The sequence below is a fragment of the Pseudarthrobacter siccitolerans genome, from assembly GCF_001046895.1.
Lineage (GTDB): Bacteria > Actinomycetota > Actinomycetes > Actinomycetales > Micrococcaceae > Arthrobacter > Arthrobacter siccitolerans.
In genome coordinates this window covers 1-43,216 of sequence record NZ_CAQI01000047.1, presented here as the reverse complement: position 1 = coordinate 43,216, position 43,216 = coordinate 1, and the positions used below count along the sequence as shown (strand labels likewise).

Here is a 43,216-nt window from a genome sequence, read left to right as displayed (position 1 = left end):
CTTCACGCAGGCTCTCTGGCAAGATGGCCACTATGCTTCCAGCCGGCACCGTCCCTGCGTTTGACCTGCGAATCAGCATCGAGGACATTGAGCCGCCGGTCTGGCGCCAGCTCAGGCTTCCCACCGGGCTGACAGTCCAGCAGTTCCACTTGGCCGTGCAGGCAGCCTTCGGCTGGGAGGACCGCCACCTCTACGGCGTCCGTGCCCTGGATCCCGCAGGGAGGCCCCGGGTAGTCATGGGTCCCGAGGGCGCAACGGAAGACCCGCGCGCAGAGCTGCCCGGCGTCGTCGTGCTGTCAGAACTTCTGGATCCGCACAAGCCAAACACAGGGTTCGAATACGAGTATGACTTCGGTGACGGCTGGATGCACCGGGTGGAACTGCTCGGCCCCGCCGAACTGGAGCATGGTGAACTTCTGTGCCTGGACGGCGCCAACCGGGGGCCTGTGGAGGACTCCGGCGGCCCGCTCGGGTACACGCGCCTGGTGCAGATCCTCGCCGACCAGCAGCACCCTGAACACGAGGATGCGGCGAGATGGGTTTTCGAGACGGCCGGCGAATTCGGCCGGCGTTTCGACGCCACCCGCTTCGGTGTGCAGGCAGCGAACCGCAAACTCCGGATTCTTGCCCTTCAGTGGTGGCCCCAGCCGCTCTTGGATGAGGAACGGGACGCCGTGCTCGGGCCGGTGCTCTGGCTCCTGCAAAATGCCGCTGGTGATGGCCTGGAACTGACCAAGGACGGCTACCTGAAACCCGCACTGGTGAAGCGGGCAGTGGAGGAGATCGGCTGGGAAGGCATCGTTTACGGCAAGGGGAACCGTGAAGCCAATGTTCTGCCCGTCCGCGAACTTCGCCAGCACGCCATTGCCTGGAAGTTGGTCCGTAAACTCAAGGGCAGGCTGGTGCTCGCGCCGCGGGGCAGGCGTGCGCTGGAATATCCCGGCTACTTATGGGACCTCGTGGTGGACATCATCGCAAGTCCTGGGCACGACGCCGTCCGACTCGTCACGGGCCTTTACGCGAACTGGTACCTCACATGTATTGCGCCGCCCTGGAACCAGGAACGCGATGTCATCCGCCTGGCGCTGGAGGAGACGGGATTCGTTACCCGGTCCGGCGATCCAATCCCCGACGAATGGATCACGGATATTTACCGGACAGTCTCGTGGAACCTTATGTGCCTGCGCGTGATGACCCCCAAGGCCACCTTCGCTGACCGTCCTCTGCTTACCGACGGCGGGGTGAAGTTCTTCCTCGCCGTCCAGGAGGCCGAGCTCCTGTCCCGTAAGCCTTAGCGGCGTGCACTCCGGCTGACCAGCGCACCCGCCAGCGAAAGAGCCAGCACTGCTGCCAGCGCCGAGAGGGAGGGATTCACCCAGGCGGGGACAAGGTCATAGGCCGCATCGCACCTGTTGTGCAGCGGGAAGTACGGGCTCCCGTCGCGTGGATGCAGCAGGCGGAAGTTGCGGTCCAGCGCGTGGCCGGCGGCCTGGCAGACGTCGTCGAGGTCCTTGCTCGAAGCTGTGGCAAACTGGGTGACAAACACCATCACCATCAGTGCACCTGAGATTAGAGCCGTCCGGAGCCATACCCGGCCTGCTGTGAGTTGTTGTTGCATCGGCCCCACCCCTCGGCACGCCATTGCCAGCGCAGCCGTTATTGCTTGTGGTCCGCTTCATCAACCAGGTGACTCAACGATAGTCTTGCTGGCCCGGGAATTCATCGAAAAATTAGCTCAAGATCCTGGCCGGCCGCAATCCGGACTAAAAGGCAGGGGTCATCACGTGTGCCTAGCGCAGCCCCATGGCGTTGCGGACCTCATCGAGAATGTGGTGCATCGCGGCCTCGGCGGCACCAGCGTCTCCGCCGGCCACCGCCGCAGCCACATCCTCGTGCGCCTGGAGCGCTTCGTTCCGGGGCTTGAACGGCATCAGCCCCTGCTTGGTCCGGCTGGTCAGCACCTCGGCCACCATGCCTTCGAGGGCCAGGAACATTTCGTTGCCGCAGCTTTCCAGCAGCAGGCAGTGGAACTCGATGTCCGCTGCCAGGAATGCCTCAAGTTCGCCGGCCTCGCCCAGCCGGCGCAGGTCGGCGGCAAGGGATGTCAGCCTGGCCCGTTCGGCGGCACTTGCCCTGCGTGCTGCCCCGGCGGCGGCAATGGGTTCGACGGCGATGCGCAGCTCCGTGAGGCTGCTGTACTGGATCTCCCGCCGGTCCGAGGCGAGCCGCCAGCGCACCAGCTTCGGATCGAAGACATTCCAGAACCGGCGCTCCTGCACCACGATGCCCACCCGGCGACGCGAGTACACCAGGTTCATCGATTCGAGGACCTTCATGGTGTCCCGTGCCACGGTCCGCGAAATCCCGTACTCCTGCTGCAGGCCTTCCAGTGTGAGCCGGCTTCCGGGGGGAAGATCGCCGGAGGCGATAGCTACGCCGAGCGCCTCAACAACGCGTCCTTGCAGGGCGGGGGCGGGCCCGCCGTCGTCCGTGTTGTCCTGGTCCTGTGGTGTCGCCGTCGACATCTTCCTGCCTTCCTCCGCACGCCCTGCGTGCGACTATTAGCCTACCGAAAATTACTCAAAGATATGACTTGTGACACGGAAAGATAGTATCTATCAAGTAAAAAGGTGATACCTTATCTCCAGTGCATGTCCCTCTGGGATGTGCACACAAGCGTTCTTCCCTAAGCCAATGGCGTCTTCTTCGGAGGTAAAACATGCAGTATCCCGCCACCCACCTGGTGGTCATGGGTGTTGCCGGTTCCGGCAAATCCACCATCGCGGCAGCTCTCTCCCGCCAGCTCGGCTGGGCCTGCGCCGAAGCGGACGAGTTCCACCCGCAGGCCAACATCCAGAAGATGAGCCAGGGGACCCCGCTGCAGGACGAGGACCGCTGGCCCTGGCTGCAGGAAATCCAGAACTGGATGACCGCGCAGGCCCATGAGGGCAAGAGCACAGTGCTCACCTGCTCCGCCCTCAAGCAGAGCTACCGCCAGCTGCTGTCCCAGGCCGAGGGTCGCGTTCTTTTCCTCCACCTCCACGGTGAAGCGGACCTTATCGGCCAGCGTATGCAGGGCCGCGAAGGCCACTTCATGCCGCCCACGCTCCTGCCCAGCCAACTGGCCACCCTTGAGCCCTTGAGCGATGCGGAGCTCGCGGCCGGAAGCCTCCGGCTGGACATCTCCAAGGCCCCCGAAGAGCTCGTCAAAACCATCATCGCCGCACTGCGCCTCCCCGCAGACCAGGCCTCCTAAGCCTTCCCCGAATCCCCAACAATCCTGTTTCAAAGGAGAACCATGACCATCGAAGGATGGACTCAAACGATGGGTGCAGGCCCCCTGCTGCTCATTGCCGCGGCGGCGATCGTCGCCCTGCTGTTCCTGATCATCAAGCTGCGGATGCACGCGCTGCTGGCCCTGATCATCATCAGCCTTGCCACTGCCTTCGCCACCGGCATCCCCGCCAACCAGGTGGTGCCGGTCCTGATCAACGGCTTCGGGACCACCCTCGGCACCGTAGCCCTGCTCGTGGGCCTGGGCGCCATGCTCGGACGGATCGTGGAAACCAGCGGCGGCGCCAAGGTGCTGGCCGACTACCTGATCGGCGTCTTTGGTGAGAAGCGCGCCCCCTTCGCGCTGGGCCTGGCCTCCCTGATCTTCGGCTTCCCCATCTTCTTCGACGCCGGCCTGGTGGTTATGCTGCCGGTCGTGTTCGCCGTGGCCCACCGCCTGGGCGGGGGAGTGCTCCGCTACGGCCTGCCCGCCGCCGGCGCGTTCTCCGTGATGCACATCTTCCTGCCGCCGCACCCGGGCCCGGTCTCCGCCTCAGCCTTCTTCGATGCCAACATCGGCCTGGTCATGATTGCCGGCCTCATCGTCGCCATTCCCACCTGGTATGTCACCGCCTACCTCTACGGCCTCTACACCGGCAAAAAGCTGGTCCTTCCCGTGCCCGAACTCCTGGGCCACGCCAGCGCCGAGGCCGAGTCCCACCCGCCGCGCTTCCGCACCATCGTGGGGCTGCTGCTCCTGCCGCTGGTCCTGATCTTTATGAACACCGGCCTGAACACCCTGGCGTCCTCCGGCGTGCTCAATGCTGACGTCAAGAACGAGCAGTGGTTCCAGGTCCTGCGCACTATCGGTGAAACTCCGGTGGCGCTGCTGATCGCCGTGATCGTGGCGATGTTCGTGCTGGGCGCCAAGCGCGGCAAGGATGCCGGTGCGCTGGAGAAACTGCTCGAATCCTCCCTGGGTCCCGTCTGCTCCGTCATCCTGATCACCGGTGCCGGCGGTATGTTCGGCGGCGTCCTGCGCACCTCCGGCATCGGTTCCGCACTGGCCGATGTCCTGGGCAACCTGGGCATCCCGCTGATCCTGGCCGGCTTCCTGATCTCGGCGATCCTGCGCATCGCCCAGGGCTCGGCAACGGTGGCACTGACCACTACCGCCGGCCTCATCGCCCCGGCCGTGGCATCGGCCGGACTTAACGGCATGCAGGTGGCCGCCCTGGTGATCGCGGTGGCCGCCGGCTCCGTGGTGGTCTCGCACGTCAACGACTCCGGCTTCTGGCTGGTGGGCCGGTTCTTCGGCATGGACGTCAAGACCACGCTGAAGACCTGGACCGTGATGGAGACCCTGATCGGCGTGATGGGCTTTGCCATCGCGGCCGTGATCTTCCTGGTGGCCGGCCTGGCGGGCTAGCTTCCCCAACCGGGTAGCGCCAGGTGTCGTTTTGAACCTCCAAAACGGCACCTGGCGCTACTTACTTTAAAGGGCGGGCTGGTTACGCCTGGAGACCGGGGACCCCGTCCTGGATCCGGAAGGAGGCCTTTGTGCTGACCGGGGAACCCGGCGTCGTGACGTAGTCCAGTACCCGGAAGTCGGCGGTCATGGCGTCCTTGGTGATCTTCGTGTTCACGTAGCCGCGGTTGTCGTTGTAGAACTTCAGGTGCGGGTTCCACGCCATGGTGGGTTCCGTGGTGGAGCCAGTGCCGTTGCCGGTGGAGGTGATGGACGTGCACACCAGCTCCGAGCCCACCACGGGCGAGGCAGGATCCTTGAAGTCCACCTTCAGGTCGTTGGCCCAGTTGCGGTGCACGTCGCCCGTGAGCACGACGGCGTTGCGCACCTTCGCGTCTAGCCAGCCCTGGGTGATGCGGCGGCGTGAAGCGGCGTAGCCGTCCCAGCCGTCCATGGACACGTCGTCGACCTCCAACGCCTGGGCGCGGTCCCGCTCGGCGAAGAACACCTGCTGGCCCAGGATGTCCCAGCGCTGCGTGGAGTTCCTGAACCCGTCCAGCAGCCACTTCTCCTGCTCGGCGCCGGTGATGGTCCGGTCCTCGGCCAGGCGTTCAGCCACGTTCTTGCGCCAGCCGTCTCCGGCGAGCTGGTCGTCGCGGTACTGCCTCGTGTCCATCATGTGGAAGTTGGCGAGCTGGCCCCACTGGATGGTGCGGTAGATCTTCATGTCGAACCCGGCCGGGACGGACGAGGCCCGTAGCGGCATGTTCTCGTAATACGCCTGGAAGGCGGCGGCACGGCGCTGCCGGAACCGCTCGGTGGTGTCGTTCAGCTGCCCGCCGTCAGTGTTCTCCGGGACCTCGTCCGCCCAGTTGTTGTCCACCTCGTGGTCATCCCAGACCACCAGCCAGGGTGCGATGGCGTGCGCGGCCTGCAGGTCGGCGTCGGCCTTGTACTGCGCGTGCCGTTGACGGTAGCCCTGCAGGGTGCTGGTCTCGGGGCCCTGGTGGTCGCGCGGGTTGCCGCCGCCGATCACGTAGCTGCCCTTTTTGTACTCGTAGAGGTAGTCGCCCAGGTGCAGCACCAGGTCCGGGTGGTCCTGGGCGAGCCGCTGGTACGCGGTGAAGTAGCCGTGTTCGTACTGCGAGCAGCTGGCGAAGGCCATCGCCAGTGCGGCCGGGGTTTCATGCAGGGCCGGGGCAGTGAGGGTGCGGCCGGTTTCGCTGATGTGGCGGCCGCTGCGGAAGCGGTAGAAGTATTCGCGGCCGGGCTTCAGGCCCTTGAGCTCCACGTGTACGGAGTGGGCGGTTTCGATCCGGGCGTGTTCGATGCCGCGGGCTACTACCGATCGCATGGCGGCATCCTCAGCGACCTCCCAAGCGACGGGGACCTGCCGTGAGGGCATGCCGCCCAGGCCGTCCTCGGCGAGGGGATCCAGCGCCAGTCGCGTCCAGATCACGAAGCCGTCCGCCCACGGTTCACCCGACGCAATGCCGAGCATAAACGGATCGGTGCGGAGACCGGCGTCGTCCGCGATGGAAGTGGCGACTGCGGCACCCGGCAGGGCGGCGACAAGGCCGGCACCGAGGCCGGCGGAAATCAGGGATCTGCGTGAGATGTTGTCCATGACTCCGACGGTAGGGAGGCCGGTTGGACGGCGGTTGTTGCCTGAGTGAATCAAAAGTGAACTGAGGGTCACGGGTTTCGACAGGCCCAGCCACCGGCCCCATATCCTTGAACGGTGACTCTCCCTCAGGCTGTTCTCGCCTTTGCCCTGGTTGCCGGACTGCTGACGCTGGTGCCCGGCATGGACACCGCCCTGGTGCTGCGCTCGTCCATCACCAGGTCCCGCCGCTTCGCCTTCGCGACGGCCATCGGCATCAGTACGGGAGCGATGATCTGGGGCGTGGCCGCGGCGGTTGGCGTCTCGGCACTGCTGGCAGCGTCCGAGCTGGCCTACCGCCTGCTCACCATCGCCGGTGCAGCGTACATGATCTGGCTCGGGCTATCCCTGCTGCGGAAGGGCCTGAAGCACGGCAACGCTGCTGCAGTCTCTGAAGCCAACACGCCTGCGGGCGGCCGGAATGAACTCTTCACCGGCTGGCTGACCGGGACCGGAACCAACCTGCTGAACCCGAAAGTGGGCGTCTTCTACATCGCCACCATCCCGCAGTTTATTCCGGCGGGTGAATCGCCTTTGCTGGTGGGCGTCCTGCTGGCCGGGGTGCACTGCGTTTTGACGATGGCCTGGTTCACGCTGCTGATCTTCGGCACGGGCTACGCCTCCCGCTGGCTCAAGGGTGCCCGCAGCATCCGCATCATCGACAGCATCACCGGCACGGTCCTGGTAGCTTTTGGGCTCAAGCTCGCACTCGAACCCGCCCACTGACTACTTGCCGGCGGACCGGGCTTTGGACGCTTTCGGCTCCTTGGGCGGGAGCGTGGAGATGTACTCAAAGGCTTTGTGGATCCAGGCCTTCGCCCGGGCGTCGTCGCCGTCGCCTTCCTCGTTCCACATCTCCGGCAGTCCGGTGTAGCCGCCCATCGGCCGCTCGGCCGGCCCGAAGGGGACCGTCCGTTCCGAGCCTTCGAGTTCCTCCCGGTCCTCCGGGGAGAGCTTAATGCCGATGGTGGGTCCGAACAGCCCGGCGAACATGTTGCCATTCACAAAGGCGCCCAGGTTGCCGAACATGGGCTTGACCACCACCTCCGGGTGACCCGGGACCAGCGACCTGAACCGCTCTTTGTCCTCGTCGGACGCTTTTGGCATCTCCATGATGGTTCCCTCCCCGGGGCTCGGCTGTGTGTGCAGGATATGCCCTGGATCTGTGCCTGGTCGAGATCGGGGAACACCCGGCCGCCCGCCGTCGTTGTGCCAACAGCAAGGCGCTCCCACCGGGAGCCACGCCTGCACCCGACCAAAGGACTTTCCCTTGACTCCTCGCACCATCGTGATCACCGGCGCCAGCGACGGAATCGGGGCGGCCGCCGCGCGGACCCTGGCGAAGGCAGGGGAGCAGGTGGTGGTCGTCGGCCGGTCCGAAGAGAAGACCCGCGCCATTGCCAAGGAGCTGAACGCAGACTACTTCGTCAGCGACTTTGCCGATCTTTCGCAGGTGCGCACCCTCTCCGCCCAGCTGAAATCCGACTACCCCCGAATTGACGTCCTGGCCAACAATGCCGGCGGCATCATGGGCAAGCACACACTCACCGTGGACGGCAACGAATCCACATTCCAGATCAACCACCTGGCGCCGTTCCTGCTCACCACGCTGCTGATGGACACCCTCACGGCCAGCAACGCGAAGGTCATCAACACTTCCAGCGCCGCCAACGGCATGGGCAAGCTGGACTTGTTCGACCTCAACTCCGAGCACAGCTACTCCACCAACCGCGCTTACGGCACCGGCAAGCTGGCCAACATTCTGTTCACCTCTGAGCTGGACCGGCGCTACGCCAGCCAGGGCATCACGACGGCGGCATTCCACCCGGGCGTGGTCCGCACCAACTTCGCGGCGGAGTCCACCAGCCCCTTCCGGCACGCCTACAAGACCCTGCTCAACCGGTTCATGCTCACCCCGGACCAGGGCGCGGACACCATGCTGTGGCTCATCAACGGCACGGCCGGCAAGGAATGGATCTCCGGCGCCTACTACGCGAAGCGCGCCCTGGCCAAGGCCAACCCCCAGGCCTACGATGCCGAACTGGCCCGGGGGTTGTGGGAGAAAAGCCAAGAGCTGGTTAAGGCTGCTTCGTAGGCTTCTGCCGGTCAGCGCGCCCGCTCGACGTCGGCCGCCATCCCCGTCTGCCCTCTGGCGTTAAGCCCTGCCACCACTCCTTCAATGTCTGCCTCCGGCCGGTTCTGGCTCAGCTTGGCCTTGGCCTCGATGCGGGTGATCACCAGTTCCACGCCCACAATGGCCCGCAGTTGGCCGGCAATAAAGGGTTCCGGAGCGTCGTCCACGCTCCACGGGTGCTCGAACTCCGCCTCGTGGACCCCGGTGAGCCGCCGGACCTGGCGCGAAATCCAGGCCGGATCATCGTGAACCACCAGCTGCCCGTAGACGTGTGCGGTGGTGTAGTTCCAAGTGGGGACAACCCGCCCGTGTTCCGCTTTGGCGGCATACCAGGACGGCGAGACGTAAGCGTCCGCCCGCTGGATGATGGCCAGTGCCTCCCCGACGGCGGGCTCGGACCACTGCGTGTTGTTCCGCGCAAGGTGCCCCTGCAGCGCGCCGTGCCCGCCGACGTCGGGATCAAAAACCAGCGGCACCAGCGTAGCGAGCAGGCCCCGTGACGTCATGGTGACCAGGTTCGCCGCGCCGGGGCGGGTAAGGACATCCTGGACGGTTTCGGGGCCGGCGGCAAAATGGGCTGGCGTGTACATGGGCTAGTCCTTTACTGATTGAAGGGATGGGACGGGGTGGACGGCGGGCGCCGGCTGCAGGGGTTCCGGCCTGAGCCGCACCCGGACGGCCGCTCCGGCGCAGAGGATCACGGCCAGGGCGCCGAGGGCGGTGGGCCAGGCCAGGCGTTCGCCCAGCAGGAGTGCTGCCCAACAGATGGTCAGGACAGGCTGGATGAGCTGGATCTGGCTGACGGAAGCGATGGGGCCGATGGCCAGGCCGCGGTACCAGGCGAAGAACCCGAGGAACATGCTCACTACCCCGAGATAGGCGAATGCCAGCCATTGCATGGGTCCGGCGGATGGCGGTTGCTGGGCCATGGAAACGGCGGTCAGAAGCACCATCAGCGGCGACGCGAGCACCAGCGCCCAGGACACCGTCTGCCATGCGCCAAGTTCTCGGGCCAGCAGGCCACCTTCGGCGTAGCCGATGGCTGCGGCAACCACCGAACCGAGCAGCAGCAGGTCCGCCCAGTGCATCTGCCCGAAGCCGCCGGAATGCAGGGAAGCGAAGATGATTGCCGCAATGGCTCCCGCGCCGGTGACGAGCCAGAACGCCAACCGGGGCCGTTCCCGGCCGCGAAGCACTGCGGCCGTTGCCGTCGCAGCCGGCAGTAAAGCAATCACCACAGCCCCGTGGCTGGCGGGTGTGGCGGTCAAGGCAAAGGAGGTCAGTAGCGGGAAGCCCACGACGACGCCGGCTGCCACCACTGCGAGCCGCGCCCACTGCACTCCGCGGGGGAGCCGCTGCCGGGTGAGTGCCAGGGCTGACCCTGCGAGGACTGCTGCCACCACGGCCCGGCCGGAGCCGATGAACAGCGGGGACAGGCTGGCCACAGCCACTTTGGTGAACGGGACGGTGAACGAGAATGCCGCCACACCGATGAGCCCCAGCCAGATTCCGGAGCCGCCAGAAGGCAGTATCACTGTGCGCTGAGGAAGAGTAGCGCTACTATTGTCTCTCATGAACAACGATAGCAGTTCGCGGATCGTGGCGCACCTGAAAACCTGGATGGCCGCCGCCGCGCCGGGAGCGAAGCTGCCGTCCACGCGTTCCTTGGTGGCCGAGTACCAGGCCAGTCCGGTGACGGTGCAGAAGGCGCTGCAAACACTGACAGCGCAGGGCTTGATTGAGAGCAGGCCAGGCGTGGGGACGTTTGTCCGCGCGGCCAGGACCGCGAAGCCGTCGGACTACGGCTGGCAGACGGCGGCCCTGCGCTCACCGCGGACGGCACTGCCCGCGGCGTCATCCACCATGCGCGACCTGCCGCTCGATGTTATTTCCTTCCACTCCGGCTACCCGGCCCGGGAACTGCTGCCGGAGCGGCTGGTCCGGGCTGCCCTGACCCGGGCTGCCCGCGGGGACGCAGCCCTGTCCCGCCCGCCCGCGGCCGGCCTGCCGGAACTGCAGTCGTGGTTCGCGCATGAGCTGGGTGCGTCGACGCCGGCCGGGACCACCCCGCCGAACCCAAGCGACGTCGTCGTACTTCCCGGCAGCCAGAGCGGGCTGAGCTCCATTTTCAGCGCGCTGGTGGGCAGGGGACAGCCCCTGCTGCTGGAATCGCCCACGTACTGGGGCGCCATCCTGGCCGCCGCGCAGGCGGGAGTCCGTGTGGTGCCGGTTCCCGCCGGCCCGGAGGGGCCCGACCCGCTGGAACTGACCCGTGCTTTTGAGGAGTCCGGGGCCCGGGTGTTTTATGCGCAGCCCAACTACGCCAACCCCACCGGTGCCCAGTGGACGGCGGAGCGGCGGGACCAGGTGCTGGACGTGGTGCGGGCGCAGGGCGCGTTCTTAGTGGAGGACGACTGGGCGCACGACTTCGGCATCACCACCAGTCCCGTTCCGGTGGCTTCCCGCGACGATTCAGGCCATGTGGTGTACCTGCGTTCGCTCACCAAGAGTGTGTCGACGTCCATCCGGGTGGCCGCGGTGATCGCCCGCGGGCCTGCACGGGAGCGCATCCTTGCCGACCGCGCGGCGGAGTCGATGTACGTCAGCGGGCTGCTGCAGGCGGCCGCGCTCGACGTCGTCACGCAGCCCGGGTGGCAGACCCACCTGCGGAGCCTCCGCCACCAGCTGGAATCCCGGCGCGACCTGCTGGTCACCAGCCTGCGCCAGCACATGCCGCAGGGGCACATTGAGCAGGTGCCCAAAGGCGGGCTGCACGTGTGGGTGCGGCTTCCGGACGGCACCGACCTGGAGCGGCTTGCCAGGGACTGCGAGTCTGCCGGAGTGATTATTGCGCCCGGTAATGAGTGGTTCCCGGCCGAGCCCGCGGGCCCCTTCATCCGGCTCAACTACTCGGGGACGAATCCGGGCGCCTTTCCCGAAGGCGCCCGGATCATCGGGGAGATGCTGGCCCGGAACGGGGGCTGAGGGGTCAGCTGGAGAGCTCAGTGCAGACGTCGATTGCTTGACCCGAAGAGCTCACCAAGGTGAAGATACCGGTCGCGGGGTCGACGTTGTAGACAACCTTTCCGATGTAGTGGGTGGTTGTCGGTCCTGCTGGTTCATCGGAGGGAAACAAAATCAGGCCGTTGTGGCCAGTGGCGGTGACGGTTTGGGTACCGTCAGGATTGGTCACGGTTTCAGTCACTGAACCGTCGGTGCGAATAGTGATGGAGTCAACAGCTTCAGGATGGCGTCCCGGCTTGTAACCATAGTTTGTGTAGGTGATCACAGTTCCCTTGCCCGAGACGAGCAATCGAACGGTATCCCCGTCCTCGTCCACAAACTCTTTGGTCTGAAGGTTTCCTCCCGTCCAGGAGACACCAAGCCTGAAGTCACATCCCGTGCCGGCAGGCAGGATGAAGGACACGTCTTCAGCAAGCGCCGGTGCAGCAGGGGCAACCAGGGCGACTGTGGCCAAGGCAGCAGGGGCCAGCATGCGCGTAATTGTCGTTTTCATGGGATTTTCCTTTCGGGGGTATTCCAATGGATGCCTCTAGATTGGCTCCCCGCCCTTAACCCATCCTTAATCGGGCCAAAAACACTGGACCGGTCGTCTGCCCGGGAGCAAGATTGGGTTGATGCAACTCCATGGGGTCGCATCAAGGGTCGGGGCGGGGCGCTGTGGGGTTCGCTCGTCTTGGAGTTCCGGTGGGCTGGCCAGTCGCGCCAGTTCAGCGGCCGGCCAGTGAGGGGTACTTGGCGATGGGCGCATTGCGGATCAGGGCCCTCGGTCCTCTGGAGGTTGTTGCCGACGGCCGGACCGTTTTGCTGGGGAGCGAAAAGCTGCGGATTGTCCTCGAATGCCTGGTGCTCATGCCCAATACCGTTGTCACCGCTGATTTTCTTGCCGCTGCCGTCTGGGAGGGCAGCTTGCCCGCACATCCAGGCGCACAACTTCAGGTCTACATCGCCAACCTGAGGCGCCTGCTGGAACCAGGCCGGCCCAAAGGCGTTCCTTCGCAGCGGCTCGCCAGCCGGCCTGGAGGTTACTTACTGACGGTGGCGGACGACGAAGTCGATCTCCTGCAGTTCCGAGCGTATATCGCCGCCGGTGAGCAAGCAGTCCAGGCTGGGGACCTGGTGGCGGGAGCCCGTCAGCTGCGCCAGGGCGTGGGCTTGTTCAGGGGACGGATCTTTCCGGAATTGGCTGATCTCGAACTGCTCGCGCCGGACCTCGAAATGCTGGAGGAAGCGTGGCTGGACGCTTACCAGGACCTCGCCGAGGTCGAACTCGCATTGGGCAGGCACAACACTTTGGCCCGCGAGTTGCAACGGCTGGTGTCGAAGCATCCATTCCATGAACGGCTCCGGGCGTCACTGGTTGTTGCCTTATACCGCTCCGGCCGGCAGGCGGACGCGCTCGCAGCCGCGCGGCACGCCCGCAAAGTATTCATGACCGAACTTGGTATTGATCCCGGGATGCGGCTGCGGGAGCTGGAAGCGCTGGTGCTGCGGCAGGATACCTCGCTCGATGTTCCAGCAGTGAATGCGGATCGCCCCAGTCAGCGGCTGGAGAACCTGCCCGCCCCGGTCACCCCCTTGGTAGGCCGGGAAGCGGAACTGAAAGAGGTGTGCTCCTTGTACCGCTCAAAGGAGTGCCGGCTGGTGACTGTTACCGGCCCGGGCGGTGCCGGTAAAACGCGGCTGGTACTGGCCGCTGCGGCCCGGTTGGGCCAACAAATGAACGACGGCGTGGGCTGGGTTAATTTGGCGCCGCTTTCCGACGTCCACCAAGTGCCGGGTGCCATCGCCACCACACTGGGTCTGGACGACTGGTCCGGCGAAGATCCGTTGAAAGCCGCCTCCCGGTTCCTTCGCACACGCCGGCTGCTCTTGGTGCTGGACAACTTTGAACATCTGGAGGACGCCTGGCCGATGGTGGTGGATCTGCTAACCGCTGCTCCCGACCTCCGCATCCTGACTACCAGCCGGAGGCGTCTCGGGCTACGCGCCGAATACGAGTATGAGCTCGGACCGCTTGCCCTTCCGCCTCTCGAACCGGCACTGCCTCCCAGCAGGCTCCGGGAAGTGCCGGCCATGAAGCTGCTCCTTAACCGGGGGAGGGCAGTCAGGCCCCATTTCGACGTCGACCCGGGGAATGCTGCCGTCCTGACCCGGCTGTGCCATCGTCTGGACGGCTTACCGCTGGCCATTGAGCTGGCCGCCGCCCAGCTGCGGTACCGCACCGAGCAGGCCCTCCTGGCGGATCTGGAACGCAGTTTGAACGACCTCCCCGCTGCGTTCCGGGACCTTCCTGAACGGCAGCGGACGCTGACTGCGGCAATCACCTGGAGCTACCAGCTTCTGGGCAGAAACGAGCAGCAACTGTTGGTCCATCTTGGGGTTTTTGCCGGCGATCCGACCGTCGAGGCTATCGCTGCGATATGCAACGGAACGACTGAGGTGCAGCCCCGGATTGGCGAGCTGCTGGCATCCCTCGCGGACCAGAGCCTGCTTAGACCGCACACCGACGCCACCGGACACCAACGGGTGTCCATGCTCCAGTCGATCCGCGAGTTCGCCCGTGACCGGTTGGCGCTCCTCAGCGGGGCAACAACCATTCGACTCCAACATGCCCGGCATTACCTCAGCCTTGCGGAGGCTGTTAGTCCGAGGCTGTGGGGACCCGGCCAGATTGAAGCATTCCGGACACTGCAGTCCGACGCTCTGGACTTGCGGGCGGCACTACTGTGGGCGGCCGGGCCGGACGCGGCACCAGAGATAGGGCTCCGCATGGTGGGCCAACTTTGGCACTACTGGGAGCTCACCGGCGACGTAGCCGAGGAACAGCACCTCGCCGTCGGAATAGTCGAAAAGGCCACGGATGCCGCGCCTGAGGTTCTGGCTCCAGCCCTAAGCGGCGCGGCCACTCTGTGCTGGACAGCAGGAAGATATAGCGATGCGGCACGTTTCCATCAAGCAGCCCTTGCGGCTTTCGACTGCGCACGCAACGCTGCTGGTGCAGCCTGGACCACAATGTGCCTGGCCGTCCAGGCTGCCCAGACGGATAATTTGGCCACAGCTGAGAGGCTGGCTGCGGAAGCTGTGCGGTCACCAGCCGCGAGCCCCCGCACTCGCGTGGCCTCGTTGGTTGTTCTCTCCCGGCTTGCATTCTATGCCGGGGACGTCGCCGTTACCCTTGAGCTGTCGCGCCGGTGTGCCGAAATGGCCCGGTCTATCGGGGATCGGTGGCTGGTGGGTATCGGGCTTGTGAACCTGGCCGAAGCCCTGGAACAAGCGGGCGATTACGACGGTGCGGAAAGCCTGATGTGTGAAGCGATAACCACGGCCCTTGAGCTACGGGCGCAGGGCCATCTGACAGGATTCCTCGATTCGCTGGCTGGGGTTTACCTGGCACGGCACCGCACCGAGTTGGCCATCCGGCTTCTGGCTTCTGCCGATTCGTACCGCGCGGACCGTGGGCAATTGCTGGACGGAGCGGAACGGAGACGGGTTGACGAAATCGTAGCCAAAGCCAGAGCCGAAGCTGGGTCGGTCCGCTTTGCGCTTGCCTGGTCCGCCGGCAAGGCGCTTTCGCCCACCCAGGCTGCCGGTGAGGTCCTCCGCCGAAGCGCACGCCATCCTGGAGCAGACGTTAAGCACGCCGACTCCACATGGCCTGAAACCGACGAGGCTGTAAACCCGGCGCCGTGGTGAGGGATCAGCTGGCCCGGCTGAGCAGGACCATTGCCTCGTAGTGCTTCGTTTGCGGGAACATGTCCAGGACCCGGGCCCGCCGCGCCGTGAACGAGGGGAGTACTGCCAGGTCACGGGCCAGCGACTGGGCGTTGCAGCTCGAGTAGACAACGTGCTCCACGTCCGATGATTCGAGCCAGCCGCACAGCTCCTTGCCGATCCCGCGCCGGGGCGGGTTGACGATCACCAGCTCGGGCGACTTGTCCGCCGCGAGGGCGAAGGCCGTGGCATCGCCGGCACGGAAATCCATGCGCTGCAGCCCTGATTCCGCACTGCTGATTTTGGCCGAGACAATGGCTTCACTGCTCGTTTCGATGCCGGTCACGTCCCGGGAGGGGTCCGCGCAGTGCAAGGCGAAGCCGCCTACGCCGCAATAGAGGTCCCAGACCGAGGCCGGCGCCAGCTCGTTGACCCACTCGCGCCCCTGACGGTACAGTGCGGCGGCCATCTCGCTGTTGGTCTGGAAAAAGCTTTGCGGCCGCAGATGCAGGTTAACGTCGTTGACCCGCATCTTCAGCGTCGACTGATCGGTCAGCAGGATCTCGCGCTCGCCCTCCAGCACCGCCTTGTGTTCCGGGTGCAGGTTCACCGAGACCACCTTTACCTGCGGCAGGGCAGCCAACAGGCCAGGGAGGTTCTTCCGGATCCGGGGGACCAGCTGTTCCGAGCGCAGCACCAGGCGCAGCATGATGTCGCCGTCGGGGGATTCGGTGATGATCAGGTGCTTCAGTTCGCCAGTGCGCCGCGGAACGTCGTACGGCGTCAGGCGGGTGTGGCGGATGAAGTCGGCCAGCACCGGGAAACATGCCCGCAGGCCGGGCGAGCAGACGCCGCATTTGCGCAGGTCCACCCCGAAACCTTCCGCGTCGAGGATCCCGATGGTGGGTCTCTGGGACGTTCCGCCAATCACCATCTTGGCCTTGTTCCGGAAACCGTACTCCTGGCCCGCAAGGGGCGGAAGCCATTCCAGCGACGCGTGGCCGGCGAGGAGCGTTTGGCAGTGCATCTGCTTGCTAGCCAGCTGTTGATCGTACGGGGTACCCATGTGGGTGCAGGAGCGGCAACGGCCGGCATCGAAGTAGAAACAATGCATGACCGAAAGATTTTACCCGCTGTGCGTGGGCGCCCGCCTCCCGGCCGCTCCCGGAGTGACTTTCGGCCGCTATTCCCCGCGCCGCGTGTACACACTGACCACGTTGCCCTTGCTGGTCCGGTACTGGTCCTGCAGCTCGAGCCTGGTGGTGGGGTCGCCGTCTTCGAACAGGCGGCGGCCTGTGCCGGCGATGACCGGGTGGGTCATCAGGGTCAGCGAATCCAGCAGCCCGGCGAACAGCAGCTGCCGGGTCACGGAGATGCTGCCGCACACCGCGATCTCTCCGCCGTCGCGCTCTTTCAACTTGCCCACAAACTCTTCCAGCGGGGCATCCATGAGGCGCGAGTTCTGCCATTCCAGCGGTTCCTTCAACGATCGGGAGGCCACGAACTTCTCCACGGAATTGATAAAGGCGCCAAAGTCCTGGTCCGCTGTGGCGGTAGGCCAATATCCCGCCCATTCCTGGTAGCTGACCCGGCCCAGCACTACGGTGTCCACCGTTTCCATCATCTTGGTGAGGCCCGCACCGAGTTCGTCGTCAAAGCTGTCGAACTGGAACTTGAACGGTTCGGACACCACACCATCCACGGAATGGAACAGACCGGCAGTGACTTTTCGCATAGGGACCTCCACAGTGGCGCCAACGGTTCGGGCAAGCCGGCATCGGCCGGTCAGGTCCACGGTATTCGCTGGTTCTGTGGCAGGGAAGAGGGTGGAAATAAGCAGGCACAGGTGGGCCGGACGTTAGGTTCGTCACCACCGCCTGCGTGTTGCCGTGATTCCCGCCCCTGCAGCCCCATACTGGTCTTGAGCGGCTGTAGCCGTGCCCCGGCCAGGCAGGAGGAAGTGCGTGGAAACCCTGAAAAAGATCGTGTCCAACCAGTATTTCCCGGCCGCGGCGGTGCTCACCGCAGTGGTCCTCTTTTGGGCCGTTGGTCTTTTGGGCGGGCTCTCCCTGCTGAACAACAACCAGCCTCCGCTCACCACCCTGACCTGGATGCTTTTTGTGTACCTGGCAGCCGTCCTCACGCCGCTTGCCGGCGTCCTGGCCGCCGTGGACCTGCTCCGCCGCTGGAAGCGCAACCGCGCTGCCGATGCCGCAGGCGCTTATGAAGCAGCGGGGGTTATGAATGCGGAGGCAGCTGGAGCCGGCTTCAACGTCTCCGCGGAAAGTGTGACTGAGCCGGTTCAGCAGCAGCCCGTCGCGGAGCAGCCCGTTCAACAGAAGCCGGAACAGCCTGCACCGCAGCAGCAGCCGGCACGCCACCAGCAGTCCGTCCAGCACAAACCGGCACAACAGAAGCCGAAGCAGCAGAAGCCGAAGCCGATCCAGAAGAAGTCCGGCTCCAAGAAAGCCGCCTGATCGGACCTACCGGGCCACTTCCACCCTGTTCCGCCCGGCGGCCTTGGCTGCGTATAACGCGGCGTCGGCCGCGCCCACCAGCGCGGCGGCGTCCATCCGGTGCCCGTGGCAGTACGACGAGATTCCGGCACTGAGCCGCAGCTGCCCTGATGGATCACCGGCATGCTCGATCGCCAGGCTCCGCACAGCGTCCAGCGCCCGTTCCAGCAGCGCCTTCGCGCCCGGACCCGATTGCTGGGGCAGCACCAGCAGGAACTCCTCGCCGCCGTAGCGGTACACACCGTCGCTCTTCCGGACAATGCCCAGCAGCGCCGCAGCCACCGCCCGCAGCGCGAGGTCTCCCGCCTGGTGGCCGTAGATGTCGTTGTAGCTTTTGAAATTGTCCACGTCGCACATGGCCAGGCTGTACTGCTCTGCGTACCGCTCGCTTCGCAGGTGCAGCTGCTCCAGATCCTCCGAGAGCTTGAGCCGGTTGTGCAGCCCGGTCAGCGGGTCGGTCCGTGCCTGCCGGGAGAGGACCCGGCGGTAGTGGGCGAGGTCCGCGTGCAGGGTGGTGATCCGCTGCGCCACCAGCAGCCGGGCATGCAGCACAAACGGGTCCAGCGGCTTGGTGACGTAATCGTCCGCGCCGGCCTCGAGCCCTGCCAGCACATCGTCCCGGGACCCCTGCGAGGTCAGCAGCACAACATACGTGTACAACTCCTGCTCCCGTGCGCGGATAGCCCGGCACAACGCCAGTCCGTCCATTCCCGGCATCATCCAGTCGGTGACCACTACGTCCGGCTGGTGCGCCAGGTACAGCGCCCACGCCTCGTCACCGTCCGCGGCAGTGAGGCAGTCATGGCCGGAACGTTCGACGGCGGCCCTCGCCACCATCAGGGAGCCCGGGTCATCGTCGGCCACCAGAACTTTCACGGAGTCACCTCCAGAGCTGCGTCCAGTTCCGCGTCCAGTCGGGGCAGTTCCGTTTCAAGGCGGCGGAGCGCGGCGTCGGCGCCGCCGGGCGTGCCGTCCCGGCCCAGCCGTTCAAGCTCAGCGCAGAGGCCCGCGACGGCGGCGGCCCCGATATTGGCGGCCGACCCCTTCAGCGCGTGCGCCGCCTGCACCAAAGCCGGCCCGTCGCCGTCGGCCACGGCCGCCTGCAGGGCCGAACGACGGGCGGGAAGTTCGCGCCGGAAAGCGGCCACCGCTTCAGGCAGCAGGCCCCGCCCGTCCTCCGGGCCGAGCTCCCGCAGGATGGCAATCCGGTCCTGGTCCAGTGCAGGCGCGGCCGCGGGCGCTCCTCCGGTCACTGCCAGCGGCTGGGGGACAAGCCCGGGAACAAGCCGGCTCTCAGGCTCCGGAACCCAGTGGAGCAGCGTGGCTTCCAGGGCGGCGGCGTCCACCGGCTTGGCGAGGTAATCGTCCATGCCGGCGGCAAGGCACCGTTCCCGGTCACCATCCAGCGCGCCGGCGGTCATGGCGATGATGGGCAGGCGCGGGTGCCTGCCGTCCCGGCGCCGGATATGCCGCGTGGCCTCGAACCCGTCCATCACCGGCATGTGGCAGTCCATCAGCACAGCGGCGTACCGCGAACCGGCCGTGGCGGCAAGGGCCTCGACTCCGTTGGACACTACGTCCACCGCATAGCCCAGCCTGCTGACCGTGGCGCGGGCCACAAGCTGGTTGACCTCGTTGTCCTCCACTACCAGGATCCGGCCCCGTGACGGCTCATCCCGGACAGCGGATGCCTGGGACGGAGCGGCGGCCGGAACGGAAGGCTCGTGGGTGGACATGAGCCGGACCAGGCGGTTGTAGAACTCGGAGCTCCGAACCGGTTTCATCAGCCATTCGCGCACCCCGGCCTGGCTGATTTCCGCCGCATTGACCTGCATGGTGGAGGTCAGCATGATCAGTTCCATGTCCGCGAGCCCGGCCTCGGACTTGATGCGGCGCGCCAACTCCAGGCCGTCCGTGTCCGGCATGCAGAAGTCCAGCACCGCCAGGTGGAAGGGTTCCCCGGCGGCGTCTGCTTCGCGGGCGCGTACCAGCGCCGAGGCGGCATCGGGGACGGCTTCGGGCAGGAGCCGCCAGCCCCGCAGCTGGGACTCCAGGACCAGCCTGTTGGTGGCGTTGTCATCCACCACCAGGACCCGCAGGCCGTTGAGGAAGCCGGCCGCCGGAACCGGGTCCGTGGACGGCGGCGCCACCGGCAGGGGCAGCCGGAACCAGAAGGTGCTGCCCTGGCCGGGGGTGCTGTCCAGGCCGATCCCGCCGTCCATTGCGGCCGTCAGCCGGCTGCAGATGGCCAGGCCCAGCCCGGTGCCGCCGTACCGGCGGGTGGTGGAGGCGTCGGCCTGCGAGAACGATTGGAAGAGCCTGCCGTGCTGGGACGGGTCGATGCCGATTCCGGTATCGCGGATTTCGAAATACACCGTTGCTGTACTTCCGGCAGCAGCTCCAGGGCTTTCGGTCTTGACCCTGATGGACACCTCCCCGGATGCTGTGAACTTCACCGCGTTGGACGCCAGGTTCAGGAGGATCTGCCGGATCCGGCCGGAGTCGCCCACAAGCCGTGCAGGGACCCCGGGTTCGCAGTAGGCGATCAGTTCCAGGTTCTTCGCCTGCGCCGGTTCGGCCAGGAGCCCGGCCACTTCCTCCACGAGGACGCGCGGATCAAAGGGGCGCACGTCCAGGTCAACCTTGCCGGCCTCCAGCTTGGAGAAGTCCAGGATGTCGTTGATCAGGGCCAGCAGTGCCTCGCCTGCGCCCTTCACCCCGTCCGCGTACTGCTTCTGGGTGGGGTCCAGCGGGGTCTCCAGCAACAGAGCAGTCAGGCCCACCACACCGTTCATCGGCGTCCGGATCTCATGGCTCATGGTGGCCAGGAACTCCGACTTCAACCGGCTGGACTCCAAGGCCGCCTCGCGGGCTGCCTCCAGTTCCCTGGTGCGGACCGCCACCTCCTCCTCGAGCCCGCTGGTGAGGTTGATGTTTTCCAGGATGATCAGCACCTGCCGCACCGTCACGAACACCAGGACGGCGGCGCCCGCCGCCAGCAGGAAGGGGTTAAGTTCGCTCAGATGGGGACCTGCGAAGAGCACCACTGCCAGGAGCAGCGGGACGTACGGGAGCAGCTCCAGTGCGAGGGTGTAGCCCGTCCGGTCCGGTCCGGCACTTTCCTGGTACGGCGCCAGCGGCGCGAGGGCAATCAGGAGGAAGGCAATGATCCAGCCCAGGGCGAGCGGTGAACCCGTGGTGCCGCTGACGCCGTCGAACGTCAACCGCACGTAGATACTGTCCGTCACCGCCAGCACCAGCAGCCCGCCGCCGAAGCACAGCCACGGCAGCCGCTCGCCCGGCTGCCGGCGCATCGCCAGGACCAGCACCAAGGAGGTGATCACAAAGTCCGCCACGGGGTAGCCCATCCCGGTGAGCCGGGCCAGGGGATCACCCTCCGCATCGAAGGCGGCGCCCAGCACCACGTACCAGCTGACCACCAGCACGGAGCCGGCAACCACTGCCGCATCCATCACCGCCCGGTACAGCGCCACATGGTTGCCGCCGCGCCTTTTGAACGCAAACAGCGCGGCGACGGCGGGCACCGAGTAGCCGATGAACAGGGCATCTGCGAGGGAAGGGAAGGGGTACACGTGGTTGTTGGCCAGGCCATAAAACGCGTAGACGGCCATTCCCGCGGCCCAAATGAATGCGGCGGCCGCCATAAACGTCCAGGCCCGGGCATTGGCACCGCCGCGCCGGGCGGCCCGGGTGCAGCTTGCACCCGCGAGCAGGGAAGCCGCCAGGATGGTGAAATCACCCGTGACCAGGGCAGTTGGAGTGCCGCTATTGGCTGCGAAAAAGAGGCCGAGCGCGGCCAGCACAATGGCCGTCAGCACGGCAAGCCACTTCACGGGCAATGTAGTGCTGCTGCCGGCGGGCCGGTGCTGCTGGAGACCAGTCTGAGACACGCGGTACCTCCCCCTAGGTGCGCCCGGAAACCCCGGAAACCCTGTGGGAACACCGGCCCGGAGCCCACCCGAGACCTGGGTGGAGACGCTTTCCTATGATATGCCTCACTGAGCCCCGGATGGCCGGGATTCAGGCTTCCTTTACCGCCCCTTGAGCGCGTTGAGCGCTTCTTCCGCGTGGCGCAGGGCGTACTGCAGCCGCGCGCCCGGCTCGGGCAGCGAGAAAAGGTATCCCTGCAGTGAGTCGCAGTCCAGGGCGGTGAGGTAATCCGCCTGGGCCACCGTCTCCACCCCCTCGGCCGTGACCGTCAGGCCAAGGCTGTGGGCCATGTTGATCATGGAACTGAGGATGGGCAGCCGCTCCGTGCCGAGGCGCACCATGGACACAAAGGTCTTATCGATTTTCACGGTGTCCACCGGCAGGTCCTGGAGCCTCCCGAGGGACGAGTAGCCGGTGCCAAAATCGTCCAGGGCAACACGGGCGCCGGCGTCCCGCAGCGTGCTGAGCTGCTTGATCAGGCTGCAGTCGGCGTCGAAAAATACGGACTCGGTCACCTCCAGCACCAGCTGGTACGGTGCCACGCCGCTGGCGTCGGCCAGCCGCAGGACCTGCTCGGCGAAATCCGGGTCCTGCAACTGGACGCCGGAGACGTTGATGGACAGGGACCGGGACGGGTCCTCGCTCAGCCACGAGGCCAGCTGCACCATGCCGATGGCCATTACTTCGGCGCCGATTTCGTTGATCAGTCCGGTGCGCTCGGCCAGCAGGATAAACACCGACGGCGGCACGCGCTCGCCGCTCCTGTCCCACCGTGCCAGCGCCTCGAACTGCACCACTTGGCCCATCCGGTGCGACACGATGGGCTGGAAGTCCACCGAGATTTCGCCGCGGGACACCGCCAGCTGCAGGCCGCTCTCCATGTCGGTCCGCTGCACCAGGGCCGTCATCATGTCCGGGTGGAACCGGAGGAAACGGTTCTTTCCGGCGGCCTTGGCTGCATACATGGCAATGTCCGCCTGCCGCAGCAGCTCCGAAGCGCCCACGTTGTCCTGCCCTACGGAGGCGAGCCCCAGGCTGAGGCTGGGCCGCAGCACGGTGCCGTTGATGGTGACCGGGACGTGCAGGCAGCGGACGATGCAGCGGGCAATCTCATCAGCATCAGGGCAGGCGGTCAGCAGCACCACGAATTCATCGCCGCCGAGCCTGGCCACCACGTCGGCGGTGGGGACGCAGCCGCGGAGCCGGCGCGCCACTTCGATCAGCATGTCATCGCCGGCCTGGTGCCCCAGGATGTCGTTGACTTCCTTGAAATCGTCCAGGTCCAGCAGGAGGACATCCACCGCCTTCAGCCGCGGCTCCTTCAGGGCATCCGCCAGTCCGTCGTTGAACACAGCCCGGTTGGCCAGCCCTGTCAGCGGATCCTGGAAGGCCATAGCCCGCAGTTTTTCCGCCTGCGCCGCAAGGTCCAGCATGGCCTGGTGCGCCTGCTCCTGGGCCTTGCGCCGTGGGGTGACATCCCGGAAGCTCCACACCCTGCCCACGATCTGCTCTCCCACCCGCTGCGGGCGGGAATACCGCTCAAAGGTGCGGCCGTCCTTGAAATCCAGGACATCGTGGCTTTCCGCTGCCGGATTGTCCTCCAGCTCCTCGATCCGGCCCACAAATGCCACGGGGTCCGCCACCTGTGAGAGGACGAGCCGCATGATGGGCTCTTCGGTGTCGCCTTCGAGGAGCTCCGGCGGGATGCCCCACATGGTCAGGAACTGGTCATTAAAACCGGCGACATGGCCCTGGCTGCTCATCACCAGGATTCCGTCCGCAGTGGATTCAAGGGTGGCGGTGAGCAGGGACATCGCCTCCCGCAGGTCCTCCTCCGCCGCGGCCCGGTGAGATGTGCCGCGGACCGAAAGCAGGACCTGCGGTGCGGCCGCGCCTGCGGGTTGGCCGTCCAGTTCCGGGCCTGGCAGCAGTGCGGCAGCCACTTCCGCCGAAAACTCAATCCCGTTGCTGGCCACGCCGAACACCTCGCGGGGCGGCGGCTGTTCCGTGGGCGCCGCGACCAGCTGCTGGAAAAGCCGGTCAACTTCAGCCCGGAAACCAGCTGCGAACAGCGAGCGGTGATTGCGGCCAATCAGCTCGTGCCTGCTGAAGCCAAAAAGCCTTTCCGTGGCGGCGTTGACCATGGTGACACTGCCGTCTGCGGCCACTGCCAGGAGGGCGTCGGGACTGGCGTCCAGGAACGCACCGAATACCGGCGCCGTTAAACCGTTGCTGTGGCTTTGAGAATCAGCCATTACTGCACCCCCCTCGCACATCATAAAGTGCCGGACGCGAAAATTGGCCGGTCCGGGGAAACGGTGTTTTGCCCGGCCGCAGACTGCAACTCCCGGAATGCCGGTCCTGGGCAATGCAAAAGCGCCGTCCCCCGGATGCGGGGGACGGCGCTTTGCCTTTGGAAATATGAGCTGCGGCTATACGCGGCGGCTGCTCCGGTTGGTGACTGCCCCGTAGATCAGCAGTACGACAATCGATCCGAGGATGGCCAGCAGCCACGTGCGGATATCGAAGAATTCAGCCAGTCCGCCGCCGAAGATCAGCGAGCCGATCCAGCCGCCCAGGATGGCGCCGACGACGCCGAGGACCATGGTGACTACCCAGCCTCCGCCTTGACGTCCCGGCAGGATGGCCTTGGCAATAGCACCCGCGATCAGGCCCAAAATGAGAAATCCGAGAATACCCATGTTGTCACTCCTTAATCAGTAAGTTGTGCCGTGCCCCCATATCCGGTTCCCTAATTCAATCAGCGTGCTTACTACACTTCAAGAGTTTGTTTATCACGGGATGACTGTCAGTTTGGCCGGTCGACGTGCCTTCTGCTGCGGCCGGCGCCGGCGTTGGCAGGAGGATCCGCGGTTTTCGGGCTTCCGGCGGCCGCTTCGATAGAGTTGGCTGTTTCCGGCCGAAAAACCAAGGAGATCCGGCATGTCCAGCCCGCAGACCATCCGGCCACGTGCCATTTTCCTCGATATCGACGGCACCTATGCGGACCACGGTGTGGTTCCGGATGCCCATGTGGAAGCTGTGCAGACAGCCAGGAGGCAGGGCCACCTCGTCTTCGTGTGCACGGGCCGGCCGTTGTCCATGGTGCCCGGCCACATTCTGGATGCCGGGTTCGACGGCGTGATCACCGGAGCCGGTGCCCGGGTGGACCTGAACGGCGAGGTACTGAAGGACACGCGGTTCAGCGCCGACCTGGCGGCGCGGATCGTGGACACGCTTGACGCCAATAACGTGGCCTACATCCTCGAGGCGCCGGAAGCGCTGCATGGAAGGACCGGCGTGGATGAGCGCCTGCGGCGCGTTTTGACGCCCGTGTTCGCCGGCAGGTCCGGGCACGACGGCGTCCTGAGCACCGACGTTGATCCGGTGGAGGACATCCTGGGCCCGGTGCAGTACAGCGATGACCTCCGGTCCGTGTCCTACGCCAAGATCTCCTGTTTTGACTCCCCGGTTCCGCTGACCGGCCTGATGGCGGGGCTGGGCCCAAACGTTGGACTCATCCCCAGTTCGCTGTCCGCACTCGGCGATACCGCTGGGGAAATTTTTATGGCTGGAACCCACAAGGCGGTGGGCATCCAGGTGGTGGAGAAGCATCTGGGCCTGAGGCGCGAGGACATTGTGGCCATCGGCGACAGCGCGAATGACATCGAAATGCTCGAGTATGCAGCCATTGGCATCGCCGTGGAGGACGGCCACCCCAAGGTACTGGCCGTGGCCGACAGGGTTACGCCAGGCCCGGCCGGCAATGGCGTGGCGCTCGCCTTTGCCGGCCTGGGACTTCTTGGCTAACCCTTCACCCGGCCGGATGGTCCAGAGAGCTGGGTGGAAGTCATGGCGCCGGCAGAGGTTCCGAGGCCGCGCACTACCCAGCCTTCGGACTGCCAGGCCGCCGCATCCAGCACGTTGCGTGCATCCAGCACCACCCGCCGTCGTACCAGCGCCCCCGCAACCCCGGGCGAAAGGCTGCGGTACTCATCCCACTCGGTAAGGAGCAGCACCAGATCGGCATCCTGCAGCGCCTGCAGGATGGACGCCTCGAACCGGAGCCGCGGATAGCGCCGCCAGGCATGGTTCACCGCCTTGGGATCAGTGACGGTCACGTGCGCCCCCGCAGCCGCGAGCCGGTCGGCGACGTCCAGGGCGGGGGAGTCGCGGATGTCGTCGGTGTCCGGTTTGAAGGACGCGCCGAGCACTGTGATGGAGCGCCCGGCGAGGCTCCCGCCACAGAGCCCGGCGGCGAGGTTGATGGTCCGGGCGCGCTGGCCGAGATTGACCGAATCCACCAGCTGCATCCAGTCCTCCAGGGCGGTGACGCCGAGTCCGGCGGCCTGGGAGCGGAGGCTGCGGATGTCCTTGGGCAGGCAGCCGCCGCCGAAACCCAGGCCGGCGTGCAGGTACCGGCCGCCGATCCGCGGGTCCATGCCCATCGCCTCGCTGAGCTCCGCCACGTCCGCGCCGGCGGCGTCGCAAAGTTCGGCCACGGCATTGATGAAGCTGACTTTGGTGGCCAGGTACGCGTTTGCTGCCGACTTGATGAGTTCGGCAGTGGCAAAATTGCAGACCAGGCGCGGAATTCCGGCGTCGAGCAGCGGCTCGTAAACAGCGTCCAGGGCCGCAGTCACACCCATGGGTGCGCCGGTGTCCGCGTTGAACGCTGCCGCCCGGCCGCCGTCCACCCCGTAGACCAGCCGGTCCGGCACCAGCGAGTCCTTCACCGCCGTGCCCTGCCGGAGGAACTCCGGGTTCCAGCCCAGCAGCACATCCGGCCGGCTCCCCAGCACCCCCCGGAGCATCTCCACGGAGCCCACGGGCACCGTTGATTTTCCGACGACGACGGCGCCCGCGGCCAGGTGCGGCAGCAGCGCCTCAGCGGCGGAGACAAGGTAGGTGAGGTCGGCGGCGTCGGATGCCTTGTGCTGCGGCGTTCCCACACACAGGAAATGCACCTGCGCGCCCTTCGCCGCGGCCGCCGTCGTGGAGAAGCTCAGCCGGCCGGTAGCGAGGCCGTCCTGCAGCAGCTCGTCCAGGCCGGGTTCGTGGAAGGGTGCTTGGCCGCGGGACAGCTGGCCCACCTTGCCGGGATCGACGTCAATGCCCACCACTGTGTGCCCCATGGAAGCCAGGGTGGCGGCGTGGACTGCGCCGAGGTAACCGCAGCCAATCACGGAGATCCTCACGGTATTGCCTCTTCGGGGTTGGTTGAGTGGGGCCTTGCGCTCGCAGCGCGGGGAACCGGTGTACCGTCGATGACCTCTTCGTAGTGCCGGACCAGCTCCCGGCAGAGCGCAGGCCAGGTCCTGTGCTGCACCGACGAGTGTGCTGCTGCGGCGAAGGCGCGGCGCTTGGCGTCGTCGCCCATCAGGTCCAGGACGCGGGCGCGCATGGCGGACAGGTCTCCGGGCTCGTACAGCCAACCGGTCCGGGAGTTCTCCACCAGGTCAAGGGGGCCGCCACGCCCCGTAGCTACCACGGGCACACCCGACGCCATGGCCTCCTGGATGGTCTGGCAGAATGTTTCGAACTCGCCGGGATGGACAAACAAGTCGAAGGACGCAATGGCGCGGGCCAGGTCTTCGCCGCCTAGGAACCCGGTAAAAGCCGCCTGGGGGAGGGCCTCTTCCAGGGCTGCCCGCTGTGGACCGTCGCCCACAATCACGAGCCTGGTGCCGGGTATCCCGGCCAGGGCGGCCAGGTCTTCCACCTGCTTCTCCACAGCCAGCCGGCCCACGTAGCCGATGATCCTCTCACCGCGGGGAGCCACCGAAGCCCGCCACCCGTCGTCGCGCTTTGCCGGTGAAAAGCGCGCCGTGTCCACGCCGCGCCGCCACATCCGGACCCGGGGGATGCCGCGGCCGCGCAACTGGTTCAGCGCGAACGTGGATGGCACCAGGGTGCGGGTTGCGAGCAGGTGGATGTTCTCCACCCGGTTCCAGGCCCAGTTCTCCAGGAACGGGACACCATACCGTGCCGCGTAGCCGGGAACTTCGGTCTGGTAGATGGCCACGGTGGGGATGCCGAGCTGGTGGGCCGCCTGGGCGGCCCGCCAGCCAAGGACGAACGGCGAGGCGAGGTGGACCACGTCCGGTGCGTAGTCGGCAAGGATTCGCTTGACCCGGTACACACCGCCCATTGCCACCCGAACGTTCGCGTATCCGGCCAACGGAACCGCCGGGAGCCGGTGGATCTCCGCGCCCTTGACGTGGTCCGGCGCTTCGCCGTCCAGCGCGGAGGGAGCAATGACCAGGACGTCGTCGCCCCGGTCCTGGAGATGGTCCAGCACCCGCAGGATGGAGTGCGTAACGCCGTTCATCAGGGGCAGGAATGATTCAGCAACGATTGCGATCCTCACCCCTCCACGGTGGACGCCGGGCCTTGCCGGGCGGGGGATCCGATGTGACGCCGGGGCAAAGGTTTGGGAAACATCAGCTCCGCGCCGGCTTTCCTGTTTCGAGCGCCGGCACGTTTCACTGGCGCCGTGGGCCGAAGTTTTTTTCAGGCTAAAACGGCTCGTCAGGTGGGGGTCGGCACTTCCGGCACGAAAAAATTACTAAGTAGACTTTCCTTTTGATGCTAAGCATGCTTACTGTAGTTGGGCAGTCAGCGCGATGCCTCTAGCAAAGGGGGCGGAGGCCGTGCACTGGGGGAGACCCCGGGGCCGGGACATCCATGCTGGCTTGACCCAGCGCAACGACAAATCCAAGGAGACGTCATGCTCAACAGGGAAAACCTTGAAAGCCTGCTCAACAAGAACGGCAACGTACTCGGTTCAGACGGCGAGAAGATCGGCTCAATCGGGCAGCTCTACGCAGACGATGACACCGGTGAGCCCACTTGGGTCACAGTCAAGACCGGTCTCTTCGGCACGTCCCAGTCTTTCGTTCCCGTAGAAGGAGCGCACACCCAGGGCGACGACCTGGTGGTTCCGTACACCAAGGAGTACATCAAGGACGCCCCGCGGGTGGACGTGGACGGGCACCTCACCCCTGAGGAAGAGGACCGCCTCTACACGTACTACGAGCGCGGCGGGGCCCGGACCTACTCCGACAGCCGCGGCGATGACACCCGCAGGGACGTCGATCTGCAAGGCGACGCCGACCTCAACGCCGGCACGCCGCATGCGGGTACAGCCGGTTACGCCTCCGACCGTGAAACGGTTGGCCGCGACACCTCCGGCCCCACCACCGACGACGCCATGACCCGCTCCGAGGAACGACTCCATGTCGGGACCGAGCGCGAGACCGCCGGCCGGGCACGGCTCCGGAAGTACGTGACCACGGAAAACGTCACCAAGACGGTTCCGGTGCAGCGTGAAGAGGTCCGCCTGGAGCGGGAGCCCATCACCGACGCGAACCGCGGCCAGGCACTCAGGGGCCCGGACATCAGCGAAGAAGAGCATGAGGTGATCTTGCACGAGGAACGCCCCGTGGTGGAGAAGGAGACCGTCCCCGTGGAGCGGGTGCGCCTCGACAAGGACGTGGTCCAGGACGACGTCACAGTCAACGAGGAAGTCCGCAAGGAGCACATCGAGGCCGACGGTGACGGCGTGGACCGCGACTTCCGCCGCTGATCCTTCCCGCGGCTGAGGTGACACCTTCGCGCTGCTGAACGGACCGGCGCGAAGGCAACCTCCACGGAAGAGATTACGCAGTGAACGACGCCGGGAGTCCTTGGGGACTCCCGGCGTTGCCGTGCATGCGGAACTTTTGTTCTCTTGCCGCGGCGCCCGCTGGGCGGTAGCCGCGGATGCTGGCGCAGCCGCACCCGGAAGCGCAACTGCACCAGCCAGTAGGACGAATATCTTCAGAACTTAGTGTTCTTCTTCCATTCGCGGCTCCTGTTTCCCGGGTTACGGATACCGGGCTATGTCCTGTCGGCCGCCCTATTCCTGGAGAACAGCCAGCCGGCAACAATCATCACGATGCCCAGTGCCAGGTGGGTCCAGTTGTCCATCATATTCAGCGACAGGAAATTCGCCGCCGAATCAACGCCGACAATGAGCCCGAAGATGGCCAGGACGATGTACAGCGCGCCTGCTCCGAGAAGGAAATTGCGCGCGCCGTGCTCGGTGCGGGACATTGCCAGTCCCGTGGCGCCGATAGCCAGCTGCACAATGTTAAGCAGCATGGATACCTGGAACACGCCAAGGAACATGGCGTGCGACGCCGGTCCGAGGAACATTAGTTCGCTGTATTGGGTGGTAACTCCCGGGATAAAGCCCAGGACACCCACCAGCATCAAAACAATTCCCACTCCCATGCCAACGTTTTGGACGTCTGCCCGGCCAAAGTGAACGCCGTGTGCATGTGGGGATGCGGTAGTCATTCTTTGCCTCCTGCCACTCATGTGGACAGTTCAATTTTACGGCTGACCCTGCCGAAAAGCGCCGGCGCCAGGGGCATTGAGTCGGTGCCCACAGGGGGTTATGCCTGTCGGTCACGGACCGGGCGGGGCCGCCGTGACACCATGGAAAACGATGAAACTGCGCGCTGATCAGACCGGAGACCGTGGCCTTCCCATGCCCTTGTGGCTGCAGGGTGCCCTCGAGACGGCCCAGGCAGCCATCATCTCGGCACTGGTGGTGATCGCTCCGGTCCTGGCGGTCTGGGCAACGGCCGGGTTCCATGACGGCGCTGTGGACTTCCTGGCACGCCTGGCCGGCCAGTCCTGGCTGCTGGTCCACGGGGTGCCGCTGGAGCTCAAAGCTGCCGGTTCCACCGCCGCTGCCGGCCCCGGTTCCGGATTGCTCACGCTGATTCCGCTCGGCCTCACGCTGATCCCCTTCCTGCTGGCCTGGCGGGCAGGCCGCCGGCTGGCCCGGGCCTCTTATACGGACCAGCTGTGGCAGGCACTCCTCGGTTCCTGGGTGGTGTACGCGGCGTTCGGTGCGGCAACGGGGTTCATTTGCCGCACGCCGGACGTCGGCATCAATGCCTGGCACGCCATGTTGATCCCCCTCATTCCCTACGCCCTGGGCATGGTGATCGGCGCCCGCCGCGAGGCAGGCTCCTGGAGCCGGCTGATCGGCGTCGACGCGGTGGACTGGATTTCCCGAACCAGCCAGCATTCGCGCTGGGCAGGGTCCTACCTGGGTTCGGCGGCGAAGGCCGGTTTTGTGGCGGTAGTATCCGCGCTGGCGCTCGCCGCACTGCTGCTGGCGGTTGACCTGTTCATCCACTGGAACCTTGTGGTCGCGGTTTATGAGGCGCTCGACGCCGGCGCGGTGGGAGGTGCCGCCCTCACCATCGCGCAGCTGGGGTTCCTGCCCAACCTTGTGGTGTTTGCCCTCGCCTGGACGTCAGGCTCAGGTTTTGCCATGGGCGTGGGTTCCCAGGTTGGCCCGCTGGGCACCGCCGTAGGTCCGCTCCCTTCCATCCCGGTGCTGGCCGCCATCCCGGCCGGGTCCCTGGAGTACGCCGTCGCCGCGTTGATCGTCCCGGTCCTCGCCGGTGTCCTGGCTGGCTGGTGGTTCCTGCGCGAAGGCGAAAACCACTTCGACGAATGGCTCTCCATCAAGGTCCGTGCCCGGTGGTTCACTGCCACGGTTTCCACGCTGGTGCTCGGGGTGCTGTGCGGGCTGGCTGCCGGGCTGCTGACCGCCGGGCTTGCCTGGCTGGGGCGCGGCTCGGCCGGGATCGGACGCCTCACGGCGATTGGGCCGGACCCTTTGTGGACGGGAGTGTGGGTGGCTGCGGAAGTGGCTGCCGGCGTCGTGATTGGGTACGCGGCCGGACCGTGGCTGGAACGTGAGCAGGCGCCGAAGGAAGAGGACGCGGAGCTGGTCCGGTAGGACCTGGGCGTTAGGGAAGTCCGGCAGGCAACGAGCCCTGCAGCTGCACCCGGCACGCCGATTGGGCCTGGTCCGTCAACGCCCGGCCGGCGCACGCCTGGTACTCACGCACTTCGTCGAAGAACAGCGCCGTGACCAGGATCAGCAGCACCATGATCGCGGACACCACCAGGCCCGAGATGGTGCCGATGAGGACAAGCCGTGACTCCTTCAGCCGCGCGGCGCGGACCAGCAGCACCACGCCCAGGGCGAGGCTGGCCACCGTCAGCAGGGCCGTCAGCCAGAGGTAATTGACGTCCAGCTGGTACACAAAGAAGGCGCCGAGCACGGAAACCACAAAGATCCGGAACAGGGTGTGGGTTTTGGCGAGCGAGGCCTTGGCTGCCTCGCTGAGCGGCGGTTTTGTGCGCTGCTGCCCAGCCGGTTGAGGTGTGGAGTTCATGTTTTCCAGCCTACGCGAGGCTGCCCATAAGCTAGAGCCATGCGCATCGTAGTCCTCGTTTCCGGTACCGGGTCCAACCTCCAGGCAGTTATAGACGCGGTCAAGGCAGGGGACCTGGACGTGGAAATCGCGGCGGTGGGTGCCGACCGGCCGGGCACTTACGGGGTGGAACGCTCCGCCGCTGCCGGGATCCCCACGTTTGTTGTGGACTTCAAGGACTACGCGGACCGGGCCGAATGGAACGCCGCCCTGACCAAAGCCGTAGCCGCTTTCGAGCCGGATGTGGTGGTCTCCTCCGGGTTCATGCGCATTGTCAGCCCGGAGTTCATCGATGCCTTCAACGGCAAGTACCTCAACACCCACCCCGCCCTGCTCCCGGCTTTCCCCGGCGCCCACGGTGTGCGGGACGCGATGGCGTACGGCGTGAAGGTTACCGGCTGCACTGTCCACTGGGCCGACGCGGGCGTGGACACCGGGCCCATCATCGCGCAGGAAGCGGTGGCCATCGAGGAGTCCGACACCGAGGAAACCCTGCACGAGCGCATCAAGGTGGTGGAGCGCCGGCTGCTGGTGTCCACGCTGGCATCCCTCGCCGCCGCCCACCCCTCGCACGCCTGACCCAGGCCTGGTCCCGCCGCCCCGGCGCCGTCGACGCGCATATTCCTTTTCGAGGCGCATGCGCTGTGGCGCACCCGAAATTTGCTGTGCGCCACGGAACGTGCGCGTCGAATTTGAACAAGCGGGTCGCTGGCCTTCTAGTCGAGGCGGCGCTGCTTGGTCTCGGGGGAGAAGAACGCCATCCACAGGACGGCGAGGAGGACCAGCCCGCCGGCCAGCGCAAAGGACGTGGCCAGGCCGAGTTCAGGCCAAAAGTAGTTCGCGAAGATGAGCGGGCCGAAGCCGGCGCCGAGCCGGGAGAACGTGGATGCCCAGCCGAAACCAGTGCCGCGCAGCTCGGTGGGGTAGAGCTCGGACACGTAGGCGTACAGGACCGGGATGGCCACCTGCACCACGAACCCGAACACCAGCAGCCAGAACACCGCCGCCGTGGGGATGTCCACCACAATCGCCACGATCACCAGGGTGAGCGCGGACAGAGGACCGGTGATGGCCAGGATCCACTTGCGGCCCACCCGCTCCACCAGCAGGGCCGCCACAATAACGCCCAGGAGCCCGACGGCAGCCATGGAAGCCGTGGTGACAAACGCCTTGTACTCCGCGAAGCCGGCGCCGATCAGGATCCGGGGCATCCACGTCAGGGACAGGTAGTAGACCAGCAGGATGGTGAAGAACAGGGACCAGGCCGCAGCCGTGATCTTCCAGTTGAACTGCCACACAAGGCGCAGCTGGTGCCAGGCGCTGCCCGCCGAGAGCCGGGGTACTTCCTTGGCGTCGGGCAGGCTGTAGGCGCGCGGCTCCGCCCCGGTGGCAGCCACCAGTCCGTCGATGACCTTGGCTGCTTCCTCGCGCCGGCCCTTGCGGATCAGGAACAGCGGAGACTCGGGCACGCTCCGGCGGACCCAGAACACCAGCAGCGCGGGCAGCACCATCACCAGCATGGTCAGCCGCCAGTCGCCGAACAGGCCCACGAGCGCGGCGGAGACAAAGCCGGCCAACGCAGCACCCACCGGCCACCAGCCGTCCATGGCCGTGAGGACCTTGCCGCGCTGCTTGCGGGGCGTGAACTCACCCACCAGGGCATAGTCCACCGGAATGCAGCCGCCCAGCCCGAACCCGGCCATGAACCGGAACACGCAGAACATGATGAAGTCGGGGGAGAAGGCGCCCAGCACCGTGAACAGGGAGAAAATCAGCAGGGTGGCCGTGAAGGCCTTCTTGCGCCCGATCGTGTCTGCGATGGTGCCCCACACGAAAGCACCCAGGGCCATGCCGATCAGGTTGGCCGTTCCCACCCAGGCAACCTCGCCGGGGGTCAGGGCCCAGTGCGTGGAGAGCAGCGGGATGAGGATGCCGTTGAGGGTCACATCCCAGGCGTCGAACATAAAACCGAGGCCGCCGATCACGAAAATCCTGCCCTGGACTTTCCATCGCCATGGCAGTTCCTGGACCACCTGCTCGCCGCTTGGCACAGTGGTGTAAGTATTCATCGCAGCCTCCTGCAAGAACTTTAGCCCGGCCCGCCGGCGTTCACACTTCCGCCTGCACAGGGGGCAAACTGCACTTCGCGATAAACTGGCCGTATCCCCACCAACCGCGGCACTGGTCCGCGAGATAAGACGGAGACATTTGTGAGCTTCACGCAGCATGAGCGCGTATCCATTGACCGTGTTCCCATCCGCCGGGCCCTGATCTCGGTTTACGACAAGACCGGTCTGGAGGAGCTCGCCTCGGGCCTGCATGCAGCGGGCGTGAAGCTTGTGTCCACCGGATCCACGGCCAAAAAGATCGCCGCCGCCGGTATCCCCGTCCAGGAAGTCGAGGAAGTCACCGGCTCGCCCGAGATGCTGGACGGCCGCGTGAAGACGCTGCACCCGCGCGTGCACGGCGGTATCCTCGCCGACCGCCGCGTCCCGGCGCACATGGAAACGCTCACCAGCATGGAGATCGAACCATTCGACCTGGTGGTGGTGAACCTGTACCCGTTCGTCGAGACGGTGAAGTCCGGCGCTGCCCAGGACGACGTTGTGGAGCAGATCGACATCGGGGGCCCCGCCATGGTGCGTTCGGCCGCGAAGAACCACGCCGCCGTCACCATTGTGGTGGACCCGTCCTTCTACGGCCAGGTGGTTTCCGCTGCCGCCGAGGGCGGCTTCGACCTGAAGACCCGACGCCGGCTGGCCGCTAAGGCGTTCGCCCACACCGCCTCCTACGACAACGCCGTGGCCACCTGGACCGCGAGCCAGTTCCTGGACGAGGACGGCGACGGCGTCATCGACTGGCCCGCCTACGCCGGCCTTTCGCTAGAGCGCTCCGAGGTGCTCCGCTACGGCGAGAACCCGCACCAGCAGGCAGCCCTCTACGTTGACAAGGCGGCCCCGGCCGGCATCGCGCAGGCTGATCAGCTGCACGGCAAGGCCATGAGCTACAACAACTTCGTTGACGCCGACGCTGCCCTCCGCGCCGCCTACGACTTCATCGAGCCCGCCGTCGCCATCATCAAGCACGCCAACCCCTGCGGCGTTGCCGTGGGCGCTGCCGATGCCGTGGACCCTATTGCCGACGCCCACGCCAAGGCGCACGCCTGCGATCCCGTCTCCGCATTCGGCGGTGTGATTGCCGCGAACCGCACCGTCACCGCCGGCATGGCCAACACGGTGAAGGACATCTTCACGGAGGTTGTCATCGCACCTGGCTTCGACCCGGAGGCCGTGGAGATCCTGTCCAAGAAGAAGAACATCCGACTGCTCGCCCTCCCGGAAGGCTACGGCCGCTACCCCACGGAGCTCCGCCAGGTTTCCGGCGGTGTCCTGGTCCAGGTCAGCGACAAGGTTGATGCCGACGGCGACAACCCCGCCAACTGGACCCTTGCCGCCGGTGAGGCCGCGGACGACAAGACGCTCGCAGACCTCGCCTTTGCCTGGAGGGCATGCCGCGCCGCCAAGTCCAACGCCATCCTGCTGGCCCAGGACGGCGCTGCTGTGGGCATCGGAATGGGACAGGTCAACCGCCTGGATTCCTGCCGCCTTGCCGTCGAACGGGCCAACACCCTTGGCGTGCAGGTGGAGTCCGGAGATGCTGGTGGGGGCGATGCCCCCGGCGGTGCCTCGAATGCCGACGCGAGCGGTGCACCTCAGCGGGCCCGCGGCGCTGTCGCGGCGTCCGATGCCTTCTTCCCGTTCGCGGACGGCCTGCAGATCCTGATCGACGCCGGCGTGCGGGCAGTGGTCCAGCCCGGCGGTTCGGTCCGCGATGATGAAGTCATCGCGGCAGCCAATGCGGCCGGCATCACCATGTACTTCACGGGTGCCCGCCACTTCTTCCACTGATCCACTAACCCGCTCGGCCAGGGAACCCTGCCGGCGTGGGCCCAACCACCGGCTTCCTAAGCTCGGCCAGGGAACCCTGCCGGCGTGGGCCCAATTAAAACGAACGACGGCGCCCGTCCCCTTCAAGGGGACGGGCGCCGTCGTTGTTTGCTGGCTTAGTCCTGCTCGCCTGGCGGCGGGCCGGGCCGGGGGAGCCGAAGCTCCCGGGGCTTGGCTTCCGCCATCCGCTCCTCAGTCCAGTACTCGAGGATCTTCTCGCGCGTCTGGTTCAGGTCGCTGCGGCTGACGGCATCCTCGCCGGACCCCGTTTCCTTACCGTGCTGCTGCTGCACTGTTGTAAGCCTGCTGGATGACCGAACCCCAGTACGGGCCGTACATAACGGCCGAACGGTCGTAGCCGTAGCTGTTGATGGAGTTCTGGACGCCGGAGGAACTGGTGCCGATGAACCACGGGCCGCCGGAGGAACCGCCGGTCATGTCGCAGGGGATGCCCTGGGTGTTGAACTGCGGGTTGTAGGGGTCATTCGACGCGGGACCGGTGCAGCTCTTGAGGGTTTCGCCGTTGAAAGGTGAGGCCGCCGGGTAACCAAACGACTTGTAGGTCAGGCCCCGTGCCTGGTTGAACGCCACTCCCGAGGCGCCGACGACGTCGGCCAGGTTCTGCCCGCTGCTGTTCGGACCCACCACGGCGAACCCGGTGTCATAGGCCATGTCCCCGCCGCTGCTCCACTGGGTGGGTGCATGCAGGGAGGTGGCGGTCCACTTGCCGTAAGGGGCCGTGCCGTTCTCGTAGGCAGGAACAAAAACGAAGTTGGTGGCGAACGTCCCGGGGCCCTCATTCAGGCAGTGCCCGGCGGTTGACACGGTGCTCTTGTTCTTGGCGGACACCGAGTTGCCCGAGCACACGTAGTTGGCGCCGGCAAGCGTAAAGAAGACCTTGCCCACCGTCTTCACGGGTGCTTCGCTCTGCGCGAGGGTCGGTTTGCCCTTGGTGGCCTTAACCTCGGTGCTCTTGCCCTTTTCCACAATCAGCGGGCTGGACCGGTTGCCCCGTTCCAGCGCCTTGCCCGCCAGGACGTCGCCGGGGATGGCGGTCAGCATCCGGTCTGCCGTCCAGTAATCGGCTGCACCCGCATTTTCAACGGCCGCACTCGTGACGGAGGGGTTCTTCGCGTCATCGGAAGCGGCCGGGGCAGCAGTGGCGCCGCCGGCTGCAGTGAGTGCCAGAACGGCTGCGGCCGAAAGGCCCAAAAGGCCGGTAGCCAGAGACCTGGTGCGTGTCATGGTTGTCCTGTCTTAACGGGGATGGCCGTGGGAAGGGCCGGAAGTGACGTCCCGAATTTATCGGGATATGACAGATTTGTAAATAGTAGTGACGTATCATGTAGCGGCCGTAAGCGGGCTGGAGACGTATCGGGCCGGACAGCCCGACGGCGGGCGCAGGCACCCGGGCGGGTGGCGTCGTCGTCGGTTCTGCATCGCTGTAATCCTGCTCACCGCCGTAGTAACCATGCGGCGCCAGTAGGGTTCTAAGGCCCGTACTCGGGTAAGTTGTAGATGATAACCAAGCCGACCCACAGGGAGACGCCCGCGCATGTCCAAGATTATCTACACCCACACCGACGAAGCGCCGATGCTGGCTACCTATTCGTTCCTGCCCATTATCGAGGCCTTCGCTTCGACAGCAGGTGTGGAGGTGGAAACCCGCGACATTTCGCTCGCCGGCCGCATCATCGCCGTCTTCGGTGACTACCTGACCCCCGAGCAGCAGATCGGTGACGCCCTTGCTGAACTCGGCGAGCTGGCGAAGGCGCCGGAAGCCAACATCATCAAGCTGCCCAACATCAGCGCTTCCATCCCGCAGCTGAAGGCGGCCATCGCAGAGCTGCAGGCCCAGGGCTACGCACTGCCCGACTACCCGGACAACCCCTCCTCCGACGAGGAGACGGCCATCCGCTCGCGCTATGACAAGATCAAGGGCTCCGCCGTGAACCCTGTCCTGCGTGAGGGCAACTCCGACCGCCGCGCACCCCTGTCGGTCAAGAACTACGCACGCCAGAACCCGCACTCCATGGGCGCCTGGACTGCTGACTCCAAGACCAACGTGGCCACTATGGGCAAGGACGACTTCCGCTCCAACGAGAAGTCGGTGATCATCGAGTCCGAGGGCACCATCGCGATCCAGCTGGTCCGCGAAGACGGCTCGGTGAAGGTCCTGAAGAAGGCCTTCCCGGTCCTGGCCGGTGAGGTCATCGACGGCACCGTGATGCGCGCCGCCGCCCTGGACGAGTTCCTGCAGGCACAGGTTGCCCGCGCCAAGGAAGAGGGCGTGCTGTTCTCCGCCCACCTGAAGGCCACCATGATGAAGGTTTCGGACCCCATCATCTTCGGCCACGTGGTCAAGGCCTACTTCTCAGAACTGTTCGAGACCTACGGCAAGCAGCTGGCCGCCGCCGGCATCAGCCCCAACAACGGCCTGGCCGCCATCCTGAGCAGCCTCGAGGACCTTCCCGAGGACGTCCGCGAAGGCGTGCAGTCCCTGATCAAAAAGGGCCTCGAAGAAGGTCCCGCCCTGGCCATGGTGGACTCGGACAAGGGCATCACCACCCTGAACGTCCCCTCCGACGTCATCGTGGACGCGTCCATGCCGGCCATGATCCGCAGCTCCGGCCACATGTGGGGCCCGGACGGCAAGGAAGCCGACACCCTGGCGGTCCTGCCGGACAGCTCCTACGCCGGCATCTACCAGGTTGTCCTCGACGACTGCCGCGCCAACGGCGCCTACGACCCCACCACCATGGGTACTGTCCCGAACGTGGGCCTTATGGCCCAGGCCGCCGAAGAATACGGCAGCCACGACAAGACCTTCGAGATCCAGGAAGCGGGCACGGTGCAGATCGTGGACGGCTCCGGGAACGTGCTGATCGAGCATGAGGTTTCCGTCGGGGACATCTGGCGCGCATGCCAGACCAAGGACCTGCCCATCCGCGACTGGGTCAAGCTGGCCGTCACCCGCGCCCGCGCTTCGCAGACCCCGGCCGTGTTCTGGCTGGACGAGGAGCGTGCCCACGACGCCAACCTCATCGCCAAGGTCAACGAGTACCTCAAGGACCACGACACCGAGGGCCTGGACATCCGCATCATGTCCCCGGTCAAGGCCATCGAGTTCACACTCGAGCGCATCCGCAAGGGCGAGGACACCATCTCGGTGTCCGGCAACGTCCTGCGCGACTACCTCACCGACCTGTTCCCCATCCTCGAGCTGGGCACCAGCGCCAAGATGTTGTCCGTGGTTCCGCTGATGAATGGCGGCGGGCTCTTCGAAACCGGCGCCGGCGGATCCGCCCCGAAGCACGTCCAGCAGCTGCTCAAGGAAAACCACCTCCGCTGGGACAGCCTGGGTGAATTCCTGGCACTGGCCGTCAGCTTCGAACACCTGGCCACTACCACGGGCAACGCCCGCGCCCAGGTCCTGGCTGACACCCTGGACCGCGCCACCGGCACCTTCCTCCTGGAGAACAAGTCCCCGAGCCGCCGTGCCGGAGAGCTGGACAACCGCGGCAGCCACTACTACCTGGCCCGCTACTGGGCCGAAGAGCTGGCCAAGCAGACGGCCGACGCCGACCTGGCCGCCGCCTTCAGCTCCATCGCCAACGAGCTTTCCTCCAAGGAGGAGACGATCGTGGGCGAGCTGGCCGAGGTCCAGGGCTCCCCGGTGGACATTGGAGGCTACTACCACCCCGACGACGCGAAGGCTTCCGCCGTGATGCGCCCGTCCGCCACGTTGAACAAGGTGCTCTCCACCCTGAGCTAGCGCGGGGCTTCTTGTCCTTCTGAACAGGCAACGCCAAGAGGCGGTGTCCCGGATACCCGGGGCACCGCCTCTTCGCCGTTTGGCTGGGACGTCCGCGTGCGCACTTTCCAGGCGCACCGCCGTCGTACGACCTTCTTCCGGCGCCCGACGGCGTTAGTCCTTGCCTTTGCCTTTGTCCTCGTTGCCCTTCTTGTCGTCCCCGTCCCCGTCCCCGTCCCCGTCCCCGTTGCCGTTGGTTGGGGCGGGCTCCGGGGCAGGAGCCGGCGTTTGGGTGGCTGCCTGTGAGGCCTGGGCAGCGGCCGCCTCCTGAGCAATGCGCGCCTCTTCCGCTGCCTTCGCCGTAGCGGCCTCGTTGAGGTCGGCGCGCACGGCGGCGGCAATGGTGGCGATGGTCTGCTGCCGTTCCTCGGAAACCTGCCCCTTGCTTTGCGCAGCCGCAAGGTCAGCCTCAAGGTTTTGAAGGGCTTGCAGTGCCGCAGCGTGATCATTCCGCGAGGAAGCCTCGCTCACTTCCAGGACACGTGCTTGGAGTTGCCGCGCCGCGCCCGGCTGCAGGCTTGCGTCCCTGGTGCCGCAGCCGGTCAGCAGCCCGGCGGCCAGCACGGCTGCCGTCCATGCGGTAGCCCGCGGCGGCAACGAACCGCGGATGTGCGTCCGCCTCACGGCTCCACGCTCTTCTGGAGCTCCTCCAGATGGTCGCCCAGGACGCCGGTGACCGTTGGGTAAGGCACGACGTCGGGCGGTGACTGGGTGGACAGGCTCATCAGCACGGCGGCTACAGCGGCTGCCAACACCACAACCCCCAAAAGCACCGCCAGCCAGATCCGCCTGCGGCGGGACGTACCTGCCAGCTTCTTTCCGGGCTGTTGTACTTTGGTTCCCGGGGCCGGCGAAGGGGCTTCGTCCAGGGGCCCCGCTGCCTCCCGGAGTTCATCCACCGATTCCTCAGCAGTGATGGAAGGAGGGTGGAATGGCATGGCCGGCAGGACCCGCGTGGTTTCCGGAACGAGTTCTCCCGGTGTGGATGCGGGGGAAACCAGCGCCTGCCGTAAAGCACTTTCGATGTCCGCCGCGGCGGGTCGTTCCAGCGGCTCGATGACTGTCATGGACCGGATCAGATCGGCCCATTCGTCGGGCAGATCCTCAGGTATTTCCGGTGCGCGGTGCAGGCGGGCCACCGCGGACTCCACCGCGCCGCCCGGGTATTCAATGGTGCCCTTGATGCATTCGAGCAGCACGAGTCCCAGGGAATAGATGTCCGAGGCGGGGGAGAGGGGCTGGCCCAGGGCCTGCTCCGGGCTGAGGTAGGCGGCCGTGCCCACCATGGTTCCCGTAGCGGTGAGGCGGGTTGCGTCCGCGATCCTGGCGATACCGAAGTCCGTGAGCTTGGGACGCAGGGGTTCGCCGGGACGGATCTGCACCAGCAGGATGTTGGCCGGCTTGATGTCCCGGTGGATGATCCCGAGGCCGTGAACGTAGGCCAGGGCGTCGGCGACGCCGGCTCCAATCACCGAGAGCTCATCCAGCGGGACGCGGCTGTGCCGGATCCGGGTCCGCAGGTCTTGGCCGTCCACCAGTTCCATGGTGAGGAAGGGCCTGGGTTCATCGTGAACCCGGGTGTCGATGCCGGCGTCAAAGAGTGTCACCAGGCCGGGATGGTTCAGCGTTGCCAGGAGTTGGATCTCCGCTTCCTGGCGCTTTAACTCATCGGCGTCCGGCGCCTGGGGCGCGAAGAGTTTGAGGGCAACATCGCGGCCCAGTTTCTCGTCCCGGGCGCAATAAACCGATGACATCCCGCCGCGGCCAATGACCTCACCCAACCGATAACGTCCGCCGACCACTTCATTCTTGATGGAGCTAGGCGATTCCGCCACCATACCGTTCCTCCCGGTGCGCCGCGGCACTGTCGTACCTCAAATTATACGGGCGGGGGAGTAATCAGGGGGATTGGCCTGCGCTTCTGTTCTGCCAAACGCCGGCGGCCCGCCGGCGAACCTCTAGCTTCCGCCGCCGGACCACCGGCCACAAGGACATGTGTGCTGATGACATGTTTGCGTGAATTTGAGTGTTTTTCTTCGTATGTTTTGCGGGGTCCTCCTTTCCCTCAGCCTGCTTGCTGCTGCCGCTTCAGGCGCATGGCGCAGGCACGGTCAACAAAGCGTGAGGCGCCTAGGAGACCTTGCGCTTGCGGAGGAGGACCAGGAGTCCCGCCACCAGAAGCAGCAGGGCGAGCGGGACGAGCGAAGCGTCCATGCCCGTGTTGGCCAGGGCGGTGCTGCCTTGAGCAGTCCCGCCCTGGGCAGCGGTGCTGCCCGCGCTGTTGTCGACGCCGATAGCGCCGCTCACTGCGGTGGAGCCTGCCGGTGCTGCGGAGAAGCCGCCGGTACCGGCTGTACCGGCTGTACCGGTGTCAGTACCGGTGTTACCGCCAGTGCCAGTGTTGCCTGTGTTGCCGTCGGTGCCGGTGCCGGGGGTGTTTCCGCCCGGAGTGGTTGTCCCGGGGTCAACAGTGCCGGTGCCTCCGGTGTTGCCGTCGCCCGGGTTCTCAGTTCCGGGGTTGTCCGTTCCCGGAGTGCCGGTGCCTGGGGTTTCGGTGCCGTTGCCGTCGCCGCCCAGACCTATGCCGAGGTCAATGCCCAGGTCGATCCCGGCGTCGAGTCCACCCGTACCGCCGGTGTTGCCTGTGCCGAGATCAACCACTGCGTCAACTACAGTGCCGGCTCCGTTGGTTCCGGTGTTGCCGAGGTTGAGGCCGACGACTGCGTCTACGACGGCGTCGAGACCGCCGGAGGTGAGCCCGTCGGTGGTGCCGGTTCCGGTGTTGCCGAGGTTGAGGTCGACGACTGCGTCTACGACGGCGTCGAGCCCGCCGGAGGTGAGCCCGTCGGTGGTGCCGGTTCCGGTGCTGCCGAGGTCGAGGTCAACCACTGCCTCCACAGCGGTGTTGAGGCCGCCGGTGGTGCCGTCGGTACCGGTTCCGGTGTTGCCGAGGTTGAGGTCGACGACTGCGTCTACGACGGCGTCGAGACCGCCGGAGGTGAGCCCGTCGGTGGTGCCGGTTCCGGTGCTGCCGAGGTCGAGGTCAACCACTGCGTCCACAGCGGTGTTTAGGCCGTCAGACGTGCCAGCGCTCCCCAGGTCGACGGCTACGTCTGCTGCGGCGGTCAGGTCAGCCGCTGCTGCGTCGGTGGTGCCGCCGGTGGCGGTGTTGCCGAGGCCAAGGTCAACGATGGCTGCCGCGGCGAGGTCGGGGCTGGTGGTTTCGCCGGTCCCGGTGGCGGTGCCGAGGTTTACGGCTACGTCTGCTGCGGCGGTCAGGTCGGCCGCTGCTGCGTCGGTGTTGCCGAGGCCAAGGTCAACGATGGCTGCCGCGGCGAGGTCGGGGCTGGTGGTTTCACCGGTCCCGGTGGAGGTGCCCAGGTCGACGGCTACGTCTGCTGCGGCGGTCAGGTCGGCCGCTGCTGC

Annotated in this window: 36 protein-coding genes and 1 pseudogene; 14 read left to right on the top strand and 23 right to left on the bottom strand. The window is 66.1% G+C overall.

Features of this window, described 5'->3' with window-relative positions; translation table 11 throughout:
• The coding region (locus ARTSIC4J27_RS15005) for a plasmid pRiA4b ORF-3 family protein (RefSeq protein WP_235436702.1) at positions 1-1,295 on the top strand (1,295 nt) is incomplete at its 5' end.
• On the opposite strand, the gene ARTSIC4J27_RS15000 is transcribed toward ARTSIC4J27_RS15005, so the two are convergent.
• Together ARTSIC4J27_RS15000 and ARTSIC4J27_RS14995 are read right to left on the bottom strand one after the other, a co-directional pair.
• Positions 1,292-1,618 carry a hypothetical protein gene (locus tag ARTSIC4J27_RS15000; protein ID WP_152683887.1) on the bottom strand — a complete coding sequence of 109 codons (327 nt, stop codon included), beginning with the start codon at positions 1,616-1,618 and terminating at the stop codon, positions 1,292-1,294. The genes ARTSIC4J27_RS15005 and ARTSIC4J27_RS15000 overlap by 4 nt on opposite strands.
• Before the next feature lie 172 nt (positions 1,619-1,790).
• Positions 1,791-2,525, bottom strand: coding sequence for a FadR/GntR family transcriptional regulator (locus tag ARTSIC4J27_RS14995; protein ID WP_083435486.1), 735 nt, complete (start codon positions 2,523-2,525; stop codon positions 1,791-1,793).
• A gap of 194 nt (positions 2,526-2,719) precedes the next feature.
• Between ARTSIC4J27_RS14995 and ARTSIC4J27_RS14990 the strand changes: the two genes are divergently transcribed.
• Both ARTSIC4J27_RS14990 and ARTSIC4J27_RS14985 read left to right on the top strand, forming a co-directional pair.
• Positions 2,720-3,256, top strand: a complete 537-nt coding sequence (locus ARTSIC4J27_RS14990; RefSeq protein WP_050056004.1) for a gluconokinase — start codon at positions 2,720-2,722, stop codon at positions 3,254-3,256.
• Positions 3,257-3,298: 42 nt separating this feature from the next.
• Positions 3,299-4,702 (top strand): GntP family permease, encoded by a 1,404-nt coding sequence (locus tag ARTSIC4J27_RS14985; RefSeq protein WP_050056003.1) that lies wholly within the window; start codon positions 3,299-3,301, stop codon positions 4,700-4,702.
• 82 nt (positions 4,703-4,784) lie between these two features.
• On the opposite strand, the gene ARTSIC4J27_RS14980 is transcribed toward ARTSIC4J27_RS14985, so the two are convergent.
• Positions 4,785-6,368: an alkaline phosphatase D family protein gene (locus tag ARTSIC4J27_RS14980; protein WP_050056009.1), complete on the bottom strand. Its 1,584-nt coding sequence runs from the start codon at positions 6,366-6,368 to the stop codon at positions 4,785-4,787.
• Positions 6,369-6,482: 114 nt separating this feature from the next.
• Here ARTSIC4J27_RS14980 and ARTSIC4J27_RS14975 point away from each other — a divergent pair, with 114 nt between their 5' ends.
• The gene (locus tag ARTSIC4J27_RS14975) at positions 6,483-7,130 is read left to right on the top strand and encodes a LysE family translocator (RefSeq protein ID WP_050056002.1); all 648 of its coding nucleotides are present in this window, start codon (positions 6,483-6,485) and stop codon (positions 7,128-7,130) included.
• Here the strand turns inward: ARTSIC4J27_RS14975 and ARTSIC4J27_RS14970 are convergent, their stop codons facing one another.
• Positions 7,131-7,517, bottom strand: coding sequence for a TfoX/Sxy family protein (locus tag ARTSIC4J27_RS14970; protein WP_050056001.1), 387 nt, complete (start codon positions 7,515-7,517; stop codon positions 7,131-7,133).
• Between the two features lie 157 nt (positions 7,518-7,674).
• On the opposite strand from ARTSIC4J27_RS14970, the gene ARTSIC4J27_RS14965 reads away from it, so the two are divergent.
• Positions 7,675-8,499: an SDR family NAD(P)-dependent oxidoreductase gene (locus ARTSIC4J27_RS14965; protein ID WP_050056000.1), complete on the top strand. Its 825-nt coding sequence runs from the start codon at positions 7,675-7,677 to the stop codon at positions 8,497-8,499.
• Positions 8,500-8,510: 11 nt separating this feature from the next.
• Here ARTSIC4J27_RS14965 and ARTSIC4J27_RS14960 read toward each other — a convergent pair whose 3' ends face one another.
• Positions 8,511-9,128, bottom strand: a complete 618-nt coding sequence (locus ARTSIC4J27_RS14960) for an FMN-binding negative transcriptional regulator (protein WP_050055999.1) — start codon at positions 9,126-9,128, stop codon at positions 8,511-8,513.
• Positions 9,129-9,131: 3 nt separating this feature from the next.
• Positions 9,132-10,112 carry a DMT family transporter gene (locus tag ARTSIC4J27_RS14955; protein ID WP_050055998.1) on the bottom strand — a complete coding sequence of 327 codons (981 nt, stop codon included), beginning with the start codon at positions 10,110-10,112 and terminating at the stop codon, positions 9,132-9,134.
• On the opposite strand from ARTSIC4J27_RS14955, the gene ARTSIC4J27_RS14950 reads away from it, so the two are divergent.
• Positions 10,111-11,523: an aminotransferase-like domain-containing protein gene (locus ARTSIC4J27_RS14950; protein ID WP_050055997.1), complete on the top strand. Its 1,413-nt coding sequence runs from the start codon at positions 10,111-10,113 to the stop codon at positions 11,521-11,523. The two genes, ARTSIC4J27_RS14955 and ARTSIC4J27_RS14950, sit on opposite strands and share 2 nt — an antisense overlap.
• A 4-nt stretch (positions 11,524-11,527) precedes the next feature.
• Here ARTSIC4J27_RS14950 and ARTSIC4J27_RS14945 read toward each other — a convergent pair whose 3' ends face one another.
• The gene (locus ARTSIC4J27_RS14945; protein ID WP_152683886.1) at positions 11,528-12,055 is read right to left on the bottom strand and encodes a hypothetical protein; all 528 of its coding nucleotides are present in this window, start codon (positions 12,053-12,055) and stop codon (positions 11,528-11,530) included.
• A gap of 245 nt (positions 12,056-12,300) precedes the next feature.
• Between ARTSIC4J27_RS14945 and ARTSIC4J27_RS14940 the strand changes: the two genes are divergently transcribed.
• On the top strand, positions 12,301-15,255 hold the full coding sequence (locus ARTSIC4J27_RS14940; protein ID WP_161799580.1) for a BTAD domain-containing putative transcriptional regulator: 2,955 nt from the start codon (positions 12,301-12,303) through the stop codon (positions 15,253-15,255).
• Between the two features lie 4 nt (positions 15,256-15,259).
• Here the strand turns inward: ARTSIC4J27_RS14940 and rlmC are convergent, their stop codons facing one another.
• Positions 15,260-16,387: a 23S rRNA (uracil(747)-C(5))-methyltransferase RlmC gene (gene rlmC, locus ARTSIC4J27_RS14935; protein ID WP_050055994.1), complete on the bottom strand. Its 1,128-nt coding sequence runs from the start codon at positions 16,385-16,387 to the stop codon at positions 15,260-15,262.
• 69 nt (positions 16,388-16,456) lie between these two features.
• The gene (locus ARTSIC4J27_RS14930) at positions 16,457-17,008 is read right to left on the bottom strand and encodes a dihydrofolate reductase family protein (protein ID WP_050055993.1); all 552 of its coding nucleotides are present in this window, start codon (positions 17,006-17,008) and stop codon (positions 16,457-16,459) included.
• A 229-nt stretch (positions 17,009-17,237) separates the two neighbouring features.
• On the opposite strand from ARTSIC4J27_RS14930, the gene ARTSIC4J27_RS14925 reads away from it, so the two are divergent.
• Positions 17,238-17,750, top strand: a complete 513-nt coding sequence (locus ARTSIC4J27_RS14925) for a hypothetical protein (RefSeq protein ID WP_050055992.1) — start codon at positions 17,238-17,240, stop codon at positions 17,748-17,750.
• Between the two features lie 6 nt (positions 17,751-17,756).
• On the opposite strand, the gene ARTSIC4J27_RS14920 is transcribed toward ARTSIC4J27_RS14925, so the two are convergent.
• The 4 genes from ARTSIC4J27_RS14920 to ARTSIC4J27_RS14905 form a co-directional block, all read right to left on the bottom strand.
• A complete protein-coding gene (locus ARTSIC4J27_RS14920) occupies positions 17,757-18,665 on the bottom strand; it encodes a GGDEF domain-containing response regulator (protein WP_050055991.1) in 909 nt (302 codons plus the stop codon).
• A complete protein-coding gene (locus tag ARTSIC4J27_RS14915) occupies positions 18,662-21,700 on the bottom strand; it encodes a response regulator (protein ID WP_235436700.1) in 3,039 nt (1,012 codons plus the stop codon). The genes ARTSIC4J27_RS14920 and ARTSIC4J27_RS14915 overlap by 4 nt, the downstream gene beginning before the upstream one ends.
• Before the next feature lie 141 nt (positions 21,701-21,841).
• Positions 21,842-23,995, bottom strand: coding sequence for a putative bifunctional diguanylate cyclase/phosphodiesterase (locus tag ARTSIC4J27_RS14910; RefSeq protein ID WP_050055990.1), 2,154 nt, complete (start codon positions 23,993-23,995; stop codon positions 21,842-21,844).
• A 177-nt stretch (positions 23,996-24,172) separates the two neighbouring features.
• Positions 24,173-24,442 carry a GlsB/YeaQ/YmgE family stress response membrane protein gene (locus ARTSIC4J27_RS14905; protein ID WP_050055989.1) on the bottom strand — a complete coding sequence of 90 codons (270 nt, stop codon included), beginning with the start codon at positions 24,440-24,442 and terminating at the stop codon, positions 24,173-24,175.
• Positions 24,443-24,683: 241 nt separating this feature from the next.
• On the opposite strand from ARTSIC4J27_RS14905, the gene ARTSIC4J27_RS14900 reads away from it, so the two are divergent.
• Positions 24,684-25,550 (top strand): HAD hydrolase family protein, encoded by an 867-nt coding sequence (locus ARTSIC4J27_RS14900; RefSeq protein ID WP_050055988.1) that lies wholly within the window; start codon positions 24,684-24,686, stop codon positions 25,548-25,550.
• Here the strand turns inward: ARTSIC4J27_RS14900 and ARTSIC4J27_RS14895 are convergent.
• On the bottom strand, positions 25,547-26,938 hold the full coding sequence (locus ARTSIC4J27_RS14895) for a UDP-glucose dehydrogenase family protein (protein WP_050055987.1): 1,392 nt from the start codon (positions 26,936-26,938) through the stop codon (positions 25,547-25,549). The genes ARTSIC4J27_RS14900 and ARTSIC4J27_RS14895 overlap by 4 nt on opposite strands.
• On the bottom strand, positions 26,935-28,110 hold the full coding sequence (locus ARTSIC4J27_RS14890) for a glycosyltransferase family 4 protein (protein WP_050055986.1): 1,176 nt from the start codon (positions 28,108-28,110) through the stop codon (positions 26,935-26,937). The genes ARTSIC4J27_RS14895 and ARTSIC4J27_RS14890 overlap by 4 nt, the downstream gene beginning before the upstream one ends.
• Positions 28,111-28,470: 360 nt before the next feature.
• Between ARTSIC4J27_RS14890 and ARTSIC4J27_RS14885 the strand changes: the two genes are divergently transcribed.
• The gene (locus ARTSIC4J27_RS14885) at positions 28,471-29,328 is read left to right on the top strand and encodes a DUF2382 domain-containing protein (protein ID WP_050055985.1); all 858 of its coding nucleotides are present in this window, start codon (positions 28,471-28,473) and stop codon (positions 29,326-29,328) included.
• A 293-nt stretch (positions 29,329-29,621) separates the two neighbouring features.
• On the opposite strand, the gene ARTSIC4J27_RS14880 is transcribed toward ARTSIC4J27_RS14885, so the two are convergent.
• Entirely contained in the window at positions 29,622-30,083 is a 462-nt protein-coding gene (locus tag ARTSIC4J27_RS14880; protein ID WP_050055984.1) for a DUF4383 domain-containing protein, read from the bottom strand.
• Between the two features lie 151 nt (positions 30,084-30,234).
• Between ARTSIC4J27_RS14880 and ARTSIC4J27_RS14875 the strand changes: the two genes are divergently transcribed.
• Positions 30,235-31,548, top strand: a complete 1,314-nt coding sequence (locus tag ARTSIC4J27_RS14875) for a cell division protein PerM (protein WP_050055983.1) — start codon at positions 30,235-30,237, stop codon at positions 31,546-31,548.
• A 10-nt stretch (positions 31,549-31,558) separates the two neighbouring features.
• Here ARTSIC4J27_RS14875 and ARTSIC4J27_RS14870 read toward each other — a convergent pair whose 3' ends face one another.
• The gene (locus ARTSIC4J27_RS14870) at positions 31,559-31,990 is read right to left on the bottom strand and encodes a hypothetical protein (protein ID WP_050055982.1); all 432 of its coding nucleotides are present in this window, start codon (positions 31,988-31,990) and stop codon (positions 31,559-31,561) included.
• 39 nt (positions 31,991-32,029) lie between these two features.
• Here ARTSIC4J27_RS14870 and purN point away from each other — a divergent pair, with 39 nt between their 5' ends.
• Entirely contained in the window at positions 32,030-32,608 is a 579-nt protein-coding gene (purN, locus tag ARTSIC4J27_RS14865) for a phosphoribosylglycinamide formyltransferase (RefSeq protein ID WP_050055981.1), read from the top strand.
• Positions 32,609-32,745: 137 nt separating this feature from the next.
• Here purN and ARTSIC4J27_RS14860 read toward each other — a convergent pair whose 3' ends face one another.
• Positions 32,746-34,098, bottom strand: coding sequence for an MFS transporter (locus tag ARTSIC4J27_RS14860; RefSeq protein ID WP_050055980.1), 1,353 nt, complete (start codon positions 34,096-34,098; stop codon positions 32,746-32,748).
• Positions 34,099-34,239: 141 nt separating this feature from the next.
• Here ARTSIC4J27_RS14860 and purH point away from each other — a divergent pair, with 141 nt between their 5' ends.
• Positions 34,240-35,937: a bifunctional phosphoribosylaminoimidazolecarboxamide formyltransferase/IMP cyclohydrolase gene (gene purH, locus ARTSIC4J27_RS14855; protein ID WP_050055979.1), complete on the top strand. Its 1,698-nt coding sequence runs from the start codon at positions 34,240-34,242 to the stop codon at positions 35,935-35,937.
• Between the two features lie 155 nt (positions 35,938-36,092).
• Here purH and ARTSIC4J27_RS22945 read toward each other — a convergent pair whose 3' ends face one another.
• Both ARTSIC4J27_RS22945 and ARTSIC4J27_RS14850 read right to left on the bottom strand, forming a co-directional pair.
• Entirely contained in the window at positions 36,093-36,269 is a 177-nt protein-coding gene (locus ARTSIC4J27_RS22945) for a hypothetical protein (protein ID WP_167344680.1), read from the bottom strand.
• Positions 36,250-37,221, bottom strand: a complete 972-nt coding sequence (locus ARTSIC4J27_RS14850) for a trypsin-like serine peptidase (RefSeq protein WP_050055978.1) — start codon at positions 37,219-37,221, stop codon at positions 36,250-36,252. The genes ARTSIC4J27_RS22945 and ARTSIC4J27_RS14850 overlap by 20 nt, the downstream gene beginning before the upstream one ends.
• Positions 37,222-37,531: 310 nt before the next feature.
• Here ARTSIC4J27_RS14850 and ARTSIC4J27_RS14845 point away from each other — a divergent pair, with 310 nt between their 5' ends.
• Positions 37,532-39,751 carry an NADP-dependent isocitrate dehydrogenase gene (locus ARTSIC4J27_RS14845; RefSeq protein WP_050055977.1) on the top strand — a complete coding sequence of 740 codons (2,220 nt, stop codon included), beginning with the start codon at positions 37,532-37,534 and terminating at the stop codon, positions 39,749-39,751.
• Between the two features lie 153 nt (positions 39,752-39,904).
• Here the strand turns inward: ARTSIC4J27_RS14845 and ARTSIC4J27_RS14840 are convergent, their stop codons facing one another.
• The 3 genes and pseudogenes from ARTSIC4J27_RS14840 to ARTSIC4J27_RS22815 form a co-directional block, all read right to left on the bottom strand.
• Positions 39,905-40,414 (bottom strand): hypothetical protein, encoded by a 510-nt coding sequence (locus ARTSIC4J27_RS14840; RefSeq protein WP_235436698.1) that lies wholly within the window; start codon positions 40,412-40,414, stop codon positions 39,905-39,907.
• A complete protein-coding gene (locus tag ARTSIC4J27_RS14835) occupies positions 40,411-41,628 on the bottom strand; it encodes a serine/threonine-protein kinase (protein ID WP_050055976.1) in 1,218 nt (405 codons plus the stop codon). The genes ARTSIC4J27_RS14840 and ARTSIC4J27_RS14835 overlap by 4 nt, the downstream gene beginning before the upstream one ends.
• 292 nt (positions 41,629-41,920) lie before the next feature.
• A pseudogene (locus ARTSIC4J27_RS22815) lies at positions 41,921-43,216 on the bottom strand (hypothetical protein); the annotation flags it as partial.

What these genes read in the sequence shown, in the direction of transcription:
- ARTSIC4J27_RS15000 (WP_152683887.1), bottom strand. Translation starts at nt 1,618, where the DNA reads ATGCAACAACAACTCACAGCAGGCCGGGTATGGCTCCGGACGGCTCTA.
- ARTSIC4J27_RS14995 (WP_083435486.1), bottom strand. Translation starts at nt 2,525, where the DNA reads ATGTCGACGGCGACACCACAGGACCAGGACAACACGGACGACGGCGGG.
- ARTSIC4J27_RS14990 (WP_050056004.1), top strand. Translation starts at nt 2,720, where the DNA reads ATGCAGTATCCCGCCACCCACCTGGTGGTCATGGGTGTTGCCGGTTCC.
- ARTSIC4J27_RS14985 (WP_050056003.1), top strand. Translation starts at nt 3,299, where the DNA reads ATGACCATCGAAGGATGGACTCAAACGATGGGTGCAGGCCCCCTGCTG.
- ARTSIC4J27_RS14980 (WP_050056009.1), bottom strand. Translation starts at nt 6,368, where the DNA reads ATGGACAACATCTCACGCAGATCCCTGATTTCCGCCGGCCTCGGTGCC.
- ARTSIC4J27_RS14970 (WP_050056001.1), bottom strand. Translation starts at nt 7,517, where the DNA reads ATGGAGATGCCAAAAGCGTCCGACGAGGACAAAGAGCGGTTCAGGTCG.
- ARTSIC4J27_RS14960 (WP_050055999.1), bottom strand. Translation starts at nt 9,128, where the DNA reads ATGTACACGCCAGCCCATTTTGCCGCCGGCCCCGAAACCGTCCAGGAT.
- ARTSIC4J27_RS14950 (WP_050055997.1), top strand. Translation starts at nt 10,111, where the DNA reads ATGAACAACGATAGCAGTTCGCGGATCGTGGCGCACCTGAAAACCTGG.
- ARTSIC4J27_RS14955 (WP_050055998.1), bottom strand. Translation starts at nt 10,112, where the DNA reads ATGAGAGACAATAGTAGCGCTACTCTTCCTCAGCGCACAGTGATACTG.
- ARTSIC4J27_RS14945 (WP_152683886.1), bottom strand. Translation starts at nt 12,055, where the DNA reads ATGAAAACGACAATTACGCGCATGCTGGCCCCTGCTGCCTTGGCCACA.
- ARTSIC4J27_RS14940 (WP_161799580.1), top strand. Translation starts at nt 12,301, where the DNA reads ATGGGCGCATTGCGGATCAGGGCCCTCGGTCCTCTGGAGGTTGTTGCC.
- rlmC (WP_050055994.1), bottom strand. Translation starts at nt 16,387, where the DNA reads ATGCATTGTTTCTACTTCGATGCCGGCCGTTGCCGCTCCTGCACCCAC.
- ARTSIC4J27_RS14930 (WP_050055993.1), bottom strand. Translation starts at nt 17,008, where the DNA reads ATGCGAAAAGTCACTGCCGGTCTGTTCCATTCCGTGGATGGTGTGGTG.
- ARTSIC4J27_RS14910 (WP_050055990.1), bottom strand. Translation starts at nt 23,995, where the DNA reads ATGGCTGATTCTCAAAGCCACAGCAACGGTTTAACGGCGCCGGTATTC.
- ARTSIC4J27_RS14905 (WP_050055989.1), bottom strand. Translation starts at nt 24,442, where the DNA reads ATGGGTATTCTCGGATTTCTCATTTTGGGCCTGATCGCGGGTGCTATT.
- ARTSIC4J27_RS14900 (WP_050055988.1), top strand. Translation starts at nt 24,684, where the DNA reads ATGTCCAGCCCGCAGACCATCCGGCCACGTGCCATTTTCCTCGATATC.
- ARTSIC4J27_RS14885 (WP_050055985.1), top strand. Translation starts at nt 28,471, where the DNA reads ATGCTCAACAGGGAAAACCTTGAAAGCCTGCTCAACAAGAACGGCAAC.
- ARTSIC4J27_RS14880 (WP_050055984.1), bottom strand. Translation starts at nt 30,083, where the DNA reads ATGACTACCGCATCCCCACATGCACACGGCGTTCACTTTGGCCGGGCA.
- ARTSIC4J27_RS14875 (WP_050055983.1), top strand. Translation starts at nt 30,235, where the DNA reads ATGAAACTGCGCGCTGATCAGACCGGAGACCGTGGCCTTCCCATGCCC.
- ARTSIC4J27_RS14870 (WP_050055982.1), bottom strand. Translation starts at nt 31,990, where the DNA reads ATGAACTCCACACCTCAACCGGCTGGGCAGCAGCGCACAAAACCGCCG.
- purN (WP_050055981.1), top strand. Translation starts at nt 32,030, where the DNA reads ATGCGCATCGTAGTCCTCGTTTCCGGTACCGGGTCCAACCTCCAGGCA.
- ARTSIC4J27_RS14860 (WP_050055980.1), bottom strand. Translation starts at nt 34,098, where the DNA reads ATGAATACTTACACCACTGTGCCAAGCGGCGAGCAGGTGGTCCAGGAA.
- ARTSIC4J27_RS14850 (WP_050055978.1), bottom strand. Translation starts at nt 37,221, where the DNA reads ATGACACGCACCAGGTCTCTGGCTACCGGCCTTTTGGGCCTTTCGGCC.
- ARTSIC4J27_RS14845 (WP_050055977.1), top strand. Translation starts at nt 37,532, where the DNA reads ATGTCCAAGATTATCTACACCCACACCGACGAAGCGCCGATGCTGGCT.
- ARTSIC4J27_RS14835 (WP_050055976.1), bottom strand. Translation starts at nt 41,628, where the DNA reads ATGGTGGCGGAATCGCCTAGCTCCATCAAGAATGAAGTGGTCGGCGGA.